The organism is Bradyrhizobium sp. JHI2711 (genome assembly GCF_056156565.1).
Window position 1 is genome coordinate 56581 of sequence record NZ_JBPZPT010000002.1, and the last position, 55945, is coordinate 112525.

Consider the following 55945-nt stretch of genomic DNA (forward strand, 5'->3'; position numbering starts at 1 on the left):
GCAGCCGAAGGTGACGATGTCGACGGCCATCAGGCGACCGGCGCGAACAGCGCCGGATCGAAGCTGCCCTCATATTCGAAGGTCGCGGTGCCCGTCATCAGCACGTGGTCGTCGCGCTCGCGCCATTCGATGCCGAGCTTGCCGCCGGGCAATGTGATCTCGACCTTGCGCTCGGCGCGCTTCAGCCGCGCGGCGGCGACCGCCGTGGCGCAGGCCGCCGACCCGCACGCCTTGGTCAGGCCGGCACCGCGCTCCCAGGTGCGGATCGTGATGTGCTCGCGATCGACGATATGGGCCAGCGTGATGTTGGCGCGCTCGGGAAAGATCGGATGGTTTTCCAAGAGCGGACCGAAGCGGCCGAGATCGTAGGCGTTGACGTCGTCGACCCAGAACACCGCGTGCGGATTGCCCATGCTCACCACTGAGGGCGAATGCAGAATGGGATTGTCGATCGGCCCGATCTGCAATTCGATGTAGCGGGTGTCGCGAAACTCTTCCGCCAGCGGAATGTCCTGCCAGCCGAACTTCGGCGCGCCCATATCCACTGTGTAGAGGTCGGGCGCCGGACCCTGCCAGGCATTGAGCAGGCCGGCGGCCGTCTCGAAGGTCGCGGTGGTCTGCCCGGTCTTCTCGAAGATGCGGCGCACGACGCAGCGCATGCCGTTGCCGCAGGCACCGGCCTCCGAGCCGTCGTTGTTGTAGATGCTGATGAAGGCCTCGGTGCCGTCGAGCCGCGGCCTCTGCAGCACCATGAGCTGGTCGTAAGCCACGCCGCCGTTCGCGGACGCGACGGCGCGGGCATCGTCCGGCGTGACCTTGGCCGCCGAATCGCGCAAGTCGACAACGACGATCTCGTTGCCGATGCCGTTCATCTTGGCAAATGCGTGGTTGGCCAGCGCGCTCATGAAAATTCCCGAATTTCGCCTGCCTTATATGGCGATCCTCGGCCGCTTGGCCAGTGATTTGCCACCCGGGTCGGGACATCGGGCAAGGTGCCTGCCATGACGCATCTGTCATGGGACGAATTCGGCGCTCGCGTGTTAGAACGGCGCGGTTCGCGCGAACCGGGACGCGCGGACGGGTTAAGGCCTTGGTGGGTAAGGCCTTGATGAATTGAGGCCCCGACGAAGCGGGCCTCGGGGAGAATAAAATGAACACTTTTCGTCGCCTCGCTTTGGCCGCGCTGATCCCGGCTGCGGCCTTGTCGCATGGGCTGTCAGGCGCTCTGGCGCAGACCGCGAGCCCGGCGCCGGCCGCATCGGCAAGTCCCTCGCCGGCCCCGACGGCTTCGCCCGCCCCGGCTGCAAGTGCCTCGCCCGCCCCCGCTGCCACCCCCTCGCCTGCGGCGAGCGCCTCACCCGCTCCTGCAGCATCGCCAGCGCCCGCCGCCAGCGCCTCGCCCAGCCCGCCCCCGGCCGCCGCCGCGACCCCCGCCCCGGTTCAGACCGCCGATCCCTTTGGCCTCGAGACCATGCTCGAGTCGAAGAAGGTCGTGATAGTCAAGGGCACCGCCAATTGGGACTCCGCCTTCGACACGCTGATCGACGCCTTCAAGGCGTTGAACACGCTGCTCGACAAGCAGGGCATCAAGCCATCGGGCAATTCGATGATCGTCTACACATCGACGGACGATACCGGCTTCACCTTTCTTGCCCAGATCCCGGTCGATCAGGACCCGAAGAACCTGTCCAAGGACATGAGCATCGGCAAATCGCCTGAAGGCAAGGCGCTGAAATTCGTCCATCGCGGCTCCTACGACAACATGGACAATACGTATGAGGCGATCACCAATCACCTCGACGACAAGAGGCTGGAAGCCAAGGACACCTTCATCGAGGAGTACCTCACCGATCCCCTAAAGACGTCCGAGGACAAGCTCGTGATCAATGTTTTCGTGCCACTGAAGTGAGACTGATGAAAAAGCCTGCCCTACTCGCCGCCGCCCTCGCCGCCACGCTACTCGCCGCGCCCGCGCGCGCCGAGGATTTTCCCTCCGCAATCTCGGTGAGCGGCGAAGCCTCCGTGTCCGCGGCGCCCGATCTCGCGCAAATCGATGCCGGCGTCGCCAACGACGCCAAGACAGCGAAAGAGGCCTCCGATGCCAACAACGCCGCGATGGGCAAGGTGCTGCTGGCGCTGAAGAGCGCAGGCATCGCCGAGAAGGATTACCAGACCTCGCGGCTGTCGCTGCAGCCGCAATACGGCCAGAACAAATCCACCGGCGCCTCGCCGGTGGTCGGCTTCCGCGCGAGCAACCGCGTCACCGTCAAGATCCGCGACGTGACCAAGGTGGCCGGCATCATCGACACGCTGGTCAGCGCCGGCGCCAACGACATCGGCAACATCTCCTTCGAGGTGACGCAGGCCTCGAAGCTGCTTGACGATGCGCGCGAGCAGGCGGTGGCCGACGCGCGGCGCAAGGCGGAGATTTACGCGAAGGCCGCCGGTGTGACGCTGGGCGCGCCGCTCAGCGTCACCGAGGGCGGCGGCCCGGTGCCGCTGTTCAAGGGCCGCATGGCCGAACGGATGGCCGCCGCCCCACAGGCCGCGGTCGCGCCGGGCGAGGAGACGCTGACGGTGACGGTGAATGTGAGCTGGGCGATCAAGCCGGGGCAGTAGCCGCTTTCGTAAGAGGCGCATCGTCGCAATACCAATGGGCCGACGACCCGATCATACGTCCGGCGGCAGGGATAGCATCGTTGCCCGATCAATCATTCACGCTGATATCAGTAAAAAGGAACCCCGCCGGCGTCTTGGTAAAGACGAAGATGAGCTCGCCGCAGAAGACGAAGTAACTGTCGTTCTTATAGTCATCGCGATCGTAGACGGCCTTGCCGCGCTGGATACACGCGCGATTCCTCGCCGTGAACGAGGTCCGATAGGTCTTGGCGCCAAATTGCGCGGCGTCGCGAATTGCGTTGTCGTTCATGAATGGCAATCGTGTCATACCGGCGACGGCGGCGGAATCGTTTGCCTTCAGCGCCGCGCGAAACTTCTCGATGAAGCCATCGAATTCCTTCTGCAAGGCAGGAGAAGCGACGGCGTTCTTCGCCTGGGCGACGGCCGGAGCAAGGTTCACGAGAGCGGTTGCAAGCACAATTCTCAGCAAAAATCCCACAGGCCGGCTCCATCCATCGATTAATAAAGGTCTTCCGACCAAAAGAAATCCATGGTGCTTTGTTGCGTCATGGGTTTTCTGGTTCAACGGCGCAGAACCGCACGCACCTGCCGCGATGGGAGCAAAGCGGACATTGCTTTCGTCGCATCAAGCCGCCGGGTTTATGGATACACGACCTAAATCTCCACCACCTGCCCCGGCAGCATCGCCACGAATCTTTCCTGCGGAATCTTCGCGGCATCCAGCGCCTCGACCAGCGCTGTCGCCGGCGCGTCGATCGCTTCGTCCGTCAGTTGGAACGTGCCGTGGTGATGCCCGAGCGCTTGCTCGGCGCCGCAATCGGCCAGCGCCTTCACCGCATCTTCGGGGTTCATGTGCTGGTCGCGCATGAACCAGCGCGGCTCGTAGGCGCCGATCGGGAGGATCGCCAGGCGCAGCTTGCCGTGCTTCTCGGCGACGCGGCGGAAATGGCGGCCATCGCCGTAGCCGGAATCGCAGACCACGTAGATCTTCCCGGCCGGCGTCTCCAGGACAAAGCTCGCCCACAGCGCCTTGTTGCGGTCGAACAGGCCGCGCGCGGTCCAGTGCCTTGTCGGCACTAAATGCACCGCGACGCCTTCGCCGAGTTCGACGCGATCATGCCAGTCGAACGCCTCCACCTTGATGCCGGGATCCCAGCTGCGCATGGTGACGTCGTTGCCGAGCGGGGTGACGACGCGCGGGGCGAAATTCTTGGTGAGCCGCGACAGCGTCGCGATGTCGAGATGGTCGTAATGGCCGTGCGAGACCAGCACGACGTCGATCTTCGGCAGCTTCTCGAAGGCGATGCCGGGGTCGTTGTGCCGCTTCGGCCCGGCGAAGGCGACCGGCGAGACCCGCTCCGACCAGACCGGATCGACCAGGATGTTGAGGCCGCCGGCCTGGATCAGCCAGCTGGCATGACCGACGAAGGAGAGCCGCACCTTGTCGCCGTCAACGCGCGCCGGCGGGGTGTCGGCATGGGGACTGGGCGCCCAATCCGGCCAAGTCGCCCGCTGCCGCTTGCCGCCGAGCTGCCAGCGCAGCACCTCGCGCAGCGATTTCGGCGGCGCCCCGTCCGGATCGAAGAAGGTCAGGCCGTCGAAATGATCGGAGGCGGGGCCGTCATAGGTTTTCATGCTGGACATCCAGAGGGAGGGGATGCCGACCAGCGCACCGGTTCCGGCGAATAGTCCGAAAAGGCGGCGGCGGGTGATCGGCACGGCGGGCTTCTAGGGATGGTTGGAGGGGTAAGACATCACCGCCTATATGGGCGGGGCTGGCGGAAAAGGAACCTGCGACAAAAGGATCACGTTTTCAGAACCTTGCCTTACCAAGGGCGGGCCGACACCCTAACTTTCCTTGACTTTTGAGCGGGAGCGGCGTTTAACCCGGCCACTTTCTCGGAAAGGCTTTCTTTTCGACCCGCCGACCGGCCTCGAGGCCGGAGGTCAACGCCCGACAGCGCTGTGCGCCCTCGGGCGCAAAGGTGTTTGGAAGATGCTCATCCAGGAAGGTGTCATCGCCCGACTTGATCGGGCGATCCAGTATCCCAGAGGCGGCTCGGCTTGAACTGAGGTGCTGCGGCGTACTGGATGCCCCGCCTTCGCGGGGCATGACAGCGGTGAGTTACGGAGCGCTCTTCCCATCGGGAAGACAGCAACAGGACAACGGCATTGTTCGACAATCTGTCGGAACGGCTTGGTGGCATTCTCGATCGTCTGACGGGGCGCGGTGCGCTGACCGAAAAGGACGTCGACGCCGCGATGCGCGAGGTGCGCCGCGCGCTGCTGGAGGCCGACGTCGCGCTGGAAGTCGTGCGCAGCTTCACCGAGCGCGTGCGCGAACAGGCGATCGGCGCCACAGTCGTCAAGTCGGTCACCCCCGGCCAGATGGTGGTGAAGATCGTCCATGACGAGCTGGTCAACACGCTGGGCGCCGAAGGCCAGACCATCGACGTCAATTCCGTGCCGCCGGTGCCGATCATGATGGTCGGCCTGCAGGGCTCCGGTAAGACCACCACCACCGCCAAGCTCGCCCGCCGCCTGGTCCAGCGCGACAAGCGCAAGGTCTTGATGGCCTCGCTCGACGTCTACCGTCCGGCGGCGATGGAGCAGCTGGCCGTGCTCGGCCGCGACCTCGACATTCCCACTTTGCCAATCGTTGCCGGCCAGCAGCCGCCGCAAATTGCGAAACGTGCGCTGGAAGCCGGCAAGCTCGGCGGCTACGACATCGTGCTGCTCGACACCGCCGGCCGTACCACGCTCGACGAAGAGATGATGGCGGAAGCCGCTGCCATCAAAGCGGCGGCCAACCCGCACGAAGTGCTGCTGGTCGCGGACTCGCTCACCGGCCAGGACGCCGTGAATCTGGCGCGCTCGTTCGACCAGCGCGTCGGCCTCACCGGCATCGTGCTCACACGCGTTGACGGCGACGGCCGCGGCGGCGCCGCGCTGTCGATGCGCGCCGTCACCGGCAAGCCGATCAAGCTGATCGGCACCGGCGAAAAGACCGACGCGCTGGAAGACTTCCACCCGGATCGTATCGCCGGCCGCATCCTCGGCATGGGCGACGTGGTGTCGCTGGTCGAGCGCGCCGCCGCCAATATCGACGCCGAGAAGGCCGCACGCACCGCCGAGCGCATGCGCAAGGGTCAGTTCGACCTCAACGACATGCGCGAGCAGCTGCTGCAGATGGCCAACATGGGCGGCATCAGCGGGCTGATGGGCATGATGCCCGGCATCTCCAAGATGAAGAACCAGATCGCGGCCGCCGGCATCGACGACAAGATCCTGAAGCGCCAGGTCGCGATCATCGATTCCATGACGCGCGAGGAGCGGCGTCATCCGGACCTCTTGAAGGCCAGCCGCAAGAAGCGCATCGCGGCCGGCAGCGGCCAGAGCGTCGAGCACGTCAACAAGCTGCTGAAGATGCACCGGAACATGGCCGACGTGATGAAGGCCATGGGATCGGGCAAGCGCGGCCCGCTCGCCGGCATCGCACAGGCGATGGGTTTTGGCGGCGGCATGAAGATGCCCTCGCCCGAAGAGATGAAGGCGCTGCAGGAGAAGATGCAAGGCGCGGGCGGCGGACAAGGCCTGCCGAATCTGCCGAAGGATCTGCCGCCCGGTCTTCGCTCGGGCCTACCGAATTTGCCGGGACTTACGGGTCTCAGCGGCAAGCCGACCCTTCCGGGTCTGGGCGGCTTTCCCGGCAAGAAGAAATGAGGAATTCGTCGCACGGGATCATCAGCATCTCGCGCGGCGCGGAAATACCAATCCACCGAACAAAACGTACTTTGCAAACCACACTTTCAAGGAGAACTGAATGTCCGTCGTTATCCGTCTCGCCCGTGCAGGCACCAAGAAGCGTCCCGTCTATCACGTCGTCGTCGCCGATTCGCGCTTTCCGCGCGATGGCCGCTTCATCGAGCGTCTCGGCCATTTCAATCCGCTGCTGCCGAAGGACAACGAGACCCGCCTCAAGCTCGACATGGACAAGGTGAAGGCCTGGCTCGCCAAGGGCGCGCAGCCGTCGGATCGCGTCGCGCGTTTCCTCGATGCCGCCGGCGTCAAGAAGCGCGAAGCCCGCAACAACCCTGAGAAGGCCGTGCCGCGCAAGGAGCGCAAGGCGCAGGCCGAAGCCGCCGCCAAGGCGTAAGGCCGGATCATGTCGGCGCTGGTCTGCGTCGCGCGGATCGGCGCCGCGCATGGTGTGCGCGGTGCGGTCAAGCTGTGGACCTTCACCGAGGATCCCTTTGCCGTCCGCCGCTACGGTCCGCTGTCGACCAAGGACGGCAGGCGCCAGTTCGAAATCGCGCAGGTGCGCGAGGCCAAAGATCATCTGGTCGCGACATTCAAGGGTGTCGCGACCCGCGATGAGGCCGAGCGCCTCAACGGCATCGAGCTCTATGTCCCGCGCGAAAAACTGCCCGCGACGGACGAGGACGAATATTACCACACCGATCTGATCGGGCTCGCCGCACTCACAACTGATGGCGATGCGCTCGGTCGCGTGCTCGCGATCCATAATTTCGGCGCCGGCGACATCATCGAGATCGCGCCGCCCAAGGGCCCGACGATGCTGCTGCCGTTCTCCAACGCGGTGGTGCCGGAAGTCGACCTCAAAGGCGGCCGCGTCGTGATCGCGCTGCCGCAGGAGATCGAGGGCGACGACGAGGGCGACGCTCCATCCACGGGTCGTCCCCGCCTAGTGCGCAAAGCGCACGGGGGCGGGGACCCATAACCACAGGCCGGAATTTTTCGCTAAGCTGATCGCTCCAGCTATCGCAAAACGGGCTGCGGTGGTTATGGGTCCCGGGCTCGCGCTTCGCGCGCCCCGGGACGACGAGATTAGGATGCAATGACCAATCCCTCACCCTGGCGCGCGACGGTGCTGACGCTGTTTCCGGAGATGTTTCCGGGGCCGCTCGGCGTGAGCCTCGCCGGCCGGGCGCTCGCGTCCGGGCTGTGGCAGATCGAGGCGCGCGACATCCGAGCCTCCGCTACCGACCGCCATCGCAGCGTCGACGACACCCCTGCCGGCGGCGGCCCGGGCATGGTGCTGCGGGCGGATGTCCTGGCCGCGGCGATCGACGCTGCGGAGATCGCCCCTGAGCGGCCGCGCCTGCTGATGAGCCCGCGCGGTCGGCCATTGACCCAGGCTCGCGTCACTGAGCTCGCCGAGGGCCCCGGCCCCCTGATCGTCTGCGGGCGGTTCGAGGGGGTGGACCAGCGGGTGATCGACGCTCGGGGCCTGGAGGAGGTCTCGATCGGCGATTACGTGCTGTCCGGGGGCGAAATCGCAGCTTTAGCCCTGATCGACGCCTGTGTCCGGCTGCTGCCGGGGGTGATGGGCAAGGAGGCCTCGGGAACCGAGGAAAGTTTTTCGGACGGCCTGCTGGAGTACCCCCAATACACCCGCCCGCAGCTGTTCGAGGGGGTTCCGATCCCGGCCATCCTCACCTCCGGCGACCACGCCAAGGTGGCCGCCTGGCGGCGGGCCAAATCCGAGGCCCTGACGGCCGCCCGGCGCCCGGATTTGTGGGAAAAGGCCGCGAATCGGGGGAGCGGCCAAAAAACGCCAAAAACCAAGACAGACGGGTGACAAACGCTCCGGCTTGCCTTATAGGAGCGGCCAAATCCGCAATGGCTGGATAGACGAATTTTGCGCAGCCCCCCGTTTCCAGGGCTGGGCGCGCCGATGGAGATTTACCCATGAACCTGATCAAGCAGCTCGAGCAGGAGCAATTCGACAAGCTGTCGGCCGGCAAGGACATCCCGGAATTCGCCCCCGGCGACACCGTGATCGTCAACGTGAAGGTCGTCGAAGGCGACCGCACCCGCGTGCAGGCCTATGAGGGCGTCTGCATCGGCCGTTCCGGCGGTGGCCTCAACGAGAGCTTCACCGTGCGCAAGATCTCCTATGGCGAGGGCGTCGAGCGCGTGTTCCCGCTGCTCTCCCCGATGATCGACTCGATCAAAGTGGTGCGCCGCGGCAAGGTGCGTCGCGCCAAGCTCTATTATCTCCGCAACCTGCGCGGCAAGTCGGCCCGCATCGTTGAGAAGCAGGACCGCGCTGCTGCCGTCGGCGAGTAAGCTTTCGCCACCAGGCAGGTCTTTCGAAAGCGCGGGGCTCGGCTCCGCGCTTTTTTGTTGCGTCAGCCGTGCGCGTCAAAGCACTCGCGCTTCCAATTCGGCCTGCTATATATTCCTAGAATGTTTCCAGATCTAACCAGCTTCGCCCGCATCCAGCGCATCGTCATCGACGATCGCTCGCGGCTGCCTGGCCGGTTCTTCGGACGCTTCGCGACCTCGGCAACGTCAGAGCTTAGCCGCGCAGCCTAAAAGCTGCGCTGACGATTTTGTTGCCCGCGCGCTCTGCCGCGCTCATCGCTGACACACATTCTTCGGAGCTCGAGCTCATGTCCAAGCCGACCACCCTGTACGACAAGATCTGGAACGACCATCTGGTGCACGAAGCCGAGGACGGCACCTGCCTGCTCTATATCGACCGCCATCTGGTGCACGAAGTGACCTCGCCGCAGGCGTTCGAAGGCCTGCGCGCCACGGGGCGCAAGGTCCATGCGCCCGAGAAGACGCTCGCCGTCGTCGACCACAACGTGCCGACCACCGACCGCACCAAGCCGAATCCCGACCCTGAAAGCATCGAGCAGATCAAGGCGCTGGCCGAGAACGCCAAGGAATTCGGCATCGAATATTACAACGAGTTCGACAAGCGCCAGGGCATCGTCCACGTCATCGGCCCCGAGCAGGGCTTTACGCTGCCCGGCACCACCATCGTCTGCGGTGACAGCCACACCTCGACGCATGGCGCGTTCGGCGCGCTCGCGCACGGCATCGGCACCAGCGAGGTCGAGCACGTGCTGGCGACGCAGACGCTGATCCAGAAGAAGGCCAAGAACATGCGCGTCACCGTCGACGGCAAATTGCCGGATGGCGTGACGGGCAAGGACATCATCCTGGCCATCATCGGCGAGATCGGCACCGCGGGCGGCACCGGCTACGTGCTGGAATATGCCGGCGAAGCGATCCGTGCGCTCTCGATGGAAGGCCGCATGACGGTCTGCAACATGTCGATCGAAGGCGGCGCGCGCGCTGGCCTGGTCGCGCCCGACCAGAAGGCGTTCGACTTCCTGCGTGATCGTCCGAAGGCTCCGAAGGGCGCGGCCTGGGACGCGGCGATGCGCTACTGGGAGAAGTTGCGCTCCGATGACGGCGCGCATTTCGACCACGAGCTGCGCCTCGATGCCGCAAAGCTGCCGCCGATCGTGACTTGGGGCACCTCGCCTGAAGACGTGATTTCTGTCACCGGTATCGTGCCCGATCCTGATAAGATCGCGGACGAGGCCAAGCGCATCTCCAAGCATCGCGCGCTGAAATATATGGGCCTGACGGCGGGCACGAAGATCACCGACATCAAGCTCGACCGCGTCTTCATCGGCTCCTGCACCAACGGCCGCATCGAGGACCTGCGGGCCGCGGCGAAGATCGCCGAAGGCAAGACCGTGTCGGCGAACGTCAATGCCATGGTCGTGCCGGGCTCCGGCATCGTGAAGGAGCAAGCCGAAGCCGAGGGTCTCGACAAGATCTTCATCAAGGCCGGCTTCGAATGGCGCGAGCCGGGCTGCTCGATGTGCCTTGCCATGAACCCGGACAAGCTGAAGCCGGAAGAGCGCTGCGCCTCGACCTCGAACCGCAATTTCGAAGGCCGCCAGGGTTTTAAGGGCCGCACCCATCTGGTGTCGCCGGCGATGGCGGCAGCGGCGGCGATCGCGGGCCACTTCGTCGACGTCAGAGACTGGCGCTAAGCTGATCCCTGCAATTGTAGCAATCGCGGCAAAGCGTCGTTAATCGACGGCGCCGACGATGTCCTCGCGACGGTTTCGCGAGGACACGTCATGGCCAACAAGCCGGAATATGTCGATCTCATCAGCGAGGCCACGCGCCAGCACCGGCGGCGCGCGGCGCCCTTGCGCATCGTCGCCAAGCCCGAGGTCGAGGAGATCTCCAAGCTCAGCCGCTGGCCACCGGCGATGTTCAAGCAATGGAAGCTGGAGAACCTGATGCGGTGGAAAGCTTCGTCGTGGAAGCTGAAGGATTGGCTCTAACCAGTATCTCCGTCATGCCCGGGCTCGTCCCGGGCATCCACGAACTCTCAGCGCAAGTCCCAAGAACGTGGATGGCCGGGACATAGGCGAGCGGAAGCGACGCCGTCCTTCGGACGGCTATGCCCGGCCATGACGAATGCAGAGCCAGCAATTCACTCACGTCACCAATAGCGGTACGGATAGTGCCACCGCGGCCAGTGGCAGACGCGGCGCGGGCCGTAATAGGTCCAGATGATCCGGCAGCGGCGCGGATAAGAGTAGGAAGGATAGTAGCCGCCGACATAATAGGGCCGGTAGAAGTGACGATGCCGGAAATGGGGGCGGTGATGGCCCCAGTGCCGGTGGACCCCGCCATATCCGCCGTGGCGAAAGCCGCCATGGCGATGGATGCCGACATGTCTGTGGTGAAAGGCCGGCGCGGCGCGGAAGCCACCGCCGTGGAAACCGCGGCCGATATGCCCGCCGCCGCCGCGAAAACCGCCGCCGTGAAAATGCCCGCCGCCATGTCCGCCGTGCCCGCCGTGCCCGCCACGGCGAACCTGCGTGACGAGATCGTCGGTCGCGGCCTTCGTCATCGGCGACGTCGCCGGATTGATCAAGGTGAGCGCTTCAGCGCGGCGCACGCTGCCGGCCGACAGCATCAGCGTCGCGGCGGCCGCAAGCCCGAGCAAGCGCACCGAGCCGACCCGGCGGCCCAACATCCTCAGCATGGAATCCTCCCTGAATCCGGACGGCAGAGCTGCGACGTCTCCGCCGCGCCATTGCCGTTCAATTGCGGTCGCTCCCGGGATCAAGTTGCGGACAGCGATGTGAACGCGCCATGAATGAACAAGGCGCGGCGCCGCGATGCGACCCCATGCCTCGCGTGATCGCAAAGCCGGCCGCCAAAGCGGCGCCTTACCAGAAGGGGCCGTAGGTGAACACAAACGGTGCCGGCACGCCGTAGGGATAGGGACGATAGTAGACAGGCCGCGCGTAGTAGCGCGGATCGCGGCGTATGGCAGGCCGTGCGATGTCATAGGTTCGCGCGTGTCGTCGCACATCGAAAACCGCGATTCCCGCCGATGCCTCCGGGACCGTCGCCCTTGGCGCGGCGGATGCGCGAGGCAGCCCAGTGGCCAGCGCGACGGCAAAGGCCCATGCGATCCATCTCGCCATCACACCCTCACGAGGTCGCCGCGAAGTCAGCCCCGACGCCAGTAGCAGCTCACGCGCGGCACGATCACCGTGCCGCTCGGCCGGTACTCCTGCACATAGGTGGCGTTGCAGACCCGGACCGCGTCGGGGCCGGGATTGTAGCGGGGATAGACGCCGTCCGGGCTGTAATAGGGCGTGATGCGCAGGCGCGGCCGCTTGCGCGGCGGGGGGACATCGTCCGGCGAGACCAGTTGGGCCATCCGGATTTCGGAACTGGCGGCCTGCGCCTCGGCGCCGACGCAAAGCTGCGAAAACAACCCCATGCACAGTAGAGTCAGCGCTGTTTTCGCTCGCATTTTTCCGCCCACCCTGAACCGTCCCATCGATCGCCCCACGCTCCCCGTTTTGGCGGCGCCCGTCAACCTCGCCGCGCTTATAAAGCCAGATGCATCAGCGGGAAACCCGCGCTAAGAGGTGCTCATGTGGACGGAATTGAAAGCCCCTTCGCTGGCCGAAATGGAAGCGATGGCTCACGACGTGTTCGAGCGCCTGCCGGCGGAATTTCGCAAGCTTTGCGAGGGCGTGATCGTCCGTGTCGAGGACTTCCCGACCGAGGAGGTCCTGGACGAGATGGAATGCGAGAGCGAGTTCGACCTGCTCGGCCTGTTCCAGGGCGTAGGCCTGCCCCAGCAGAGCTTTGGCGACGTGGCACGGCTGCCCAACATGGTCTGGCTCTACCGCCGCCCGATCCTGGATTATTGGGCCGAGCACGACGAAAGCCTCGGCCACATCGTCCGCCATGTCCTGATCCACGAGATCGGCCACCATTTTGGTCTGTCGGACGACGATATGGCCGCGATTGAGGCTAAGGCGAAGTAGGACGCTCTCGGTCCACCTCTCCCCACCGGGGAGAGGTGAAATCCCGATGCCGCGCCAGTTCGGCTTCAAACCCCCTACGGCAGACTAGCCCTGCCGAATTCGGCCTAGGATTTCCGGCCCGATCGCGATAAATAGCCGGTTCCCTGAACCACGTGCGGGAAAGCGCAACCATGGACAAGTTCACCACGCTGGAAGGCGTCGCGGCGCCGCTGAAGATCATCAATGTCGACACCGACATGATCATTCCGAAGCAGTACCTCAAGACCATCAAGCGCACCGGCCTTGGCAAGGGGCTCTTCTCCGAGCAGCGCTACAAGGACGACGGCAGCGAGAATCCGGACTTCGTGCTCAACCAGCCCGCCTATCGCAACGCGAAGGTGCTGGTCGCCGGCGACAATTTCGGCTGCGGCTCGAGCCGCGAGCACGCGCCCTGGGCGCTGCTCGACTTCGGCATCCGCTGCGTGATCTCGACCTCGTTCGGCGACATCTTCTACAACAATTGCTTCAAGAACGGCATTCTGCCGATCCGCGTGTCGCAGGAAGACCTCGACAAGCTGTTCGACGACGCCGAGCGCGGCGCCAATGCGACGCTGACGATCGACCTGCCGAACCAGGAGATCCGCGGCCCCGACGGCGGCAAGGTCAAGTTCGAGATCGACCCGTTCCGCAAGCACTGCCTGATCAACGGCCTCGACGACATCGGCCTCACCATGGAGAAGAAGGCCTCGATCGACTCCTACGAGGACAAGCTCAAGCGCGAACGCGCCTGGGCCTGATCGCAAGTTTTTGTTGAGCCCCGGTGCCGCAAGCGCCGGGGCTTTTTCTTTGTTCTGATTATCCCTTATGACTTCCCGCATGCTGCCCGAGATCGTCACCTTCTGGCATGGCCCGATGGATGCGCTGCGCCAGACCTGTCTGCGCTCGCAACTGGCTGCCGGGCACAAGGTCACCGTCTACAGCTTCGACACTATTCCCGGATTGCCGGCCGGCGTCGCGAATGCCGAGGCCGAGGCGATCCTGCCGCATGCGTTCTCCGAACGCCTGCGGCCGCCGCAGCCGGACGGCAGCTGGCGCGACTGGACCATTCTGCAATTCAGCGACTTCTTCCGCATGAAGCTGATGGCGAAGGGCCTCGGCCTCTGGTTAGATGCCGACGTGCTGCTGTTGAGGCCGGTCGAGATCGATCCGGCAAAACCCTACTTCGCCTGGGAGCGGCCGCGCCAGCTCGGCAATTCCGTGCTCTATCTGCCGCCCGCGCACGGCATCGTTGCCGCCTTCGAAGAGCTGATGGAGCAGGAGGAGCTGACGCCGAACTGGCTGTCCGTGCGCCATCGCATCACCTTCATGATGCGCCGCCTGCGCGGCGGCTCGAACCGGCTCGCCGATATTCGCGTCGCGATCTACGGGCCCGCGGCGCTCACCGCGCTCGCGCGCCGTGCCGGCGAGCTGCAAAACGCATTGCCGAAGCAATCGTTCTACGCCGTGCATGCCGAGCCAAAGCTGTTCTTCGATCCCTCGAGCTATCTTGGCCTGGTCACCGACCCCGCCATCATCGGCCTGCACATCTCGCCGAAGGGACGCGGCGGCGAGAAGCCGATTCCCGGCAGCCTGTATGCCTGGGCGGCGGAGCGGTTCAGGTAGCTCTCCTTTACCCTGAACGATCACACAGCAGCGTAAGAGGTCGTCATGCCCGGGCTCGTCCCGCCTGCGCGGCCGAAGCCGCTTCGGCGAGGCGAAGGCCCGGGCATCCACGTTCTTTGCACTGCCCAGCAAGGCGTGGATGGCCGGGTCAAGCCCGGCCATGACGATGTGGAAGGACTTACGCTCTCCTTACGATCACATCGTGCCCATCCCAGACACGCTGCAGCGCGTCCGGGACACGAGAGCCATGTCCTTACCGCATTCCCTGTTTGATCCAGCGCAACGCGCGTCTGCATCATTGTGCTTATCTCGCTCCAATTCCGACCGTCCGAATGGAGCTTTCCATGAGCACCGCAACCAGGCCCTACCCCCTCGTCCAGGATCTCATCGAGTCCTTCGCGAACTGGGTGAAGCACCGCCGCGAGATCAACGAAATGCGGCAGCTCGACCGCGCCGATTTCGACCGGATCGCCAATGATCTCAGGATCGCGCCGGACGATCTGGAGGAGCTGGTCCGTCATGGCCGGCACGCCGCCGACGAGCTGCCGAAGATGCTCGAACAGCTCGGCATCAGCAGTGAGGCGCTCGGCCGCGCGCAGCCGCTGCTGCTCCGCGACCTCGAGCGGGTCTGCTCGCTCTGCAATCACAAGGGACAGTGCGACCGCGATCTCACTGAGGGCACCGCCGCGGAGAATTACCACGGCTATTGCGCCAACGCCTCGACCCTGGAGACGCTCGAGCGTGCCGACCTCGTGCCGCGGTGAGGCATTGCGCTACTCGATCCATTTCGGCGCGTAAGCCATTCCTTGGCTTTGCGCCGTATCGTGATTGATCCAGATTTCGGCGTTCTCGACGCGTAGCAGCTCGACCGCCTTGGCCATCGACGCAACCGTCGCCTGCGGGTCGGCATTGAACGACGGCACGCGCATGTGCCGGAGGTTCTCCCGGTTGTGCGCGACGTCACCGCTCAGCAGCACGGCGCCGCGCCGCGGCAGCTTCACCAGCAGCGAGCAATGCCCGGGAGTATGGCCGGGCGTGAAGATCATGCGCACCGCGCCGTCGCCAAATAGGTCGTGGTCGCCATCGACAATCTCGAAAGGCCGCTCCTGCAACGCCTCGTAGTGCGGCAGTGAGTAGCCGAACTCGTCGGGGTCAGGTCCGAACATGGCTTCGAACTCGGCCCGTTGAGCGATCCATCTTGCGTTTTCGAACAGGTCGACATTTCCGATATGATCGAAATGCGCGTGAGAGAGGAGGATCGTGCCGATATCGCGGGGCCGCACCCCGATTTCATCCAATTGGTCCGCGATGGGACGACGCACGATGCCGCGTATGCCGTGGGCGATGATGCGCCCTTCCGGATACTTCGCCAGCTCATCCGCTATTCCCGTATCCCAGATCAGCCACTCACCGCGGTGACGGATGAGATAGGCATTGCAGCTCAACGTCATGGGAATGCCGACATTGATGCCGGGAGAATAGATCGAACCGTCTTCGACCTCAGCAATGCCTCCGTCGAGGATGTAGATCCTGTCAATGGTCGCCATTTGAGAACTCTTCAAGCCGCCGATTCGACGCGCCGCTTCGCCTCGCGCACGTCACGCCCAGGCGGCATGCCGAACAATCGGCAATATTCCCGCGTGAACTGCGTGACGCTTTCGTAGCCGACCCGATGAGAGGCGGTCGCGATGCTCGCGCCATCGGCCAGCATGGTGCGGCGCGCCTCGATCAGACGAAGCTGCTTCTGGAACTGAAGCGGGGTCAGCGACGTGATGCTGCGAAAATGCAGGTGAAAGGCCGACTGGCTCATCCCCGCGGCCTTGGCGAGCCGGTCGACACGCAAGGGCTTCGCATAGTCGGCGCGAATGATCGCAACCGCACGGCCGATCCGCTGCGCATGGCTATCGGCCATACCGAGCGCCCTGATGGCACCGCCGTGCCGACCGGCCAACAGCCAATAATGCAGCTCCCGCAGCACTTGGCTCTGGAGGATCGAGGCGGATGAGGGCCGATCGATCAGGCGCAACAACCGCAGCGCCGCATCGCTCACATCCCGCTCCGCTGGCTCGACCCGAAGCGGCTGCGACGGAACATAAGGCGCGGCCCCCATCTCGACGACCAGCCCCTCGATGACGATGGGATCGAGCTCGACGACGAGCGACAAATAGGGCACCGCGGCTGTGGCGCGCGTGATCTGGCTGACCGTCGGCACGTCGCTCGAGATCACCAGCGAATCGCCCGCACCCAGGTCGAACGACGTGGCGCCGACCGCAACACGCTTGGCACCTTGCAGCACCAAAGCGACCAGCGGCTTGGAGATCGCAAATTGGAGCGCGCTCGGCGCGGTCTCACGAATGATCGAGATGCCGGCGAAAGGCGTGGACGCAAGGCCTTTGCCGTCGGCGTGAGCTGCGGCGTAATTGCTGGCGATCTGGAGCAGCGTTTCGGTCACGGGCCCAATCTAGGCCGCGCCATGCATGCGGGCAATTGCCGAGAGGCGATCGGGCAAGAAGACGGGAGTTTCAGGCAAGGCTGCCGCCGGCCGCATTCCTGGAGGATTGGGCAAGACGATCGGAGCATCCGGCAACACCGGATGCTCGATCACAGGCAGAAAGGCCCCACCGAAACTTCACGAGGAAGCCTCAAATGCCCACCATTTCGCTCGTCACCGGCGCCAGCCGGGGCCTTGGCCGCAATACCGCAATCGCCATCGCGCGTCACGGCGGCGACGTCATCGTGACCTATCGCAGCGGCGCCGCCGCCGCCCGCGAGGTCGTCACCGAGATCGAGGCGCTCGGCCGAAAAGCGGTCGCGCTCCAGCTCGACGTCACCTCCGTATCGACCTTTCCGGCGTTCGCCGCAAAAGTCGCGTCGGCGCTGGCGGAGCACTGGCACGCCGACAAGTTCGATCATCTCGTCAACAATGCCGGCCAGGGCGAAATGGCCACCTTGGCCGAGACGACGGAGCAGCAGTTCGACGCGCTCTTCGACACCCATGTCAAAGGGCCGTTCTTTCTGACGCAGGCCTTGCTGCCGCTGCTTGGCGACAATGGCCGGATCGTCAACTTCTCGAGCGGGCTGACGCGCGTGTCTTTCCCCGGCTTCTCGGCCTATGCCGCCGCCAAGGGCGCCATCGAGGTTCTGACCGTCTACATGGCAAAAGAATTCGGCGAACGCGGCATCACCGCCAACGTCGTAGCGCCGGGCGCGATCGAGACCGACTTCCTCGGCGGCGCCGTCCGCGACATGCCGGATTTGAACAAGCAGTTCGCGCAAATGACCGCGCTTGGCCGCGTCGGTGTGCCCGACGACATCGGGCCGATGGTCGCGAGCCTGCTCGGTCCGGAGAATCGCTGGGTTACGGCCCAGCGCATCGAGGTGTCCGGCGGCCAGACGATCTGAGCGAGGTGGCATTGGCGCGCTCCGTCGTGAGGCGACGGCGTGTGCGCCCCCTCGACTCTTCCCCGCCGCGCGATCTCGCTGACGGCACGGACGACCTCACTTGGCCGCCACGAAGTAGAAATCCTGCCGGCCGGAGATCGAGCCGTAGCTGAACGGCTTCTGCCTGCGGCCGGTGGCCTCCATGACGTCGTCGCGGACGAAGTCGAACAGCCTGCGGACTTCGAGGCCCGGCGTCGGGAGATTCTTGACGAAGGCGGTCGCGAACGGACTGTTGATCCCGTCCCCGTCGAGCGCGGTCTCGCCGTCCTTGGCGGCGTAGACCACCAGCGTGCCTGCCTCCGGTTCCACCGGGGCCAGGCCTCGCGACACCGAACGCGACGCGACCGTCATCGTGCGCTTCATCTGGGCCGCGAACGGGTTGTCGCGGCAGGCATCGAGGATGACGAGGCGCAACTTTTTCGAGCGCTCCGCCGCATTGAGCACTTGATCGACCGGCACGGCTTCAAATCCGATCTCACGGTCCGCCGCGATCTTCGCGTCTGTCGGAATGAGATAATTGACCCCGCCGACCTCCATGCCGTGCCCAGCATAGTATACGACGGCCCAATCCGCCGTCTCCGCACGGGCCGCGAACTCGCGCAAGGCATTGACCAGAGCATCCTTGCGGAGGTTGGTCAGCAGAGTCACGGCCTCGAATCCGGTGAGTCTCAGCACATCGGCGACGAGGCTCGCATCGCGGACGGGGTTCGGCAGGGCGGCGACGTTTTCATAGGCAGAGTTGCCGATGACGAGGGCGATGCGGCGATCGCCGTTCGCAGCCCCCGGCGCCACGGCAGCCGGAGCGACGCTTGGTTTCTCGACCAAGACCGTTGCCGGTCGCGGCGCAGGCAAGGCAGCAAGCCGCTCGCGCGCCTTGTCCTGTGCCCAGCGTGTGGCGCTCTGGGCCAGTGCGAGCGTGGCATTGAAGTCCGCCCTCGCCTTGGCGAAATCGCCGCGCTTCTCGTAGGCCAAACCGCGATTGACATAGGCGTTCGCGTAAGCGGGATCCACGCGTATTGCTTCGGTGTAATCAGCGATGGCGCGGTCCGCGTCGCCTTTGTTGCCGTAGGCGTTGCCGCGATTGAAATAAGCGTTCGCATTGGTGGGCTGCAGGCGCACGGCCTCGGTGTAGTCGGCAATGGCCCGATCGGTGTTGCCCTTGTTGCTGTAGGCATTGCCCCGGTTGTAATAGGCGTTCGCATAGGCCGGATCGATCCGGATCGTGGCCGTGTAGTCCGCGATGGCGCGCTCCGTGTCGCCCTTGTTGCTGTAACCGTTGCCTCGATTGTAGTACGCGTTCGCATGTGCCGGATCGAGCCGTATCGCCGCCGTGTAGTCGGCTATGGCACGGTCGGTATCGCCATGGGCGGCATAAGCATTGCCGCGGTTGTAGTACACATTCGCGTCCCTTGGATCGCGTCGTATCGCCTCGGAAGCGGCTGCAATGGCGGGATTGGCGTCGCCTTTGACGCGGTCGATCGCGGCTGCGGGCCCGGCGAGAACAAGAAGTGCAAAGCAGTAGAATAATTTGCGAAGCATACGAAAGCCCACGCGCCATATCGGGACGGAAGCAATATATTCAAACGACGCAAATCTAATGGAGCCCCCCGCCGCGTTGTGTGATCTAAATTACAGAAATGCTGGCGCGGGAGCACCGTCGTCTGCGAAATATCGACACGGAAGGGAAATCGGCCAGGCGATCATCCGGGAGCGCACTTTCAACCCTTCCCCATCGCAGCGATCGCGTCCGCAATCGCGATCGTGCGCCGGGCCATGTCGGCGTGCAGGCGTTCCACCATCGCACCATCCAGGCGGATCGCGCCGCGCGAGGCGTTCTCCGGCAGTTCGAACGCCGCGATGATCTTTCGCGCGCGGGCGACTTCCTCCTCCGGCGGGGTGAAGATGGCGTTGCAAGCGTCGATCTGGGAGGGGTGGATCAGCGTCTTGCCGTCGAAGCCGAGGTCGCGGCCTTGCGCGCATTCGGTGGCGAAACCGTCGGAATTTGCGATGTCGCTGTAGGGGCCGTCGAGGATCTCGAGGCCGTGCGCGCGGCTCGCCAGGATGCAATGGGTGATCATCGGGATCATCGCGGCACGGCCCGGCAGCATCCTGATCCGCGTCTCGCGCGAGATGTCGTTGGGGCCGAACACGAAGCCCGAGAGGCGGCGCGAGGGATCGCGGCCGGCGGCGGCCAGTTCCTCGGCATGCAGCACGGCGCGCGCGGTCTCGATCATGGCCCAGACCTTGACGGTCGGCGCGGCGCCGAGCTCGGCCAGCTTGCGGCCGATGGCGTCGAGATCCTCGACGCTTGAAACTTTTGGAACCAGGATGCCGTCCGGCGAGGCCTTGGCGGCCATGGCGGCGTCATCCGGCCACCAGGGCGTGTCGAGGCCGTTGGTCCGGATCAGGACCTCGCGCCTGCCAAAACCCTTGGCGGCGATCGCCGCCGCAATGCCGTCGCGCGCCGCCGCCTTGGCCTCCGGGGCGACGGAATCCTCGAGATCGAGGATCAGGCCGTCGGCGGCGAGATTGCGCGCCTTTTCCAGCGCGCGCGGGTTGGAGCCGGGCATGAACAGATGGCTGCGGCGCGGGCGGGTCATGCTGGCGTTCCTTCCTGGTCTGTCGTCCCCCAGCCGATAGCATTTGGCCTGCCCATTCGAAAGGCTTGTCGGCCTTGGCGGTATGTGATTAGGCATGGGCCATGACGACATTCCCGACGCATTTGCTGGAAGGCTACAAGGCCTTCGCCACCCAGCGGCTGCCGACCGAGCAGAACCGGTACCGTGAGCTCTCTGTCAAAGGGCAGTCGCCTGAGACCATGGTGATCGGCTGCTGCGACTCCCGGGTCTCCCCCGAGGTGATCTTCGACGCGGGACCAGGCGAGCTCTTCGTCGTCCGCAACATCGCCAATCTGGTGCCGACCTATCAGCCTGACGAAGGCGCGCACGGCGTCTCGGCAGCGCTCGAGTTTGCGGTGACGGTGCTGAAGGTGAAGCACATCGTGGTGCTCGGCCACGCCCAATGCGGCGGCATCCGCGCCTTCATCGACAAGATCGAGCCGCTCACGCCCGGCGACTTCATCGGCCGCTGGATGCAGATGTTCATCAAGCCGGGCGAGGTGGTCGAGCAGCGCGAGCACGAGACCATGGCGCAATTCGTCGAGCGCATCGAGAAGGCCGCCGTGTTCCGCAGCCTGGAAAACCTGATGACCTTCCCGTTCGTCCGCAAGGCCGTGGAGAGCGGCCGGATGCAGACCCACGGCGCCTATTTCGGCGTGGCGGAGGGGTCGCTGTTCGTGCTGGACAAGGCGACTAAGGAATTCAGGAACGCACGCGAGGGATAATCCTGCCCACCCTGCGAAATGCGGGGCTATCGCATATGATTTGTGGCAGCGGGCGTGCGCACGCCTCGTCCTTCGAGACGGCGCTTACGCGCCTCCTCAGGATGAGGCTAGTCAGCGTCAGTGCTCCTTGAAACTGTTGCCGCGCACTCCGCCCTCATCCTGAGGAGCCCGCCCCAGCGGGCGTCTCGAAGGATGGCCGCAGGGAAAAACTCTCAAATGCGATAGCCCTCCTTGCGCAATAGGGCATATCGGAAGTGCAAATCCTGCCTGACGAATGGCGGACAGGCGCCTGGTTCGCTAGAGTGTTCTCCATTCGCCACTCGCCATTTGCTCCATCATGCTGATCCTTGCCATCGATACTGCGCTCGAAGCATGCGCGGCCGCCGTTCTCGACACCGACGCCGGCGAGCTCCTCGCACGGGAATCGCAGCTGATGAAGCGCGGCCATGCCGAGGCCCTGATGCCGATGATCGCGCGCGTGATGCAATCGGCCGGCCTCGCCTTCACCTCGCTCGATCGCATCGCCGTCACCGTTGGGCCCGGCAGCTTCACCGGCCTGCGCGTCGGCATCTCGGCGGCGCGGGGCCTTGCGCTTGCGGCGAAACGGCCGGCGGTCGGGCTGACGACGCTGTCGGCCTATGCCGCTGGGGTCGTCGCCAAGAGCGGAACGGTGCCGGTGATCTCTGCGATCGATGCGCGGCACGATCACGTCTATTTCCAGATCGTCGCCGGCGACGGCAGCCAGCTGGTGCGGCCGGCTGTCGCCTCCATCGACGCGGCGATCGCGGCCTCGCAATTCGGCGCGCCGCATCTGGTCGGCAATGCCGCCGGGATCCTCGCAGGTCGCTGGCCGAAGGACGGACCGCAACCCGTCGCGGTCGACGCGCAGCCCGCGCCCGACATCAGTTGGGTCGCCTGGCTCGGCGCGGCGGCCAATCCCGACACCACACCAGCGCGGCCGTTCTATCTGAAAGCGCCCGACGCCAAGCCGGCGGCATCGACGCCGCTCGCAGCACAAGCCGCGACCTCATGATGGGATGGCTGTCGGAGTGGTGGCGCGGCGGCACCGCCGCCGTCGAGCCCGCGACCATGCGCGATGCCGCGCGCCTCGCGCAGCTGCACGGCGCCTCCTTCGCGCACGGCTGGGGCGAAGGCGAGTTCGAGAGCATGATGAGCGAGCGCAACACGCTGGTGCATCGCTTGCGGCTCGGCCGCAAGACGATCGGCTTTGCGGTGTCGCGGATCGGCGCGGACGAAGCGGAGATTCTCTCGATCGCGGTGGACGGGGCTTATCGCGGCCGCGGCCTCTCCCGCACGCTGCTGATGACCCATCTCGGCCACCTCGCCGGGCGCGGCGTACGCACCATATTTCTGGAAGTGGAGGAGAACAACCAGCCGGCGCGGCGGCTTTACGATCGAGCCGGATTCGTGGTGGTCGGACGCCGCGATCGCTACTATAAGCAGCCCAACGGGGAACAATTGAACGCCCTTCTGATGCGGCGTGACTTGTCGTAACATCGGTGGCAGAAAGCGCCCGCCCAGGCAGACAACGCTATGACCACACTGAAACATTCTTCTGTGTCCAAGACATCCGAGATCGAGGCGCGCTGCGCCGCAACGGGCATGCGCATGACCGAGCAGCGCCGCGTCATCGCCCGCGTGCTGGCCGAAGCGATTGATCATCCCGATGTCGAGGAACTCTACCGGCGCTGCGTTGCGGTCGACGACAAGATCTCGATCTCGACGGTCTATCGCACCGTGAAGCTGTTCGAGGACGCCGGCATCATCGAACGCCACGATTTCCGCGAGGGCCGCGCGCGTTACGAGCAGATGCGCGACAGCCATCACGACCACCTCATCAATCTGCGCGACGGCAAGGTGATCGAGTTCACCTCCGAGGAGATCGAGAAGCTGCAGGCCGAGATCGCCCGCAAGCTCGGCTATCGCCTGGTCGATCACCGGCTCGAGCTCTATTGCGTCCCGCTCGACGACGACAAGCCGACGTCTTGATTGGGCATGACCTGGTCGGAAAACCGCTTCACACTTTTCCGGGTCATGCCTTAATGCCCATCGATCTCATCATCTTCGATTGCGACGGCGTGCTAGTGGACAGCGAGGTGATCTCCTGTCGCGCGCATGCAGACGTGCTGACGAAGCACGGCTATCCGATCACGTCGGAGCAGGTGCTGGTCCGATTTCTCGGCGTGTCCGAGAAAGACGCGCGGCGGATGGTCGAACAGGAGATCGGCCGCAGTCTTCCCGACGATCTGGAGCAGCAGATCAATGCGGCCACGCTGCAATCCTACGCCAGCGATCTGCAGCCGATCATCCATGTCGCGGCAGCAATCGCCGCGATCGACCTGCCCAAATGCGTTGCGTCGAGCGGCACGCCGGACAAGATCCACCACGGCTTGACCTGCGCCGGGCTCTACGACCTGCTCGCCCCGAACATCTTTTCCGCCAGCCAAGTCGCGCGCGGCAAGCCCGCGCCCGATTTGTTCCTCTTCGCCGCGGCGCAGATGAAGGTCCCACCCGAGCGGTGTCTCGTGATCGAGGACAGCGTCCCCGGGGTCACAGGCGCGCACGCCGCCGGGATGACCGTGCTCGGCTTTCATGGCGGCGGCCACTGCCCGCCGGGCCACGCCGAACGGTTGCGCGCCGCAGGCGCCAACCTGACATTCGACGATATGCGGCAATTGCCGGAACTGGTCCGGCGGGTTGAGGCGGACGCTCTGGCGGGCTGATTTTCGCCCAGACCGTTATTCCGGGGCACGCGTGGGCGCGTGAACCCGGAATCTCGCAGCAAAACTCTGGATTCCGGGTTCGCAACTGCGTCGCGCCCCGGAATGACAAGCGGAAATGGCTCCATTCGCTGGATTTTCGGCCCTCCAGCCTATATCTGAGGGCCGTCCTCCAGCTCCATTTCGGGTTCCATGACGCCGCCGCGCAAGCTGCACATCAAATCATATGGCTGCCAGATGAACGTCTACGATGCCCAGCGCATGGTGGACACGCTGGCCCCGGAAGGATTCGTGGAGACGGCGAGCGCGGAGGATGCCGACCTCGTCATCCTCAACACCTGCCATATCCGCGAGAAGGCCTCGGAGAAGGTCTATTCCGAGCTCGGCCGGCTACGCGTCGCCAAGGACGAGGCCGCGCGTGCAGGCCGCGCGATGCAGATCGCGGTGGCGGGCTGCGTGGCGCAGGCCGAGGGCGAGGAGATCGTGCGGCGCGCGCCTGTCGTCGACGTCGTGGTGGGACCGCAGAGCTATCATCATCTGCCGGAGCTGTTGAAGCGCGCAGAGGGCGAAGGCCGCGCGATCGAGACCGAATTTCCCGCCGCCGACAAGTTCGGCTTCCTGGCCCAGCCCAAGCCGGACGCGATCCGCGCGCGCGGCATTTCCGCTTTCGTCACGGTACAGGAAGGCTGCGACAAGTTCTGCACCTTCTGCGTCGTGCCTTACACGCGCGGCGCCGAAGTCTCGCGCCCCGTGGCGAAGATCGTCGAGGACGTGAAGCGGCTCGCTGACAACGGCGTGCGCGAGCTCACGCTGATCGGGCAGAACGTCAACGCCTATCACGGCGAGGGGCCGGACGGACAAACCTGGCCGCTCGGCCGGCTGCTCGAACATCTGGCGGCGATTCCCGGCATCGCGCGGCTGCGCTATTCGACCAGCCACCCCCGCGACGTCGATGACAGCCTGATCGCGGCCCATCGCGATCTCGGTGCCCTGATGCCGTTCGTGCACCTGCCGGTGCAGTCGGGCTCGGACCGCATTTTGGCGGCCATGAACCGCAAACATACCGCCGATGATTACCGGCGGGTCATCGACCGTTTTCGTACCGCACGCCAAGACATTGCTTTTTCATCGGATTTCATCGTCGGCTTCCCCGGCGAGAGCGAGCAAGATTTTCTCGCCACCCTCGCGCTTGTCACGCAAATCGGCTACGCTGCGGCCTATTCGTTCAAATACTCCGCCCGGCCGGGAACGCCGGCCGCGGATATGCAGGAGACGGTGTCCCCCGCCGAGATGGACCAGCGATTGGAGCGGCTCCAGGAACTGATCGACAGCCAGCAATCGGCCTTCAACAAGGCCGCGATTGGCTCAACGGTCGACGTGCTGTTCGAGCGTCCGGCGCGCAAGCCGGGCCAGATCGTGGGCCGCACCGCCTACCTCCAGCCCGCCCACGTAATGGCCGCGCCCGACATCATTGGACAGATCCTGCCTGTCAGAATCGACAGCCTCGAGCGCTACAGTTTTCTCGGCGAGCTCGTGACGCCGCGCAAGGCGCGCGAGCCCGCTTTATCGCAAGCCAGTGGAGCCTGAACCCTTGCCCAAAAGCGCATCGGATTCGTCTTCGTTCGCTCCCAGCCGCAAATTTGACCGCGACATGCAAGTTCCGCCCGAGACCCAGGTCGTCATCGACTTCGACGACAACCGCGCCGCATCCGCCCTGGTCGGCCCCTACGGCCAGCACCTGGCGCAGATCGAGCGGCGGCTCGGCGTCATCGTCGATTCCAAGGGCAACCACATCACGATCGGCGGCACCCGCGACGGCTGCGACGCTGCGCGCCGCGTGCTGGAGATGCTCTACGCGCAGGCCGCGAAGGGGCACGATCTCGACCAGGGCGAGGTCGAGGGCGCGATCCGCGCCGTGATCGCGCAGGGCTCGCTGTTCGAGTTCGACGCCAAATCGGCCAAATCGACCTTCGACAGCATCAACTTGCGCAAGCGTCCGGTGCGGGCACGCACGGCGGCGCAGGATTCCTACATCCGCGCGCTGAAGCGGCACGAACTGGTGTTCGGCATCGGCCCCGCCGGCACCGGCAAGACCTGGCTCGCCGTCGCGCATGCCGCGCAGCTGTTCGAGCGCAAGGAGGTCGACAAGATCATCCTGTCGCGCCCGGCGGTGGAAGCCGGCGAGCGGCTCGGCTTTCTGCCCGGCGATCTCCGCGAGAAGGTCGATCCTTATCTGCGGCCGATCTACGATGCGCTCTACGACCTCATGGATGCGCGCATCGTCGAGCGCGCGCTGCAGACCGGCGAGATCGAGATCGCGCCGCTCGCCTTCATGCGCGGCCGCACGCTGACCAACGCCGCCATCATCCTGGACGAGGCCCAGAACACCACGTCGATGCAGATGAAGATGTTCCTGACGCGTCTCGGCGAGAACAGCCGCATGATCGTGACGGGCGATCCCTCGCAGATCGACCTCCCGAACGGCCAGACCTCGGGCCTGGCCGAGGCGACCCGCCTCCTGAGCGGCGTCGAGGGCATCGCCCAGGTTCATTTCAAGGCCGAGGACGTGATCCGCCACGAGCTCGTGGCGCGGATCGTCGCCGCCTATGAAGGGCCGCCGCAGCGGCCGGCCACCGGTCAATCCTGACGAGGCAGCACCGGACCAAACAGGGCGCGAGCACGGCACCCTTCGTCCGAGACAACACAATGTCCCATTCCAACCTTCCCATGACCGAGGTCCTCGTCGTCGCCGATTGCTGGCAGCGCGAGCCCGATTCTGAAGCCGTGATCCAGCGCGCACTGGCGGCGGCCGCCGAGAGCGTCGACGAGGACGTTGCCGACGCCGAAGTGGCCGTGATGCTGACCGATGATGCCGGCATCCGCACGCTCAACAGCAACTGGCGCGGCATCGACAAGCCGACCAACGTGCTGTCGTTCCCGGCGCTGCAGCCGGAGGGCGCGTGGAAGCCGGGCGATGCCCCGCGCATGCTCGGCGATATCGCGATCGCCTATGAGACCATGCGGCGCGAGGCGGACGAGGAGCACAAGCCGTTCGACCATCATCTGAGCCACCTCGCCGTGCACGGCTTCCTGCACCTGATCGGCTACGACCACGAGAACGACGACGACGCCGAGGAGATGGAAGCGCTCGAAACCGAAATCCTCGCCCATCTCGGCATTCCCGATCCCTATGCCGACCGCCCGGGGACGCACTGAGATGCCGGATTCCGAGCCTACCCACGACAATCCCCGCACCACGGCCAATTTGCCGGTTGTGGTGACGCCGGGCGAGGTGCTGCGCCCGAGTGCCGAAAGCTGGCTGCTGCGCGCCATCCGCACACTGTTCGGCTGGAAGGCGGGGTCGGTGCGCGACGACCTCCAGGTCGTGCTCGACGCCTCGACGCCCGACGACACCGGCTTCTCCGCGGTCGAGCGCACCATGCTGCGCAACATCCTCGGCCTGCACGAGCGCCGCATCGCCGACGTCATGGTGCATCGCGCCGACATCGTCGCGGTGAAGCGCGACATCCCGCTCGGGGAATTGATGGACCGCTTCGAGAGCGCCGGCCATTCGCGCCTCGTCGTCTTCAACGAGACGCTCGACGATCCCGTCGGCATCGTCCACATCCGCGATTTGCTCGCCTTCATGACCGCGCGCGCCCGCGTGTCGGAAGCCACCAAGACCAAGCGCAAGAAGCCGCTGCCGGCCGGGCTCGATTTGCGCGCGGTCGATCTCGCGCTCCCGCTTCACGAGGCGCACATCATCCGCAAGCTACTCTACGTGCCGCCGTCGATGCGGGCGATCGACCTGCTCGCGCAGATGCAGGCCTCGCGCATCCATCTGGCGCTGGTGGTCGACGAATATGGCGGCAGCGACGGGCTGGTCTCGATCGAGGACATCGTCGAGCAGATCGTCGGTGAGATCGACGACGAGCACGATAGCGACGAGCCGCCCTCGATCGTGCGCCTGCCCGACAACGCCTTCATCGCCGACGCCCGCGCCAGCCTCGACGACGTCCGCTCGGTGATCGGCGAGGATTTCGTCACCGGCGAGGCAGGCGAGGAGGTGGAGACGCTGGGCGGCTATCTCGTCAGCTTCGTCGGGCGCCTGCCGGTGCGCGGCGAGGTGATCTCGGGCCCCGGCAATTACGAGGTCGAGGTGCTCGATGCCGATCCGCGCCGCGTCAAGCGGCTGCGCATCGCGACGCGGAAGGAACGCCCGGCGCCCCGCACCCAGCGCGAGAGCCGGCGGCGTGAAGCCACGCCGGAGAGCGGACAAGCGCCGGCCAGCGACACGCCGACATCGCCGCCGCGCGACGGGGCCGCCTCGCAGTGAGCCCATCGCAGCGCCTTCGGCAAATTGCGCTCGCCATCATCCTCACCTGGGGATGGCAGCGCGCAGTCGTCGCCATGGCGGCCGGAGCGCTGTCGGTGCTGGCGCTGGCGCCGTTCAACCTCTTTCCGGTGCTGTTCGTCACCTTCCCGGTGCTGGTCTGGCTGATCGACGGCGCCGGGGCCGGCCGCTATGGCGGCGTGCCCGCCGCCGCCCTGACCGGCTATTGGTTCGGGCTCGGCTATTTCGTGCCCGGCCTCTACTGGATCGGCTACGCCTTCTTCGTCGAAGCCGACACATTCGCCTGGCTGACGCCGTTCGCGGTGCTAGGCCTGCCGGCCTATCTCTCGATCTTCACGGCGATCGGCTTTGCGCTGGCGCGCCTGCTCTGGAGCAAGAACGCCACGCGCGTGCTGGCGCTCGCAGCGAGCCTCACCATCAGCGAATGGCTGCGCGGCCATGCGCTGACCGGCTTTCCCTGGAACACGTTCGGCTATGCGCTGTCCGAGCCATTGCCGCTGGCGCAGACGGCCTCGCTGATCGGCCTGTGGGGCGTGACGTTCCTGACGATTGCGATCTTCGCGAGCCCGGCGACGCTGATCGACCGCACGCCGGATCGGCGCCTGCAATGGCGGGTGCCGGCCGCGGCCGTCGCGCTCCTGCTCGTCATGAGCATCTTTGGCGCAATCCGCCTGTCGCTGCATCCGACCACGATCGTATCCGGCGCCAAGCTGCGCCTGATGCAGCCCAACCTGCAGCAGGACGAGAAATTCAACTATGCCGCCAAGCCGGAGGTGATGAAGAAGTACCTTGCGCTGTCGGACCGCGCCTCCGGCCCGCAATCGACCGGCGTGCGCGATGCCACCATCCTGATCTGGCCGGAATCCGCCTTTCCGTTCTTCCTGACCCGCGAAGCCGACGCGATGGCGCAAATAGCCGATCTGTTGCCGAAGGGCACGGTGCTGATCACGGGATCGGTCCGCGCGCCCGATGTGCCGCGGGGCACGCCGATCACGCGCGCTTACAACTCGATCTACGTGATCGATCACGACGGCAGCGTGCTCGCCGTGTACGACAAGCTGCATCTGGTACCGTTCGGAGAATTTCTTCCGTACCAGTCGTTGATGGAGAAGCTCGGTTTCGAGCAACTGACGCGTGTGCGTGGCGGCTTCATTCCAGGCACCGTGCGGCATGCGCTCCCCGTTGCCGGCGCGCCGCCCGTGTTGCCGCTGATCTGCTACGAGGCGATCTTTCCCGACGAAGTGGCTGTACGCAACGAACGTCCGGGCTGGATCGTGAACCTGACCAATGACGGCTGGTTCGGCATCTCGACCGGTCCCTACCAGCACCTGGAGCAGTCGCGGATGCGCGCGATCGAGCTCGGATTGCCGCTGGTCCGCTCGGCCAATACCGGCATCTCCGCAGTGATCGATCCGGTCGGCCGCACCGTCGCGAGCCTCGGTCTCGGCCTCGAAGGCATTTTGGACGCAAACCTGCCGGCCGCGATCCCACCGACCGTTTATGCACGGGTGGGTGATGTGCCCGCAATCATGCTCGTCGCGGTGGCCGTGCTGCTGGCGGTCCGCCGACGAATAGGCAAACGCCAGCCCTGATCGCACCGCCGCCGCAGCGGCCGGAATCCTTTGACAACCGTAGTCCCACGGTTGACAGACTGCACGCGGGCTCCCCATTCTGCACCGGCTGCGAAAGATGGCGGTGCATTGCTAAATTTCTCCGCAATGTTTCCCAATAACAGGGTTTGATTTTGACGGTGCTGCACCCGAGGCATGCTTGATCATTGCGCCGAAGGTGGTGTTTGGAGGGCTGAGGAAATGTCGAAAGCGCCCAACCCTGTTGACAAATATGTCGGCAGTCGCGTGCGCATGCGCCGCATCATGTTGGGCATGAGCCAGGAGAAGCTCGGTGAAGCTTTGGGCCTGACTTTCCAGCAGATTCAGAAGTACGAGAAGGGCACCAACCGGGTCGGCGCAAGCCGCATCCAGCAGATCGCGGAGATTCTGCAGGTGCCGGTGTCCTTCCTGTTCGAGGGCGGCCCGAGCGGCGTGCCGGGTCCGGATGGCTTCAGCGAAGGCGCCTCGCCCTCTTACGTCTCGGACTTTCTCGCCACCTCCGAAGGGCTCGCTTTGACCAAGGCGTTCACGCGAATCACTGATTCGAAGATGCGCCGCTCGATCGTCGATCTCGTCGAGCAGATTGCGGCCCGCGAAGGTCCGGACAAGCGTTGAAGCTCATGTCCCCCGCGATTTGAGACTGCATCAAATCTGGCCTATGTCGTCATTTACGACCGCGCTTTGATGCGCGTCCGCTTCGATGATGCGATTCAAAGGCACAGATGCGTCCATGACCGGCTCCAATTGGTTCGATTCACAAACTATTCTCGATGGCATCCGCCGCTGGGTGGAGATCGAGACGCCGACGGAAGCACCTGAACAGGTCAACAAGCTGGTCTCCGTGGTCGCGGAGCAATACGGCGACCTGCCCGTCACGCTCGAGCGCATCGCCGGCACGGACGGCTGCGGCGATCATCTCGTGGCGCGCACGAATTGGGGGCAGGATCAGCCGGGCATCCTGGTGCTGAGCCATCTCGATACCGTCCATCCCATCGGCTTCATCGAGCGCCTGCCGTTCAAGGTCGAAGGCGACGTCGCGTTCGGTCCGGGCATCTACGACATGAAAGGCGGCGCCTACATCGCCCACCACGCCTTCCGCGCGCTTTGCGCGACGGGCGATCGCTCGCCGCTCGGCATCACGCATCTGTTCACCTCCGACGAGGAGATCGGCAGCCCGACCTCGCGTGCGCTGATCGAGCAGGAAGGGCGCAAGGCCAAATACGTGCTGGTGACCGAGCCGGCGCGCGACGGCGGCAAGATCGTCACCGGGCGCAAGGGCGTCGGACGCTTCCGGGTATTCATCAAGGGCGTGCCCGCGCATGCTGGCTCGCGGCCCGAAGACGGCCGCAGCGCCGTCCGCGAACTCGGCAACGTCATCCTGGCGCTGGAAGGAATGAACGATGTTGCGCGCGGCGTGACCGTCAATGTCGGCGTGGTGCGCGGCGGCACGCGCCCCAACGTCACGCCCGAGGAGGCCTATGCGGAAGTCGATCTGCGCGTCGTGAGCCTCAAGGACGCGGACGAGTTCGTCGGCAAGATTCTCTCTTTGACCTCGAAGACCGATGGCGTCACCGTCACGGTCACCGGCGAGCTCAACCGGCCGCCTTACGAGAAGAGCAATGCAGGTGCCGCGCTGTACGAGCATGCCAGGACGCTCGCCGGCGAGATCGGCTTCGAGCTGATCGACACCCACACCGGCGGCGGCTCGGACGGCAATTTCACCGCTCCCTTCACCGCAACGCTCGACGGGCTCGGCGTCGACGGCAAGGGTGCACACACCCATTATGAGCAGCTCTATGTCTCCTCGCTGGCCCCACGCGCGCGGCTGCTCCATCGGCTTTATCAGACGCTGCGATGAGCGAACGTAAATCAAGCCCCGACCGCGACGACAGCGAGCGCGCCTTCTTCGGGCGCCGCAAGGGCCACAAGCTGAGGCAACACCAGGCCGGCTTGATCGAGCAGCTGCTGCCGCATCTTGCCCTCGATATCGACGGTGAGGCGCCGGCGGACGCCCGCGACATCTTCGATCCCACAGCCGACGACGTCAGGCTCGAGATCGGCTTCGGCGGCGGCGAGCATCTCGCGGCCGAGGCACAGAACTTCCCCACCACCGGCTTCATCGGCTGTGAGCCCTATGTCAACGGCATGGCCAAGATCCTCGCGCAGATCGAGGCGGCCAACATCGGCAACATCCGCCTGTTCGCGGGCGATGCCGCCGAGCTCTTGGCTTGGCTTCCCAAGGAGTCGCTGTCGCGGATCGACCTGATCCATCCCGATCCCTGGCCGAAGCGGCGACACTGGAAGCGGCGCTTCGTCCAGGACCGCACCATTGCCGCGATGGCGCGCGTGCTCAAGCGAGGCGGCGAATTCCGCTTCGTCTGCGACATCGACGATTACTGCGCCTGGACACTGTCGCATCTTGCGCGCTCGCAGGACTTCGTCTGGCTGGCCGAACGCGCCGACGATTTCCGGCTTCCATGGCCGGGCTACACCATGACGCGCTACGGCCGAAAGGCCGCGCGCGAGGGACGCAAGGCGGCTTATCTGCGGTTCAGGCGGGTGGGTTAGCCGTCATTGCGAGGAGCCCGCGACAAATTGCAAGGCAATTTGCGCTGGCGACGAAGCAATCCAGAGCGTTTTCGCGGAACGAGTTCTGGATTGCTTCGCTTCGCTCGCAATGACGGAGGGGGACGCTAGATCGTCTGCCGGTTGCGCCAGAAATTCACGACGCGTTCGGCGGTCGTCGGCATCAGGCGCGTGAAGTTGATGCGGGCGGCCTCGATGTCGGCGTCGGCCGGCGTGCGGTTCGAGCCGTACCAGAGCAGGATAAGCGCGCGTACCGTGGGCCAGCCGAGGTTCAGCACCCGACCGAGGATCAGCAGCGGATCGTAGCGGTCGCCTGCGATCAGGCGGTCGAGGACCTGGAGGCGAACGCCCGACATCGCCGACAGCGCGGCGACCGATTCCTCGTATTTGTGCGCCTTGGCGAAACCGAGCAGCGCGCTCTCGCCGAGATGGCCTTCGCGATTCAAGGTCAGCACCGTGCGCTGTGCCGCGGAGAAATCGCGGCGCGGACCCGGCGGCAGCGCGGCCTCCTCGATCGCCGCCATCGCGCGCTTGATCTCGACCTGGCGCGCGGGATTGACCACGGTGGAGAGGCGGCGGCGGATGACGTCGAGCGTGCCATCGAGCAGCTGCTTCAGGTGCTCGCCGGAAAGGTCGTTGCGCTGGCCGATCTTCAGCGTCAGCACGCCGTCCTGCGCCGCGCGCTTGATCATCTCGGAATAGCTGCCCGGCGAGAACACCGCACCGGCATTGGCGGCGGCACGGCGCACCACGTCGCGATCGCCGCGCTCGACCAGCACGTCGGTGACGGCGGGAGACAAAGCTGGACGCTCAGTCATCGCCAGAAGATGACCCTGGCCCTTCAAGCGCGCGATCTCGACCAGAGCCGCGTCGTCGAGCACTGGCGAGCGGCGCAGCACGGGGCCGGCGACCGCGATCTCGTTTTCGCGCGCGAGCTGATTGACGAGGTGCGGCGGCGCGTTGTTCAGGCGCGAGAAACGCTCGGCCAGATCGGCGCGCGAGACCAGCTCGGCATGCGGGACGAGATCGATCAGGAGATTGTCGAAGAGATCGATCAGTTCAGGGCGGAGCTTTTCCGCGTCCTGGAAGAACAGCTGGGAAATGGCGCGCGCGATCTCGCCACGACGCCTCGGGTCGCCGCGCTTGACGATATCGTCCAGTCCAGGAATGAGCGACGTGGCAACAGTCATGAAAACGCAACTCGAACGGGGCACGCCGCGGGTGCGCCCTAGGTCCAAGCCGCCCCACAATCGGGAAATCTAGGCCTGCTTGATGAAGGAAGCGTTGCGCAGGGCCCGCGGACGGGCGCAAAAAGGCCCCGTTCCCGCTGCAATGGGCCTTGTCCGGAGAAGCGGAAAGCGCTATATCAGCGCCAATTCATCTTCTCATACGATCCGCGTAGTGAGAGTGGGCCCGCAAGGACCCGCTCTTTTTTATTACCTGAACGCGGCTCGGCGGGAGATGCGCCCGACGCGTCGTCGGGAAAGTTCCGAAGCGGGCTTTGAAATCGTAACCAAGCCTTAACCCAAGCCTTAACCAACGAGCGCTCTGACCCTGGACATGACCGAACCGAACCCTGGTTCCACGGATGCCGAATTGCTGGCCGAGCCGCGGCTCGTGGTCGAGCCCGGCGTCGCGGCACGGGTGTCCGCGGTGGCAGGTCCCGTGCTGCAGGGCATGGGCTACCGCCTGGTCCGGATCCGCATTTCCGGCGAAGCCGGCTGCACCGTGCAGATCATGGCCGAGCGGCCGGACGGCTCGATGCAGATCGAGGATTGCGAGGCGATCTCGCGGGCCCTGTCGCCCGTGCTTGACGTCGCCGATCCCATCGACCGCGCCTATCGGCTCGAGATCTCCTCGCCGGGAATCGACCGCCCGCTGGTGCGCCGCTCCGATTTCGAGCGCTATTCCGGGCACCTGGTGAAGATCGAGATGGCGGTCGCGCATGAGGGGCGCAAGCGCTTCCGCGGCACGCTTGGCGCGGTCGAGGGCGACCGCGTGCATCTGCATCGCGACGATGCCAAGGCTGGCGACGATGCCGACGTTCTCCTGACCATGGAGGATATCGGCGAGGCCCGGCTGGTGCTGACCGACGAGCTGATCGCCGAATCCATGCGCCGCGGCAAGGCCGAGGAGCGCAAGATGCGCAGGGATCTCGGACTGGAGCCGCCGGCTGCACCGCACGCGGAGATCAGTGCGAAGATCACCAAGAACACCAAGCCGAAGAAGAAGCCGGCCCCGACCAACACGAAGAAACATCGCCTTGCCGCCGAACGCGCGCGGCGCGGCGAGATCGAGCCTGACCAAGGAGACTAGCCATGGCAGTCAGCGCCAACCGACTCGAATTGCTTCAGATCGCCGACGCCGTCGCACGCGAAAAGTCGATCGACCGCGGCATCGTCATCGCGGCGATGGAGGACGCCATCGCCAAGGCGGCGCGCGCCCGTTACGGCAGCGAGACTGACGTTCATGCCGAGATCGACCCGAAGAAGGGCGAGCTGCGGCTGTCGCGCCACATGCTGGTGGTCGACAAGGTCGAGAATCACTCCAACCAGATCTCGCTGGTGGACGCGCAGCGCGCCAATCCCGGCGCCCAGGTCGGCGACACCATCGCCGACACCCTGCCGCCGCTGGAATATGGCCGCATCGCCGCGCAATCGGCCAAGCAGGTCATCGTGCAGAAGGTGCGCGAGGCCGAGCGCGACCGGCAGTACCAGGAATTCAAGGACCGCATCGGCGACATCGTCAACGGCGTCGTCAAGCGCGTCGAATATGGCAGCGTGATCGTCGATCTCGGCCGCGGCGAAGCCATCATCCGCCGCGACGAGATGCTGCCGCGCGAAGTATTCCGCAACGGCGACCGCGTTCGTGCCTACATCTTCGACGTCCGCCGCGAGACGAGAGGCCCGCAGATCTTCCTCTCCCGCACCCATCCCCAGTTCATGGCGAAGCTGTTCGCGCAGGAAGTGCCGGAGATCTATGATGGCATCGTCGAGATCAAGGCGGTGGCCCGCGATCCGGGCTCGCGCGCGAAAATCGGCGTGATTTCCCGCGATTCCTCAGTCGATCCGGTCGGCGCCTGCGTCGGCATGCGCGGCTCGCGCGTGCAGGCCGTGGTCAACGAGCTGCAGGGCGAGAAGATCGATATCATTCCATGGTCGCCCGACATCGCGACCTTCGTGGTCAACGCGCTGGCGCCGGCGGAAGTCTCCAAGGTCGTGATCGACGAGGACCGCGAGCGCATCGAGGTCGTGGTGCCCGACACCAACAACCAGCTCTCGCTCGCGATCGGCCGCCGCGGCCAGAACGTGCGCCTGGCCTCGCAGCTCACCGGCTGGGATATCGACATCCTGACCGAGCAGGAGGAATCGGAGCGCCGCCAGGCCGACTTCGAGAACTCGACCCGGGTCTTCATGGAATCGCTCAACGTCGACGAAGTGGTCGGCCAGCTGCTGGCGTCCGAGGGCTTCACCTCGGTCGAGGAGCTCGCGATGGTGGACGTCAAGGAGCTCGCCGGCATCGAGGGCTTCGACGAGGAGACCGCGCAGGAGCTGCAGAACCGCGCCCGCGAATATCTGGAGCAGCAGGAAGCCGAGCTCGAGGCGAGGCGCAAGGAGCTCGGCGTCGAGGACGCGCTCAAGGACGTGCCCGGCGTGACCTCGAAGATGCTGGTGAAGCTCGGCGAGAACGACATCAAGAGCGTCGAGGACCTCGCCGGCTGCGCCACCGACGATCTGGTCGGCTGGACCGAGCGCAAGGAAGGCAGCGAGCCGACCAAGCACGCCGGTGCGCTGGATGGCATCGACATCTCCCGTGACGACGCCGAAGCGATGATCATGCAGGCCCGCGTCAAGGCCGGCTGGATCACCGAGGCCGATCTCGCCAAGCCCACCGAGGAGGCCGAGGCGACCGAAGATCAACCGGCTTAAGGGCAAAGGAGAATGTCGCCCGGATGCTTGCAGATTCCGACCTCGAACTTGACCATGGGCCGCGGACCGAAAGGTCCGCGACCATGCGCATGTGCGCGGTCAGCCGCGAGGTCCGGCCGATCGACGAGCTGATCCGCTTCGTTGCATCGCCTGACGGACAAATAGTTCCCGATCTCAAGCGCAAGCTGCCCGGACGCGGGATGTGGCTCACCGCCTCCCGCAAGACGGTTGCGGAAGCGGTGCGGCGTCACCAATTTAGCAAGGCCTTCAAGCGCGAGCTGCGCATCCCTCAGACGCTTCCCACCGACATCGAGGCGCTCCTGGTCCGGAGCGTGACCGAAGCCCTTGGGATCGCCGCCAAGGCGGGCCAGGTCGTGGCCGGTTTCGGCAAGGTCGAGAGCGCCCTTCGGGAAGGAACGGTCGAGGTCCTGATCCATGCCAGCGACGGGGCCGCGGACGGAATCCGCAAATTGGACATGCTGGCGCGTCAGAATGCCGGGAATCGCGGTGCTAAGGCGCAGATTCCCGTCGTCACCGCTCTGAAATCGGTAGAATTGGATTTGGCACTGACCCGGTCAAATGTGATACATGCTGCCCTGCTCGCGGGCCCGGCGAGCAAGTCATTCCTGTCACGTAGCCAGATCCTGGTCCGATACCGGATGGCGGACGACGACAAGACTGCCGAAAAACCCGGCCAGGATTTCTGAGAGACAACGACGACCCGATTGGATGGTGCGGCAACGCACAACACTGATAAATCAGGATTAGGACTGCTGAATGGTTGATACCAAGACCCCTGGCGACAAGAAGCTGAGCGTTCCGAGCAAGACGCTATCGCTCAAGCCGCGCGTCGAAACGGGCACCGTGCGCCAGAGCTTCAGCCATGGCCGCAGCAAGCAGGTCGTGGTCGAGAAGCGCGGCAAGCGCCGCATTGGCGATGGACCGGAGCCGCACGCGCCCGAGGTGACGGCAAAGCCGGCGCCGGCCGCACCCGCCGCGCCGCCGCGTCCGGCTCCGCCCCCGCCGCGCAACGCCGGTTCCGGCGTGGTGCTTCGCACCCTCACCGAGGATGAGCGTTCGGCCCGTGCCAGTGCGCTGGCCGATGCCAAGCTGCGCGAGGTCGAGGAACGCCGCCAGGCCGAGGAAGAGGCCCAGCGCCGCGCCGCCCGTGAGGCTGCCGAGCGCGCCGAGCGCGAAGCCGCCGAATCCCGCCGCAAGGCCGAGGAAGAGCGGCATCGCCACGAGGACGAAGCCAAGCGCAAGGCCGAGACCGAGGCCAAGAAGCGTTTCGGCGAGGGTGAGCAGCCGGCATCCGCCGCGCGCCCCGCGACCGCAACACCCGCCGCTTCCGCACCGCGCCCCGGTGCGCCTGCGTCCCGGCCTGGAACCACCACCACAGCGCGTCCGGGAACCACGACGGCGCGTCCTGCAACCACGACCGCGCAGCGTCCGGGTGGACCGGCTGGCCGCGGCCCCGCCGTTGCGGCCGAAGCTGACGACGACGAGGCGCCGCGCCAGATCCGCCGCGGTCCCGGCGGCGCCGCGCGTCCCGTGGTAGCCCCCAAGCCCACCCACAAGCCCGGCCCGCAGAAGGAGCGCGGCCGCCTGACCGTCGTCACCGCGCTCAATGCCGATGAGGTGCGCGAGCGCTCGATCGCCTCGTTCCGCCGCCGCACCCAGCGCCTGAAGGGCCACGCCTCGAACGAGCCCAAGGAAAAGCTCATCCGCGAAGTGGTCATTCCGGAAGCGATCACCATCCAGGAACTCGCCAACCGCATGTCCGAGCGCGCGGTCGACGTCATCCGCATGCTGATGAAGCAGGGCGCGATGCACAAGATCACCGACGTGATCGACGCCGACACCGCGCAGCTGATTGCCGAAGAGCTCGGCCACACCGTCAAGCGCGTTGCCGCCTCCGACGTTGAAGAAGGTCTGTTCGACGCGACCGACGATTCGACCGACACCGAGACCCGTTCGCCCGTGGTGACCGTCATGGGTCACGTCGACCACGGCAAGACCTCGCTGCTCGACGCGCTCCGTCACGCCAACGTGGTCTCCGGCGAAGCCGGCGGCATCACCCAGCACATCGGCGCCTATCAGGTGACATCGCCTGAAACCGGCAAGAAGATCACCTTCATCGACACGCCCGGCCACGCAGCGTTCACCGCGATGCGCGCCCGCGGCGCCAAGGTCACCGACATCGTCGTGCTGGTGGTCGCGGCCGACGACGGCGTGATGCCGCAGACAGTCGAAGCCATTAACCACGCCAAGGCGGCAGGCGTGCCGATCATCGTTGCCATCAACAAGATCGACAAGCCCGATGCCAAGCCCGAGCGCGTGCGCACCGAGCTGCTCCAGCACGAGGTGCAGGTGGAATCTTTCGGCGGCGAAGTCGTCGACGTCGAGGTGTCCGCCAAGAACAAGACCAATCTCGACAAGCTGCTCGAGATGATCGCGCTGCAGGCTGAAATCCTCGACCTGAAGACCAATTCGGAGCGTCCCGCCGAAGGCACCGTGATCGAGGCCAAGCTCGATCGCGGCCGCGGTCCGGTCGCGACCGTGCTGGTGCAGCGCGGCACGCTTCGCGTCGGCGACATCATCGTCGCCGGTGCCGAAATGGGCCGCGTCCGCGCGCTGATCTCCGATCAGGGCGAGACCGTGCAGGAGGCCGGCCCCTCGGTGCCGGTCGAGGTGCTCGGCTTCAACGGCCCGCCCGAGGCCGGCGATCGTCTCGCGGTGGTCGAGAACGAAGCCCGCGCCCGCCAGGTCACCAGCTACCGCGCGCACCAGAAGCGCGAGAACGCGGCAGCCTCGATCTCCGGCATGCGCGGCTCGCTCGAGCAGATGATGTCGCAATTGAAGACGGCGGGCCGCAAGGAATTCCCGCTGATCGTCAAGGCCGACGTGCAGGGCTCGCTGGAAGCCATCCTCGGCTCGCTGGAGAAGCTCGGCACCGACGAGGTCGCCGCCCGCATCCTGCATGCCGGCGTCGGCGGCATCTCGGAATCCGACGTGACGCTGGCCGAAGGCTTCAACGCCGCGATCATCGGCTTCTCGGTTCGCGCCAACAAGGAGGCCGCTGCGGCCGCCAAGCGCAACGGCATCGAGATCCGCTACTACAACATCATCTACGACCTCGTGGACGACGTGAAGAAGGCGATGAGCGGTCTGCTCGCGCCGACCTTGCGCGAAACCATGCTGGGCAATGCCGAGATCCTGGAGATCTTCAACATCTCCAAGGTCGGCAAGGTCGCCGGCTGCCGCGTCACCGACGGCACCGTGGAGCGCGGCGCCAATGTGCGCCTGATCCGCGACAACGTCGTCGTGCACGAAGGCAAGCTGTCGACGCTGAAGCGCTTCAAGGACGAAGTGAAGGAAGTCCAATCCGGCCAGGAATGCGGCATGGCCTTCGAGAACTACCACGACATGCGTGCCGGTGACGTGATCGAGTGTTATCGCGTGGAGACGATCCAGCGCTCCCTGTAAGTCCAAGTCTTACCGAAGCGTTCGGATCTTTTTGAACTGAGATTGCGGGAGTGCGATGGCCGGATTTTTCCGGCCATCCACCCCTCTTCGTTTCAACAGGACAAATGACAATGCCCGTGTCCCAGATGCGGGCATGACGAGGTGATTTTCGAAAAATGCCACGGCATCATCAGAAGAAGGGTTCCGCGCCCGGCGGCTCGCAGCGTCAGTTGCGCGTCGGCGAGCAGGTTCGCCACGCGATGGCCGATATTCTGGCGCAAGGCAATGTGCATGATGCCGACCTCGAAGGTCACATCATCACCGTGCCGGAGGTGCGGATGTCGCCCGACCTGAAGCTCGCGACGGTCTATGTGATGCCGCTCGGTGGCCGCGACACCGAGATCGTCATCGCTGCGCTCGAGCGCAACAAGAAGTTCTTGCGCGGCGAGGTCGCGCGGCGCGTTAACCTGAAATTTGCACCTGACATTCGCTTCCGCGTCGACGAACGATTCGACGAAGCGGAACGGATCGAGAAGCTTTTGCGAACGCCTGCGGTGCAGAAGGACCTGGAACAGGATCCGCATTCGGATCGGGAAGAAGAGCAATGACCATGGACCCCGCTCACGGCACGATCGGCGGCAACGACACCGATCAGCGCGACGCGCAGACCAACGATTTCGCGGAGATGGGCGGCAATTCGCAGCCGCATCAGGAGCCGCGCCGCGTCAACAACGATCCGCGCGCCAAGCAGCAGAAGGGCAACCAGGTCCGCCGCGACCGCCGCGACGTCCATGGCTGGGTCGTGCTCGACAAGCCGATCGGCATGACCTCGACGCAGGCCGTCGCCGTGCTCAAGCGCCTGTTCAACGCCAAGCGCGCCGGACACGCCGGCACGCTCGATCCGCTCGCCTCGGGGGGCTTGCCGATCGCGCTCGGGGAAGCCACCAAGACCGTCCCCTTCGTGATGGACGGCCGCAAGCGCTACCGCTTCACGGTCTGCTGGGGCGAGGAGCGCGATACCGACGACATCGAGGGCCGGGTGACCGCGACCTCGGAGCAGCGTCCGAGCCGGGAGGCGATCCTGGCGCTGCTGCCCCGCTTCACCGGGGTGATCGAGCAGATCCCGCCGCGCTATTCGGCGATCAAGGTCCAGGGCGAGCGCGCCTATGACCTCGCCCGCGACGGCGAGGTTGTGGAACTGGCGCCCCGCCCGGTCGAGATTCACCATTTAACCCTTGTTGATCAACCAGATAACGACCGGGCCGTGTTCGAAGCCGAATGCGGCAAGGGCACCTATGTGCGGGCGCTCGCCCGCGATATGGGCCGGATTCTCGGCACTTGCGGCCATATCTGCGCGCTGAGGCGGACCCTGGTCGGCCCATTTGGCGAAAACGACATGATTCCGCTGGATCAGTTGGAGGCTTTGTGCGATAGAGCCGCGTCCGGCGAGGGCAGCCTCGCCGACGCGCTTTTGCCCGTTGAGACCGCGCTGGACGACATCCCGGCACTGGCCGTCACTCGGGCTGATGCGGCAAGGCTCCATCGGGGCCAGGCCGTTTTGTTGCGCGGACGGGATGCGCCCACTTGTAGCGGCACAGTCTATGTCACGGTGGCAGGCCGTCTTTTGGCGCTTGCCGAAGTTGGCAATGGCGAAATCATCCCCAAGCGTGTGTTCAACCTGACCGGCCTGACTGCCAGCCCCGGTCGCAACGAGAGAAATTGACGATGTCGATTGCCGCAGAACGCAAAGCGGAAGTCATCAAGACGAATGCCACCAAGGCCGGCGACACCGGCTCGCCCGAGGTTCAGGTCGCGATCCTGTCGGAACGCATCAACAACCTCACCAACCATTTCAAGACCCACGTGAAGGACAACCATTCGCGTCGTGGCCTCTTGAAGCTGGTCTCGACCCGCCGCTCGCTCCTCGACTACCTCAAGAAGAAGGACGAGGCGCGGTACAAGGCGCTCCTCGAGAAGCACAATATTCGTCGTTAAGAGTTCCTGCGCGCGCCACCGGCGCGCGTTTTCGCGCGTGGTTTCGAACGAAAGCGCTTGTTTTTAAGCTTTTTGATCGAGGTTGCGTGCGCGTCGGATGCGGATTGTTGATTCGCGTCCGGGCATGATGAGCGAAGATCGAAGTTTCGGTGTTTGCATTCGTGCCGACTGACAGTCCAGCGGCAATCCGGCGGCTGGGCACAACGGGCAAGGCGCCCGTATGACCCGAAAGGATGGACGCCATCCGACATCCAAAAACCATGGCAGGATCGCAGGACGCTGATCATCCGCTCCGATCAGCGTCCCGCAATCTTGCGCATGGTTTTTGTTTTTCGAGAGCCGTCCCTTCTTTCGAGAACCCATGAAAGAAGACCTCTATGTTCAATAAGCATTCAGTCGAAATCGACTGGGGCGGACGCCCACTCAAGCTCGAAACCGGCAAGATCGCCCGCCAGGCCGACGGCGCCGTCGTCGCCACCTATGGCGAGACCGTGGTGCTCGCCACCGTCGTCGCGGCGAAGGCACCGCGCGAAGGCGTCGACTTCCTGCCGCTGACCGTCGATTACCAGGAAAAGGCCTACGCTGCGGGCCGCATTCCCGGCGGCTATTTCAAGCGCGAGGGCCGTCCGACCGAGAAGGAGACGCTGGTCTCCCGCCTGATCGACCGACCGATCCGCCCGCTGTTCGTCGACGGCTGGCGTAACGAGACTCAGGTGATCGTCACCGTGCTGTCGCACGACATGGAGAACGATCCCGACGTCGTGGCGATGGTCGCGGCCTCCGCGGCGCTGACGCTGTCCGGCGTGCCGTTCAAGGGCCCGATCGGCGCAGCCCGCGTCGGCTTCGCCAACGACGAGTTCATTCTCAATCCGACGCTCGACGAGATGGTCGACACCCAGCTCGACCTCGTCGTCGCCGGCACTGCCGACGCCGTGCTGATGGTGGAATCGGAAGCCAAGGAACTGAACGAAGACATCATGCTCGGCGCCGTGATGTTCGGTCACCGCCACTTCCAGCCTGTCATCAACGCGATCATCGAGCTCGCCGAGAAGGCCGCCAAGGAGCCGCGCGAAGTCACCGTCATCGACAACGCCGCGCTCGAGAAGGAGATGCTCGGCATGGTCGAGCAGGAGCTGCGCGCCGCCTACGCGATTCCGATCAAGCAGCAGCGTTATGCCGCCGTCGGCGTCGCCAAGGAAAAGGTGATGGCCCACTACTTCCCGGAGGGCCAGGAGCCGAAATACGACAAGCTCCGTGTCGCCGGCGTGTTCAAGGAGCTCGAGGCCAAGATCGTGCGCTGGAATATCCTCGATACCGGCAAGCGCATCGACGGCCGCGATAGCAAGACGGTGCGCAACATCGTCGCCGAAGTCGGCGTGCTGCCCCGCGCCCACGGCTCGGCGCTGTTCACCCGCGGCGAGACCCAGGCGATGGTCGTAACCACGCTCGGCACCGGCGAGGACGAGCAGTACATCGACGCGCTGTCCGGAACGTACAAGGAAACGTTCCTGCTGCACTACAACTTCCCGCCCTATTCGGTCGGCGAGACCGGCCGCCTCGGCGGCACCAAGCGCCGCGAGATCGGCCACGGCAAGCTGGCCTGGCGCGCGATTCGTCCGGTGCTGCCGCCGCACCATGAATTCCCCTACACCACGCGCGTGGTCTCGGAGATCACCGAGTCCAACGGCTCGTCCTCGATGGCTTCGGTCTGCGGCGCCTCGCTGGCGCTAATGGATGCGGGCGTGCCGCTGAAGCGGCCGACCGCCGGCATCGCGATGGGCCTGATCCTCGAAGACAAGCGCTTTGCGGTTCTCTCGGACATCCTCGGCGACGAGGACCATCTCGGCGACATGGACTTCAAGGTCGCCGGCACGGAAGCGGGCATCACCTCGCTCCAGATGGACATCAAGATCGAGGGCATCACCGAAGAGATCATGAAGGTCGCGCTGGCTCAGGCCAAGGACGGCCGCATCCATATCCTCGGCGAGATGGCCAAGGCCCTCACCGCGGCCCGCGCCGAGCTCGGCGAATACGCGCCGCGGATCGAGACCTTCAAGATCGCCACCGACAAGATCCGCGAAGTGATCGGCACTGGCGGCAAGGTGATCCGCGAGATCGTCGAGAAGACCGGCGCCAAGGTCAACATCGAGGATGACGGCACCGTGAAGGTCGCCTCCAGCGACGGCGAGGCGATGAAGGCGGCGATCAAGTGGATCAAGTCGATCGCGTCCGATCCGGAAGTCGGCCAGATCTATGACGGCACTGTCGTCAAGGTGATGGAGTTCGGCGCCTTCGTGAACTTCTTCGGTTCCAAGGATGGTCTCGTCCACATCAGCCAGCTCGCGGCGAACCGCGTGCAGAAGACCTCCGACGTCGTCAAGGAAGGCGACAAGGTCAAGGTCAAGCTGCTCGGCTTCGACGATCGCGGCAAGACCCGCCTGTCGATGAAGGTGGTCGACCAGACCACGGGCGAAGACCTCGAAGGCAAGGACAAGGGCGGCGAGGGCGAGAAGGCCCCGCGCGAAGCCGCCGGCGAGTAAGGCCTCGCGACAGTCCGGAAACGCGAAGGGCGGCCGAGAGGCCGCCCTTTTTCTTTGCCGTGCCGCCTGCATCATCGCGGGCCATGCGCGCTTCCGCCGCAGCGTCGGAGTGACCGCGTTCGAAACCCGGAATGGTTGGTGTTGCGTAACTATCGTACCGCCGTACGCTTCATCAGCGGATCGTCCCAAGACAGGAGAACCAAATGACGTCCATATCCCGGCGCCGCCTCATGTTCACTGCAACCGGCCTCGTCGCGGCTGCCGCTGCCCCGCGCATGGCGTTTGCACAAGCCGCCGCGGCGTCCGCAGGGCCGTTCAAGCTTGATCCTTTGGGCTATCCGGCGAATGCGCTGGAACCGCATATCGATGCCAAGACGATGGAAATCCACCATGACCGACATCATCAGGCGTTCGTCACCAACCTGAACAATTTCGCCAAGGACAATCCGCAGATCGCGGGAAAGCCGGTCGGCGAGGTGCTCGGCAATCTCGGCGCCGTTCCCGACGCGATCCGCACTGGCGTCCGCAACAACATGGGCGGCCACGCCAACCACACGATGTTCTGGCAGATCATGGGACCGAACGGCGGCAAGCCGGAAGGTGCCCTGCTCGCCGCGATCGACAGCGATCTCGGTGGCATGGAGAAATTGCAAACGGACTTCAACGCTGCCGGCGGGCGCGTGTTCGGCTCGGGCTGGGTGTTCGTGACCGTCAGCAAGGACGGCAAGCTCGCAATCGAGACAAGGCCCAATCAGGACAATCCGATGATGGACGGCAAGCGGGCGCTGCTCGGCAACGACGTCTGGGAGCACGCCTATTACTTGAACTACCAGAACCGCCGCGCCGATTATCTCAAGGCATGGTGGAACACGGTGAACTGGAAGGTCGTGGGCGAGCGCTACGCTGCCGCGAAGGCAGGCACACTCGACGTGTGAGCACAATCGGAAACCATAAAAAGGGCGGCCTCTCGGCCGCCCTTTCTTGTGACTACTGCGCCCTCTCTCTCGCAAGCGGGAGAGGTGTCACCCTCATGCCGCGAGGTCGTAGCGGTCGAGATTCATCACCTTGGTCCAGGCCTTGGCGAAGTCCTTGACGAACTTCTCCTTGGAGTCCGAGGTGGCATAGACCTCGGCGAAGGCGCGAAGCTGCGAGTGTGCGCCGAAGATGAGATCGACGCGGGTGCCGGTCCACTTCACCGCATTGGTCTTGCGATCGCGTGCCTCGTAGGTGCCGTCGGCAGCGGCCGTCCACTGCGCGCTCATGTCGAGCAGGTTGACGAAGAAGTCGTTGCTCAGCGTTCCCACCTTGGTGGTGAGCACGCCGTGCTTCGAACCGTTCGCGTTGGCACCGAGCACACGCAGGCCGCCGACCAGCACCGTCATCTCGGGGCCAGTGAGCCTCAAGAGCTGCGCACGATCGACCAGAGCTTCCTCCTGCTGCATGAACTGATGCCGCTTGCCGATGTAGTTGCGGAAACCATCGGCGCGCGGCTCCAGCGGCGCGAAGGAGGCCGCGTCGGTCTGCTCCTGCGAAGCATCCATGCGGCCCGGCGTGAAGCCGACCTTGACGTCGACGCCGGCATCCTTGGCGGCCTTCTCGACCGCTGCGGTGCCGCCGAGCACGATCAGATCGGCGAGCGAGACCTTCTTCGCGCCTGACGAGGCGTTGAAGTCCTTCTGGATCGCTTCGAGCTTGCCGAGCACCTTGGCGAGCTGGGCCGGATCGTTCACCTCCCAGTCCTTCTGCGGAGCAAGGCGGATGCGCGCGCCGTTGGCGCCGCCGCGCTTGTCCGAGCCGCGGAACGTCGAGGCCGAGGCCCAGGCCGTCGAGACCAACTCCGGCACCGTCAGGCCCGAGGCCAGGATCTTCGACTTGAGCGCCGCGATGTCCTGCTCGCTGACCAACTCGTGGTTCACGGCCGGAATCGGGTCCTGCCAGATCAGCGTCTCCTTCGGCACCAGCGGGCCGAGATAGCGCTGGATCGGACCCATGTCGCGATGGGTGAGCTTGAACCAGGCGCGGGCGAAGGCGTCCGCGAACTGATCCGGGTTCTCGAGGAAGCGCCGCGAGATCTTCTCGTAGGCGGGATCGAAGCGCAGCGACAGGTCGGTCGTCAGCATCGTCGGCCGATGCTTCTTCGACTTGTCGAAGGCGTCAGGAATAACGGCGTCGGCACCCTTCGCCACCCACTGATTCGCACCGCCCGGGCTCTTGGTCAGCTCCCATTCGTACTTGAACAGGTTCTCGAAGAAGTTGTTGCTCCACTTCGTCGGCGTCGTCGTCCAGGTCACCTCGAGGCCGCTGGTGATGGAATCACCCGCAAGGCCCGAAGCGTGCTTGCTCTTCCAGCCAAGACCCTGATCTTCCAGCGCGCCGGCTTCCGGCTCCGGGCCGACCAGCGACGGATCGCCCGCGCCATGGGTCTTGCCGAAAGTGTGGCCGCCGGCGATCAGCGCGACGGTTTCCTCGTCGTTCATCGCCATGCGGAAGAAGGTCTCGCGGATGTCCCTGGCCGCGGCGACCGGATCCGGCTTGCCGTTCGGGCCTTCCGGATTGACGTAGATGAGGCCCATCTGCACGGCGCCGAGCGGCTCGGCGAGTTGGCGTTCGCCGCTGTAGCGCTCATCGCCGAGCCAGGTGCCTTCCGGGCCCCAATAGAGCTCTTCCGGCTCCCAGACGTCGGCGCGGCCGCCCGCAAAACCGAAGGTCTTGAAGCCCATCGATTCCAGCGCGACGTTGCCGGCGAGCACCATCAGATCGGCCCAGGAAATCTTGCGGCCATATTTCTGCTTGATCGGCCACAGCAGACGGCGGGCCTTGTCGAGGTTGGCGTTGTCGGGCCAGGAGTTGAGCGGGGCGAATCGCTGCTGACCGGCGCCGGCGCCACCGCGGCCGTCGGTGGTGCGATAGGTGCCCGCGCTGTGCCAGGCCATGCGGATCATCAGGCCGCCGTAGTGACCGAAGTCGGCCGGCCACCATTCCTGCGAATCCGTCATCAGGGCGGTCAGGTCCTTGATGACCGCGTTCAGGTCGAGCGACTTGAACTCCTTGGCGTAATCGAAGTCCTTGTCCATCGGATCGGACTTGTCCGAATTCTTGTGCAGCACCTCGATGTTGAGCTGCGTCGGCCACCAATCGCGGTTTGTGCGCGTGGGTTTTCCGCCCGAAAACGGGCACTTCGAAGTGTCGTCCATGAATACCTCCTCTGGCGGCGTCGAACTCGCGCCCTTGACCAGGTAGAACCACTCTAAGCGCCGCCTCCTATCAGGGGAAGTTGACTTTAGTGATCGCTGCGATAGGATTTTCTGATGATCAATCTGACGCTGCGCCAGCTCCGGTATTTCGACGCGCTGGCCCGTCACGGACATTTCGGCCGCGCGGCCGAGTCCTGCTCGATCTCGCAGCCGGCCCTGTCGATGCAGATCAAGGAGCTGGAGGAGGCGCTGGGCGGCCTGCTGCTGGAGCGCAGCGCACGGCAGGTCGCGCTGACCCGGTTCGGCGAGGAGCTGGCGCAACGGGTCCGCGACATCCTGCGCTCGGTCGACGAGCTCGGCGATTTTGCGCGCGCTTCGCAAGACCGCTTCGCCGGCCGCCTGCGCATCGGCATGATCCCGACCATCGCGCCCTATTTGCTGCCCAAGATCACCAAGAATCTCACGCGCATGCATCCGGAGCTCGACATCCGCGTGCGCGAGACCATGACGCCGCGGCTGATCCAGGAACTGGTGGAGGGACGGCTCGACACCGCCATCGTGGCGCTGCCGGTGTCGGAGCCCTCGCTCACCGAGGTCGCGCTGTTCGAGGAGAAATTTCTGCTGGTGCGGCCGGGCGCCGATGAAGGCACACCGGTGCCGTCACGCGAGATGATGCGCGAGATGCGGCTTCTGCTGCTCGAGGAGGGGCACTGTTTCCGCGACCAGGCGCTGTCGTTCTGCAACATGCAAGCCGCGCCGCCGCGCGAGATGCTGGATGCGAACTCCCTGTCGACGCTGGTGCAGATGGTCAGCGCCGGCATCGGCGTCACCCTGATCCCGGAGATGGCGGTGCCGGTGGAGACGCGGTCCGCCTCGGTCTCGCTGGCGCGCTTCCGCGACCCCGAGCCGTCGCGCACCATCGGCATGGTCTGGCGCAAGACCAGCCCGTTGGCGCGGCAGCTGCTGCAGATTTCCGAGGTGGTGTGTCTGTCCGCGGGCAAGGTCCGCGTGCGGCAATCCGTGCGCAGCCAGAAGGCCTGACCGGATGTCGCATCCGATCATCCGCCCCGCCCGCGCGGTTGAATATGACGAGATCGGGCGCGTCTGGATGGAGAGCTGGGTCTCGACCGGGCTCGCCGAAGCCAGCGACTTCCTGCTGGCGAACCTGCGGGCGCGCATCCGGCGCGAGATCGAGAACGGCTGGAGCCTGTTCGTCGCCGACGATCGCGGCACGATCGCCGCGATGCTGGCGCTGCATTTGCCGAAGCTCTATCTCGACATGCTGTTCGTCGCGCCCGCCTATCAGGGCCGATCGCTCGGCCGGAAGCTGCTCGCCTTCACGCGCACGCAAATGCCCGACGAGATGTATCTGCGCTGCGTCCGCGAGAACGAAAAGGCCTGGCGCTGGTACGAGCGCGAAGGCTTTGTGCTCGAGAGGGAAGAGATCGAGCCATCGAACGGGTTCGTGATGAAGTGTTATCGGTGGAAGCGATAGTAGGCGCCGTACGCAGCTTGCTTGGGAGCCCCGCTGGCAACCTGCCGCGTTGACCAACATGTCGTTCGCGCAGCCGGCTCCTTGCCCAGACGTAGTGCGTTGCGAATGCGCTACAAACGCGTCATGAATCGCGCTGTTCGCTTCTCGCCGATGGAAGGTTCCCCGCCATGATCAAGCTCTATTGGTCGCCCCGCTCGCGCTCGTTCACGACGCTCTGGCTGATGGAGGAGAGCGGCCTGCCCTATGAGCGCGTGCTGACCGACATCTCGACCGGCGCGCAGAAGGCGCCGGACTATCTGAAGATCAACCCGATGGGCAAGGTGCCGGCGCTGATCGACGGCGATGCGGCGCTCGGCGAAGCCGCCGCGATCTGCGCCTACATCGCCGATCGTTATCCCGAGACCAGGCTCGCGCCCGCCGTGACCGACCCGCGCCGCGCGCGCTATCTGCAATGGCTGTTCTTCTCGCCGGGCTGCATCGAGCCGGCCATCATCCAGATCTTCACCAAGATCGAGATCCCGACCTCGACTGCGGCCTGGGGCAGCGCCACGCAGGTGTTCGACGTGCTGGAAGCCGCGCTCGAAAAAGGTCCGTGGATTCTCGGCGAGGAATTTTCCGCCGCCGACGTCGTGATCGGCGCCGGCCTGAACTTCGCGGTGCGCCTGTTCAAGATGGTGCCGTCCCGCCCCGCGTTCGATGCCTATCTCGCGCGCTGCACGGCGCGCCCGGCGTTCCAGCGCGCGGAGAAGATCGCGGCGGGTTAAGCAAGCTCTCGTAGGGTAGGCAAAGCGAAGTAGCTGCAGTAGCCCGGATGGAGCGCAGCGCAATCCGGGGCAATCGCATCCGGGGATGAGCCTGTCCCGGATTTCGCTGCGCTCCATCCAGGCTACGAAGCTATTCCGATGACTTCAGATCATCCGGCCGCGGCATCAGGATGACGTTGTAGCCGGAATCCACATAATGGACTTCGCCGGTCACCCCGCCGGAGAGATCCGACAACAGATATAGCGCCGAGCCGCCGAGGTCGTCGAGCGTGACGCCGCGGCGCAGCGGCGAATGCTTCTGCATGAAGGCGAACATCGCCCGCGCCTCGCCGATGCCGGAGCCGGCGAGCGTGCGGATGGGGCCGGCGGAGATCGCGTTGACGCGGATGCCGCGCGGTCCGAAATCGGCGGCGAGATAGCGCACGGAGGCCTCCAGCGCCGCCTTGGCCACGCCCATGACGTTGTAGTTCGGCATCGCGCGCTCCGAGGCGCCGAAGGTCAGCGTGATCATGCTGCCGCCTTCCGTCATCAGCTCGGCGGCGCGCTTTGCGACTTCCGTAAACGAGAAGCAGGAGATCACCATGGTGCGCGAGAAATTCTCGCGGCTGGTGTCGGCATAGCGGCCCTTCAGCTCGTTCTTGTCGGCAAAGCCGATCGCGTGGATCACGAAGTCGAGCTTGCCCCACTTTTCGCGGAGCACCGCGAAGGTGGCATCGACGCTTGCGATGTCCTCGACGTCGCAAGGCAGCACCAGATCGACGCCGAGCTGCTCCGCCAGCGGCTTGACGCGCTTGCCGAGCGCCTCGCCCTGGAAGGTGAAGGCAAGCTCGGCGCCATGGGCATGAAGCGTCCGCGCCATGCCCCAGGCGATGGAATGATCATTGGCGATGCCCATGATCAGACCGCGCTTGCCTTTCATCAAACCTTCCATTGCCGCCATCGCTCCTATTTTCGACGTCATCGCCCGCGCAGGCGGGCGATCCAGTATTCCAGAGACCGTCGTGATAAATAGAGAAGCCGCGGCGTACTGGATGCCCCGCCCCCCGTGCGCAATTGCGCACTAGGCGGGGCATGACAAAGTCAGAGATCACGCATCCAGCCGGCTGAACACCAGCGTGGCGTTGGTGCCGCCGAAGCCGAAGGAGTTCGACAGCACGGTGCCGATCTTGGCGTTGTCGATGCGCTTGCGCACGATCGGCATGTCGGCGAACACGGGGTCGAGCTCCTGGATGTGCGCGCTCTCGCAGATGAAGCCGTTGTTCATCATCAGCAGCGAATAGATCGCTTCCTGCACGCCGGTGGCGCCGAGCGAATGGCCGGTCAGCGCCTTGGTCGCCGAGATCGGCGGGCACTTCTCGCCGACGCCGAATACTTTGCGGATCGCCTCTATCTCCGGCGGATCGCCGGCCGGCGTCGAGGTCGCGTGCGGGTTGATGTAGTCGACCTTGGTCTTCACCGTCGACATCGCCATGCGCATGCAGCGCTCGGCGCCTTCGCCCGACGGCGCCACCATGTCGTGGCCATCAGAGGTCGCGCCATAACCGACCACCTCGCCATAGATGCGTGCGCCGCGCGCCTTGGCATGCTCGAGCTCTTCCAGCACCAACACGCCGGCGCCGCCGGCGATGACGAAGCCGTCGCGATTGAGATCGTAGGGACGCGAGGCCGTGGCCGGCGTGTCGTTGTACTTCGAGGACATCGCGCCCATGGCGTCGAACAGCACCGACAGTGACCAGTCCAGCTCCTCGCAGCCGCCGGCGAAGATGACGTCCTGCTTGCCGATCTGGATGGTCTCATAGGCATTGCCGACGCAATGGTTCGAGGTCGCGCAGGCCGATGAGATCGAATAGTTCACGCCCTTGATCTTGAACCAGGTCGCGAGCGTCGCGGACGCCGTGGAGGACATCGCCTTCGGCACCGCAAACGGGCCGACGCGCTTCGGTCCCTTGGAGCGGGTGATGTCGGCGGCTTCGACGATGGTGCGCGCCGAGGGGCCGCCGGAGCCCATGATGATGCCGGTACGGATGTTGGAGACCTCGTCGGGCGACAGGCCGGAATCCTGAATCGCCTGCTCCATCGCGATGTGATTCCACGCCGCGCCCTGGCCGAGGAAGCGCATCGCGCGGCGGTCGACCACCGTCGACGGATCGAGCGACGGCTCGCCTTGCACCTGCGAACGGAAGCCGAGCTCGGCATATTTCTCAGCCCGCGAAATGCCCGACTTCGCCTCGTGAAGGCTCGCAAGCACTTCCTGGGTGTTGTTTCCGATCGACGAGACGATGCCCATCCCGGTGACCACAACCCGCCTCATGACAGCCTCGCCTCAATCGTTGTCTTCTTAGTGATGCGCTCAGCCCAGGCTCGTGCCCTGCTTGAACAGGCCGACCTTCAGATCCTTGGCGCGATAGATAATCTGGTCATCGACCGAAAGCCACCCGTCGGCGATGCCGAGCACGAGCTTCGAACGCATCACGCGCTTGATATCGACGTTGTACACAACCTTGCGGGCGTCGGTCAGCACCTGGCCGCCGAACTTCAGTTCGCTCAGGCCAAGCGCCCGGCCGCGCCCTTCACCCCCGCTCCAGCCGAGGTAGAAGCCGACCATCTGCCACAGCGCATCGAGGCCGAGGCAGCCGGGCATGACCGGATCGTTCTTGAAATGGCAGCCGAAGAACCAGAGGTCGGGCTTCACGTCGAGCTCGGCGCGCACCAGACCCTTGCCGAACTCACCGCCATTGTCGTTGATGTCGGTGATGCGGTCGAACATCAGCATCGGCGGCAGCGGCAGCTGGGCGTTGCCTGGGCCGAACATCTCGCCGCGGGCACAGGCCAGCAGATCTTCATAGTCGTAACCGTTGCGCCTGTTCAGCATTCACGAGCCTCTGTTCAAATCCCGATTGAGCGGCGTTCCTGGCGAAAATGGGCCCGTCTCGATCGGACCGCCAATCGCCACCGCCGGCCGCGACTTGCGCAAGCTTCGCATGGATTGCCAACCGGGCCTCCATGCCCGGCTGCGCCAAAATCGGCTAAGCGGAACCGCGCGCTCTCTAACACAGGCCATTTCGGGTAGCAAAGCGCAGAGATGAAGGTAAAATGACGGGCTCCCCCAACCGGTTCCGAGCCTAATTAGAACGTCTCTAGTTGCGAGAAACTTGCATCTGCATCTTTCTCTTCTTATGTTACAGGGAGATATTGTTCAAGCGTGCCCGAAATCTTGGAAATGAACGAGAATACCGCGTCCCAACACGACGACGACCATGCCGCGGCCCTCCTGTCCGGCCGCCAGCCGGCCCTGACCGGGTGTCCCTGGCACGACGTCAACGAAATGCTGCAGTCCGCGGGGTTGCGGCCGACGCGCCAGCGCATGGCGCTGGGCTGGCTGCTGTTCGGCAAGGGCGCACGCCACCTCACGGCTGAAATGCTCTACGAGGAAGCCACCCTCGCCAAGGTCCCGGTGTCGCTGGCGACCGTCTACAACACGCTGAACCAGCTCACCGATGCCGGCCTGCTGCGCCAGGTCAGCGTCGACGGCACGAAGACCTATTTCGACACCAACGTCACCACCCACCACCACTATTATCTCGAGAACAGCCACGAGCTGGTCGACATCGAGGATCCGCATCTGGCGCTGTCCAAGATGCCGGAGGTGCCCGAGGGCTACGAGATCTCCCGCATCGACATGGTCGTGCGCCTGCGCAAGAAGCGCTGAGCTAATTCTGCATCACTGATTTGGTCGTCATGGCCGGGCATAGCCGTCCAAAGGGACGGCGTCGCTTGCGCTCGCCTATGTCCCGGCCATGCACGTTTTGGGACTAGTCAGAAGAGCGTGGATGCCCGGGACAAGCCCGGGCATGACGTTGGGGCGGCAGATTGCTCCGCCGCCCGACGGCGTCAGTTGACCTGCTCGTCCGAATAGACGCCCCAGAGGCGCTCCTGCTGGATCCAGCCGTCGAATCCATTGCCGATGACGCGGCACCAGCCTGCGGCGCATTTCTTGACCTGGGTGACGACGCCGGCCTGGAGCTTGGCCGCAACCGCGCTGCCGGGATCGGGCCGGTCATAGATCGGGGCGAGGTCGTCCTTGTGCTTCATGGTGACGACCGCGGTGCGGCGGCCCGACAGCAGCGAATGATAGACCCAGCCCTCGGCGCCTTCGGAATCGCGCACCCGGCGCCAGTTCTCGAACTCGGCGGTAATTTCGACCGGCAGGCCGGCACGGGTGTAGACCCAGGCGACGTCATTGTCCTTGGTCGGGCCGGCGCGGACGTTCACGTGATCCGATTTGAGGCTGACATAGCGCGGCACCGGCAAGCCGCTGGTGGTCTGCGGGGTATTGTCCTTCGCCGCATGCGAGGGCCCGACCGAGGCGCTCAACCAGGTGCAAACGAGCGCCATCACCCAACAAAAACGCCCCAACGCCATCAACCCGTCTCCTTCGAAGACCCGGCACACCGGGCCCTCACCCCAAATTCCAAACCCTGCCGCGCCTGCCCCTTCTCCCCGCCCCACGCGGGTTCCAAGCCTTGAGCCGTGGTTCTTGTCTTGGCCCGGCCTTCTGCTAGAGAGAACGGGCACTTGAGCAACCAATTGGCCCCGATTTTCCGGCCGGAAATGTCGGGTGAGCTTGGAGGAAACGCCGGGGACTGACACGGCAAGGGCAGTGTCGAACAACCGGGTTAATGAGGCCTCAACGACCGGCCTTTGGCGACAGAGGCGGCCTGCGATGTCTCATGAGAGCAGGACATGTCGGTGAAGAAAAAGCCCCTCGTCGTGGTGACGCGCAAGCTGCCGGATTCGATCGAGACGCGGATGCGCGAGCTGTTCGACGCGCGGATCAATCTCGACGACACACCGATGTCGCCCGAGCAGATCGCGGAAGCCGCCCGCACCGCCGACGTGCTGGTTCCGACCGTGACCGATCACATCAGCGCCGAGGTCGTGAACCAGCCCGACTGCAAGCTCCGCCTGATCGCCAATTTCGGCAATGGCGTCGACAATATCGACGTCGCAGCCGCCCATGCCCGCGGCATCACCGTCACCAACACGCCGAAGGTCCTGACCGAAGACACCGCCGACATGACCATGGCGTTGATCCTCGCGGTGCCCAGGCGCATGATCGAAGGCGCCTCGATCCTGACCGAAGGCAAGCCCTGGGCCGGCTGGTCGCCGACCTGGATGCTCGGTCACCGCATCGGAGGCAAACGCCTCGGCATCATCGGCATGGGCCGCATCGGCCAGGCGGTGGCGCGCCGCGCCCGCGCCTTCGGGCTGCAGATCCACTATCACAATCGCCGTCCCGTCGCCCCCGTGATCGCCGAGGAGCTAGGGGCGACCTATTGGGAAAGCCTCGACCAGATGCTGGCGCGGATGGACATCATCTCGGTGAACTGTCCGCACACGCCGGCGACCTATCACCTGCTCTCGGCGCGGCGGCTGAAGCTGATCCGGAAAGACGCCTATATCGTCAACACCGCGCGCGGCGAGGTCACCGACGAGGACACGCTGATCAAGCTGATCGAAGGCGGCGAGATCGGCGGCGCCGGCCTCGACGTCTACGAGCACGAGCCCGCGGTCAACCCGAAGCTGGTGCGGCTCGCCAGAGCCGGCAAGGTGACGCTGCTGCCGCATATGGGCTCGGCCACGATCGAAGGCCGCGTCGAGATGGGCGAGAAGGTGATCATCAACATCCGCACCTTCCTCGACGCCCACAAGCCGCCGGACCGCGTGCTGCCGAGCATGCTGTGAGGCGGTGCTCCGACGGACGGATGGTTTCTCCTACGTGCTTCCGGGCAAATTGAACCTAGCTCGCGATTTCAAGACTAGCCGCCACGTCCTCACCTGTACGTGCAAATCGACGTCTTCGCGTCTCCTCCATGCGTGACGAAAGGTCTCGGATCAGCTCCATAACGTCTGGTGCGAGGCCGGCCGTGTTTACGATCTTGATGATGTAAGGGGGCTTGAGTGCGTTCATTCCGCCCCCGAAGATGCAAAAAGGCAGCCACAATGTCGCCATGCCACTCCGGCGCCCCTATCGCTGCCTTGAGACTCGATCGAAAATCCTGAGC

General features: G+C 65.0%; 57 protein-coding genes (1 of these 57 cut by a window edge). 41 read left to right on the plus strand and 16 right to left on the minus strand.

All coding sequences use genetic code 11. The annotated features are described in order from the left end of the window. Positions 1–30: the beginning of a tRNA (N(6)-L-threonylcarbamoyladenosine(37)-C(2))-methylthiotransferase MtaB gene (mtaB, locus tag ACTEK7_RS12780; RefSeq protein WP_109141832.1), read on the minus strand. 1224 nt of this gene lie to the left of the window's left edge; the window shows 30 of its 1254 coding nt (coding positions 1–30); the start codon lies at positions 28–30; the stop codon falls past the left edge of the window. Continuing rightward, positions 30–905: a diaminopimelate epimerase gene (gene dapF, locus ACTEK7_RS12785; RefSeq protein ID WP_109141833.1), complete on the minus strand. Its 876-nt coding sequence runs from the start codon at positions 903–905 to the stop codon at positions 30–32. Before dapF ends, mtaB begins: the two co-directional genes overlap by 1 nt. 245 nt (positions 906–1150) lie before the next feature. Here dapF and ACTEK7_RS12790 point away from each other — a divergent pair, with 245 nt between their 5' ends. Together ACTEK7_RS12790 and ACTEK7_RS12795 are read left to right on the plus strand one after the other, a co-directional pair. Beyond that, on the plus strand, positions 1151–1909 hold the full coding sequence (locus ACTEK7_RS12790; protein WP_474808592.1) for a GyrI-like domain-containing protein: 759 nt from the start codon (positions 1151–1153) through the stop codon (positions 1907–1909). Between the two features lie 5 nt (positions 1910–1914). After that, positions 1915–2619: an SIMPL domain-containing protein gene (locus ACTEK7_RS12795; protein ID WP_036040768.1), complete on the plus strand. Its 705-nt coding sequence runs from the start codon at positions 1915–1917 to the stop codon at positions 2617–2619. 88 nt (positions 2620–2707) lie between these two features. Here the strand turns inward: ACTEK7_RS12795 and ACTEK7_RS12800 are convergent, their stop codons facing one another. Both ACTEK7_RS12800 and ACTEK7_RS12805 read right to left on the minus strand, forming a co-directional pair. After that, positions 2708–3118 (minus strand): hypothetical protein, encoded by a 411-nt coding sequence (locus ACTEK7_RS12800; protein WP_225135298.1) that lies wholly within the window; start codon positions 3116–3118, stop codon positions 2708–2710. A 176-nt stretch (positions 3119–3294) separates the two neighbouring features. After that, positions 3295–4359, minus strand: a complete 1065-nt coding sequence (locus ACTEK7_RS12805) for an MBL fold metallo-hydrolase (protein WP_225148312.1) — start codon at positions 4357–4359, stop codon at positions 3295–3297. 453 nt (positions 4360–4812) lie between these two features. Here ACTEK7_RS12805 and ffh point away from each other — a divergent pair, with 453 nt between their 5' ends. From ffh to ACTEK7_RS12840, 7 genes are all read left to right on the plus strand, one after another. Beyond that, positions 4813–6363: a signal recognition particle protein gene (ffh, locus tag ACTEK7_RS12810; RefSeq protein ID WP_036024559.1), complete on the plus strand. Its 1551-nt coding sequence runs from the start codon at positions 4813–4815 to the stop codon at positions 6361–6363. A 100-nt stretch (positions 6364–6463) separates the two neighbouring features. After that, the gene (rpsP, locus tag ACTEK7_RS12815; RefSeq protein ID WP_025032875.1) at positions 6464–6796 is read left to right on the plus strand and encodes a 30S ribosomal protein S16; all 333 of its coding nucleotides are present in this window, start codon (positions 6464–6466) and stop codon (positions 6794–6796) included. 9 nt (positions 6797–6805) lie between these two features. Continuing rightward, complete coding sequence (gene rimM / locus ACTEK7_RS12820; protein WP_225148313.1) at positions 6806–7381, plus strand: ribosome maturation factor RimM; 576 nt, start codon at positions 6806–6808, stop codon at positions 7379–7381. Positions 7382–7498: 117 nt separating this feature from the next. After that, entirely contained in the window at positions 7499–8242 is a 744-nt protein-coding gene (gene trmD, locus ACTEK7_RS12825) for a tRNA (guanosine(37)-N1)-methyltransferase TrmD (protein ID WP_225148314.1), read from the plus strand. Positions 8243–8352: 110 nt separating this feature from the next. Continuing rightward, a complete protein-coding gene (gene rplS / locus ACTEK7_RS12830) occupies positions 8353–8733 on the plus strand; it encodes a 50S ribosomal protein L19 (RefSeq protein WP_036008895.1) in 381 nt (126 codons plus the stop codon). Between the two features lie 326 nt (positions 8734–9059). Further along, on the plus strand, positions 9060–10466 hold the full coding sequence (leuC, locus tag ACTEK7_RS12835; RefSeq protein ID WP_036024581.1) for a 3-isopropylmalate dehydratase large subunit: 1407 nt from the start codon (positions 9060–9062) through the stop codon (positions 10464–10466). A 90-nt stretch (positions 10467–10556) separates the two neighbouring features. Further along, on the plus strand, positions 10557–10766 hold the full coding sequence (locus tag ACTEK7_RS12840) for a hypothetical protein (RefSeq protein ID WP_225148315.1): 210 nt from the start codon (positions 10557–10559) through the stop codon (positions 10764–10766). A 161-nt stretch (positions 10767–10927) separates the two neighbouring features. Here the strand turns inward: ACTEK7_RS12840 and ACTEK7_RS12845 are convergent, their stop codons facing one another. Continuing rightward, positions 10928–11476 carry a hypothetical protein gene (locus tag ACTEK7_RS12845; protein WP_225148316.1) on the minus strand — a complete coding sequence of 183 codons (549 nt, stop codon included), beginning with the start codon at positions 11474–11476 and terminating at the stop codon, positions 10928–10930. A 474-nt stretch (positions 11477–11950) separates the two neighbouring features. Further along, positions 11951–12226 carry a hypothetical protein gene (locus ACTEK7_RS12850; protein ID WP_225128092.1) on the minus strand — a complete coding sequence of 92 codons (276 nt, stop codon included), beginning with the start codon at positions 12224–12226 and terminating at the stop codon, positions 11951–11953. Between the two features lie 157 nt (positions 12227–12383). Between ACTEK7_RS12850 and ACTEK7_RS12855 the strand changes: the two genes are divergently transcribed. From ACTEK7_RS12855 to ACTEK7_RS12870, 4 genes are all read left to right on the plus strand, one after another. Then, on the plus strand, positions 12384–12782 hold the full coding sequence (locus ACTEK7_RS12855) for a metallopeptidase family protein (protein ID WP_225148317.1): 399 nt from the start codon (positions 12384–12386) through the stop codon (positions 12780–12782). 170 nt (positions 12783–12952) lie between these two features. Next, positions 12953–13558, plus strand: a complete 606-nt coding sequence (leuD, locus tag ACTEK7_RS12860; RefSeq protein ID WP_027573022.1) for a 3-isopropylmalate dehydratase small subunit — start codon at positions 12953–12955, stop codon at positions 13556–13558. Positions 13559–13637: 79 nt separating this feature from the next. Then, positions 13638–14423: a glycosyltransferase family 32 protein gene (locus ACTEK7_RS12865; RefSeq protein ID WP_036040796.1), complete on the plus strand. Its 786-nt coding sequence runs from the start codon at positions 13638–13640 to the stop codon at positions 14421–14423. 344 nt (positions 14424–14767) lie between these two features. Then, the gene (locus ACTEK7_RS12870) at positions 14768–15187 is read left to right on the plus strand and encodes a hypothetical protein (RefSeq protein ID WP_225148318.1); all 420 of its coding nucleotides are present in this window, start codon (positions 14768–14770) and stop codon (positions 15185–15187) included. Positions 15188–15196: 9 nt separating this feature from the next. Here the strand turns inward: ACTEK7_RS12870 and ACTEK7_RS12875 are convergent, their stop codons facing one another. Beyond that, positions 15197–15970 carry an N-acyl homoserine lactonase family protein gene (locus tag ACTEK7_RS12875; protein ID WP_225135283.1) on the minus strand — a complete coding sequence of 258 codons (774 nt, stop codon included), beginning with the start codon at positions 15968–15970 and terminating at the stop codon, positions 15197–15199. 11 nt (positions 15971–15981) lie between these two features. Then, on the minus strand, positions 15982–16875 hold the full coding sequence (locus ACTEK7_RS12880; RefSeq protein WP_225148319.1) for an AraC family transcriptional regulator: 894 nt from the start codon (positions 16873–16875) through the stop codon (positions 15982–15984). 194 nt (positions 16876–17069) lie between these two features. Here ACTEK7_RS12880 and ACTEK7_RS12885 point away from each other — a divergent pair, with 194 nt between their 5' ends. Then, entirely contained in the window at positions 17070–17825 is a 756-nt protein-coding gene (locus ACTEK7_RS12885; protein ID WP_057026585.1) for an SDR family NAD(P)-dependent oxidoreductase, read from the plus strand. Positions 17826–17921: 96 nt separating this feature from the next. On the opposite strand, the gene ACTEK7_RS12890 is transcribed toward ACTEK7_RS12885, so the two are convergent. Continuing rightward, positions 17922–19403, minus strand: coding sequence for a tetratricopeptide repeat protein (locus ACTEK7_RS12890; RefSeq protein WP_225148320.1), 1482 nt, complete (start codon positions 19401–19403; stop codon positions 17922–17924). A 179-nt stretch (positions 19404–19582) separates the two neighbouring features. After that, positions 19583–20464, minus strand: coding sequence for an HpcH/HpaI aldolase/citrate lyase family protein (locus ACTEK7_RS12895; RefSeq protein WP_036008938.1), 882 nt, complete (start codon positions 20462–20464; stop codon positions 19583–19585). 101 nt (positions 20465–20565) lie between these two features. On the opposite strand from ACTEK7_RS12895, the gene ACTEK7_RS12900 reads away from it, so the two are divergent. The 13 genes from ACTEK7_RS12900 (at position 20566) to trmB (ending at position 32480) form a co-directional block, all read left to right on the plus strand. Beyond that, positions 20566–21207, plus strand: a complete 642-nt coding sequence (locus ACTEK7_RS12900; RefSeq protein ID WP_036008941.1) for a carbonic anhydrase — start codon at positions 20566–20568, stop codon at positions 21205–21207. A 337-nt stretch (positions 21208–21544) separates the two neighbouring features. Then, a complete protein-coding gene (gene tsaB / locus ACTEK7_RS12905) occupies positions 21545–22240 on the plus strand; it encodes a tRNA (adenosine(37)-N6)-threonylcarbamoyltransferase complex dimerization subunit type 1 TsaB (RefSeq protein WP_225148321.1) in 696 nt (231 codons plus the stop codon). Continuing rightward, positions 22237–22722 carry a ribosomal protein S18-alanine N-acetyltransferase gene (rimI, locus tag ACTEK7_RS12910; protein WP_036008947.1) on the plus strand — a complete coding sequence of 162 codons (486 nt, stop codon included), beginning with the start codon at positions 22237–22239 and terminating at the stop codon, positions 22720–22722. Before tsaB ends, rimI begins: the two co-directional genes overlap by 4 nt. Positions 22723–22761: 39 nt before the next feature. After that, on the plus strand, positions 22762–23217 hold the full coding sequence (locus tag ACTEK7_RS12915; RefSeq protein WP_225148322.1) for a Fur family transcriptional regulator: 456 nt from the start codon (positions 22762–22764) through the stop codon (positions 23215–23217). A gap of 53 nt (positions 23218–23270) precedes the next feature. Beyond that, positions 23271–23951 carry an HAD family hydrolase gene (locus ACTEK7_RS12920; RefSeq protein WP_225148323.1) on the plus strand — a complete coding sequence of 227 codons (681 nt, stop codon included), beginning with the start codon at positions 23271–23273 and terminating at the stop codon, positions 23949–23951. Between the two features lie 189 nt (positions 23952–24140). Further along, a complete protein-coding gene (gene miaB, locus ACTEK7_RS12925) occupies positions 24141–25535 on the plus strand; it encodes a tRNA (N6-isopentenyl adenosine(37)-C2)-methylthiotransferase MiaB (protein ID WP_225148324.1) in 1395 nt (464 codons plus the stop codon). A gap of 64 nt (positions 25536–25599) precedes the next feature. Continuing rightward, positions 25600–26595 (plus strand): PhoH family protein, encoded by a 996-nt coding sequence (locus ACTEK7_RS12930; RefSeq protein ID WP_036008958.1) that lies wholly within the window; start codon positions 25600–25602, stop codon positions 26593–26595. Positions 26596–26654: 59 nt separating this feature from the next. Continuing rightward, entirely contained in the window at positions 26655–27164 is a 510-nt protein-coding gene (ybeY, locus tag ACTEK7_RS12935; RefSeq protein WP_225142384.1) for an rRNA maturation RNase YbeY, read from the plus strand. 1 nt (position 27165) lies between these two features. Beyond that, positions 27166–28284 (plus strand): hemolysin family protein, encoded by a 1119-nt coding sequence (locus ACTEK7_RS12940; protein ID WP_225113784.1) that lies wholly within the window; start codon positions 27166–27168, stop codon positions 28282–28284. Continuing rightward, positions 28281–29894, plus strand: coding sequence for an apolipoprotein N-acyltransferase (gene lnt / locus ACTEK7_RS12945; RefSeq protein WP_225148325.1), 1614 nt, complete (start codon positions 28281–28283; stop codon positions 29892–29894). Before ACTEK7_RS12940 ends, lnt begins: the two co-directional genes overlap by 4 nt. 219 nt (positions 29895–30113) lie before the next feature. Continuing rightward, on the plus strand, positions 30114–30527 hold the full coding sequence (locus tag ACTEK7_RS12950) for a helix-turn-helix domain-containing protein (RefSeq protein ID WP_018319423.1): 414 nt from the start codon (positions 30114–30116) through the stop codon (positions 30525–30527). A gap of 85 nt (positions 30528–30612) precedes the next feature. Further along, positions 30613–31770 (plus strand): M20 family metallopeptidase, encoded by a 1158-nt coding sequence (locus ACTEK7_RS12955; protein ID WP_225148326.1) that lies wholly within the window; start codon positions 30613–30615, stop codon positions 31768–31770. Further along, complete coding sequence (gene trmB, locus ACTEK7_RS12960; RefSeq protein ID WP_225148327.1) at positions 31767–32480, plus strand: tRNA (guanosine(46)-N7)-methyltransferase TrmB; 714 nt, start codon at positions 31767–31769, stop codon at positions 32478–32480. Before ACTEK7_RS12955 ends, trmB begins: the two co-directional genes overlap by 4 nt. Before the next feature lie 125 nt (positions 32481–32605). Here the strand turns inward: trmB and ACTEK7_RS12965 are convergent, their stop codons facing one another. Further along, entirely contained in the window at positions 32606–33688 is a 1083-nt protein-coding gene (locus ACTEK7_RS12965; protein WP_225148328.1) for a DUF2336 domain-containing protein, read from the minus strand. A 370-nt stretch (positions 33689–34058) separates the two neighbouring features. Here ACTEK7_RS12965 and rimP point away from each other — a divergent pair, with 370 nt between their 5' ends. The 9 genes from rimP to ACTEK7_RS13010 all read left to right on the plus strand — a co-directional run bounded on the left by rimP (position 34059) and on the right by ACTEK7_RS13010 (position 45362). Beyond that, a complete protein-coding gene (gene rimP, locus ACTEK7_RS12970) occupies positions 34059–34814 on the plus strand; it encodes a ribosome maturation factor RimP (protein WP_225113789.1) in 756 nt (251 codons plus the stop codon). A 2-nt stretch (positions 34815–34816) separates the two neighbouring features. Beyond that, a complete protein-coding gene (nusA, locus tag ACTEK7_RS12975) occupies positions 34817–36427 on the plus strand; it encodes a transcription termination factor NusA (protein ID WP_036008974.1) in 1611 nt (536 codons plus the stop codon). Between the two features lie 23 nt (positions 36428–36450). Beyond that, entirely contained in the window at positions 36451–37134 is a 684-nt protein-coding gene (locus ACTEK7_RS12980; protein ID WP_025032907.1) for an RNA-binding protein, read from the plus strand. Between the two features lie 70 nt (positions 37135–37204). Beyond that, complete coding sequence (gene infB / locus ACTEK7_RS12985) at positions 37205–39913, plus strand: translation initiation factor IF-2 (protein WP_225148329.1); 2709 nt, start codon at positions 37205–37207, stop codon at positions 39911–39913. Positions 39914–40068: 155 nt separating this feature from the next. Beyond that, positions 40069–40500 (plus strand): 30S ribosome-binding factor RbfA, encoded by a 432-nt coding sequence (gene rbfA / locus ACTEK7_RS12990; protein WP_225142402.1) that lies wholly within the window; start codon positions 40069–40071, stop codon positions 40498–40500. Then, positions 40497–41615 carry a tRNA pseudouridine(55) synthase TruB gene (gene truB, locus ACTEK7_RS12995; RefSeq protein WP_225148330.1) on the plus strand — a complete coding sequence of 373 codons (1119 nt, stop codon included), beginning with the start codon at positions 40497–40499 and terminating at the stop codon, positions 41613–41615. Before rbfA ends, truB begins: the two co-directional genes overlap by 4 nt. A gap of 2 nt (positions 41616–41617) precedes the next feature. Next, a complete protein-coding gene (gene rpsO / locus ACTEK7_RS13000) occupies positions 41618–41887 on the plus strand; it encodes a 30S ribosomal protein S15 (RefSeq protein ID WP_008540131.1) in 270 nt (89 codons plus the stop codon). 377 nt (positions 41888–42264) lie between these two features. Beyond that, the gene (pnp, locus tag ACTEK7_RS13005; protein WP_225148331.1) at positions 42265–44427 is read left to right on the plus strand and encodes a polyribonucleotide nucleotidyltransferase; all 2163 of its coding nucleotides are present in this window, start codon (positions 42265–42267) and stop codon (positions 44425–44427) included. Positions 44428–44630: 203 nt separating this feature from the next. Beyond that, positions 44631–45362 carry a superoxide dismutase gene (locus ACTEK7_RS13010; RefSeq protein ID WP_275945342.1) on the plus strand — a complete coding sequence of 244 codons (732 nt, stop codon included), beginning with the start codon at positions 44631–44633 and terminating at the stop codon, positions 45360–45362. Positions 45363–45455: 93 nt separating this feature from the next. On the opposite strand, the gene katG is transcribed toward ACTEK7_RS13010, so the two are convergent. Beyond that, entirely contained in the window at positions 45456–47621 is a 2166-nt protein-coding gene (katG, locus tag ACTEK7_RS13015) for a catalase/peroxidase HPI (protein WP_225148332.1), read from the minus strand. Positions 47622–47735: 114 nt separating this feature from the next. Between katG and ACTEK7_RS13020 the strand changes: the two genes are divergently transcribed. The 3 genes from ACTEK7_RS13020 to ACTEK7_RS13030 all read left to right on the plus strand — a co-directional run bounded on the left by ACTEK7_RS13020 (position 47736) and on the right by ACTEK7_RS13030 (position 49880). Further along, the gene (locus ACTEK7_RS13020) at positions 47736–48662 is read left to right on the plus strand and encodes a hydrogen peroxide-inducible genes activator (RefSeq protein WP_225148333.1); all 927 of its coding nucleotides are present in this window, start codon (positions 47736–47738) and stop codon (positions 48660–48662) included. Between the two features lie 4 nt (positions 48663–48666). Continuing rightward, the gene (locus tag ACTEK7_RS13025) at positions 48667–49116 is read left to right on the plus strand and encodes a GNAT family N-acetyltransferase (RefSeq protein WP_225148334.1); all 450 of its coding nucleotides are present in this window, start codon (positions 48667–48669) and stop codon (positions 49114–49116) included. A gap of 167 nt (positions 49117–49283) precedes the next feature. Continuing rightward, a complete protein-coding gene (locus ACTEK7_RS13030) occupies positions 49284–49880 on the plus strand; it encodes a glutathione S-transferase family protein (RefSeq protein WP_225135254.1) in 597 nt (198 codons plus the stop codon). 130 nt (positions 49881–50010) lie between these two features. Here the strand turns inward: ACTEK7_RS13030 and fabI are convergent, their stop codons facing one another. The 3 genes from fabI to fabA form a co-directional block, all read right to left on the minus strand. Next, positions 50011–50811: an enoyl-ACP reductase FabI gene (fabI, locus tag ACTEK7_RS13035; RefSeq protein ID WP_036024482.1), complete on the minus strand. Its 801-nt coding sequence runs from the start codon at positions 50809–50811 to the stop codon at positions 50011–50013. A 156-nt stretch (positions 50812–50967) separates the two neighbouring features. Then, positions 50968–52191, minus strand: a complete 1224-nt coding sequence (fabB, locus tag ACTEK7_RS13040) for a beta-ketoacyl-ACP synthase I (RefSeq protein WP_036024480.1) — start codon at positions 52189–52191, stop codon at positions 50968–50970. Between the two features lie 39 nt (positions 52192–52230). Beyond that, a complete protein-coding gene (gene fabA / locus ACTEK7_RS13045; protein ID WP_036009034.1) occupies positions 52231–52752 on the minus strand; it encodes a bifunctional 3-hydroxydecanoyl-ACP dehydratase/trans-2-decenoyl-ACP isomerase in 522 nt (173 codons plus the stop codon). A 348-nt stretch (positions 52753–53100) separates the two neighbouring features. Between fabA and irrA the strand changes: the two genes are divergently transcribed. Next, complete coding sequence (irrA, locus tag ACTEK7_RS13050; RefSeq protein ID WP_036009037.1) at positions 53101–53589, plus strand: iron response transcriptional regulator IrrA; 489 nt, start codon at positions 53101–53103, stop codon at positions 53587–53589. A gap of 182 nt (positions 53590–53771) precedes the next feature. On the opposite strand, the gene ACTEK7_RS13055 is transcribed toward irrA, so the two are convergent. Further along, entirely contained in the window at positions 53772–54302 is a 531-nt protein-coding gene (locus tag ACTEK7_RS13055) for an SH3 domain-containing protein (protein ID WP_225135252.1), read from the minus strand. Between the two features lie 321 nt (positions 54303–54623). Here ACTEK7_RS13055 and ACTEK7_RS13060 point away from each other — a divergent pair, with 321 nt between their 5' ends. Then, a complete protein-coding gene (locus tag ACTEK7_RS13060; protein WP_036009043.1) occupies positions 54624–55625 on the plus strand; it encodes a 2-hydroxyacid dehydrogenase in 1002 nt (333 codons plus the stop codon). The last annotated feature ends 320 nt before the right edge of the window (positions 55626–55945 follow it).

Coding starts and splice junctions, on each gene's coding strand:
- dapF (WP_109141833.1), bottom strand. CDS start 905: ATGAGCGCGCTGGCCAACCACGCATTTGCCAAGATGAACGGCATCGGC.
- ACTEK7_RS12790 (WP_474808592.1), top strand. CDS start 1,151: ATGAACACTTTTCGTCGCCTCGCTTTGGCCGCGCTGATCCCGGCTGCG.
- ACTEK7_RS12795 (WP_036040768.1), top strand. CDS start 1,915: ATGAAAAAGCCTGCCCTACTCGCCGCCGCCCTCGCCGCCACGCTACTC.
- rpsP (WP_025032875.1), top strand. CDS start 6,464: ATGTCCGTCGTTATCCGTCTCGCCCGTGCAGGCACCAAGAAGCGTCCC.
- rimM (WP_225148313.1), top strand. CDS start 6,806: ATGTCGGCGCTGGTCTGCGTCGCGCGGATCGGCGCCGCGCATGGTGTG.
- trmD (WP_225148314.1), top strand. CDS start 7,499: ATGACCAATCCCTCACCCTGGCGCGCGACGGTGCTGACGCTGTTTCCG.
- rplS (WP_036008895.1), top strand. CDS start 8,353: ATGAACCTGATCAAGCAGCTCGAGCAGGAGCAATTCGACAAGCTGTCG.
- leuC (WP_036024581.1), top strand. CDS start 9,060: ATGTCCAAGCCGACCACCCTGTACGACAAGATCTGGAACGACCATCTG.
- ACTEK7_RS12840 (WP_225148315.1), top strand. CDS start 10,557: ATGGCCAACAAGCCGGAATATGTCGATCTCATCAGCGAGGCCACGCGC.
- ACTEK7_RS12845 (WP_225148316.1), bottom strand. CDS start 11,476: ATGCTGAGGATGTTGGGCCGCCGGGTCGGCTCGGTGCGCTTGCTCGGG.
- ACTEK7_RS12850 (WP_225128092.1), bottom strand. CDS start 12,226: ATGGGGTTGTTTTCGCAGCTTTGCGTCGGCGCCGAGGCGCAGGCCGCC.
- ACTEK7_RS12855 (WP_225148317.1), top strand. CDS start 12,384: ATGTGGACGGAATTGAAAGCCCCTTCGCTGGCCGAAATGGAAGCGATG.
- leuD (WP_027573022.1), top strand. CDS start 12,953: ATGGACAAGTTCACCACGCTGGAAGGCGTCGCGGCGCCGCTGAAGATC.
- ACTEK7_RS12865 (WP_036040796.1), top strand. CDS start 13,638: ATGCTGCCCGAGATCGTCACCTTCTGGCATGGCCCGATGGATGCGCTG.
- ACTEK7_RS12870 (WP_225148318.1), top strand. CDS start 14,768: ATGAGCACCGCAACCAGGCCCTACCCCCTCGTCCAGGATCTCATCGAG.
- ACTEK7_RS12875 (WP_225135283.1), bottom strand. CDS start 15,970: ATGGCGACCATTGACAGGATCTACATCCTCGACGGAGGCATTGCTGAG.
- ACTEK7_RS12885 (WP_057026585.1), top strand. CDS start 17,070: ATGCCCACCATTTCGCTCGTCACCGGCGCCAGCCGGGGCCTTGGCCGC.
- ACTEK7_RS12890 (WP_225148320.1), bottom strand. CDS start 19,403: ATGCTTCGCAAATTATTCTACTGCTTTGCACTTCTTGTTCTCGCCGGG.
- ACTEK7_RS12895 (WP_036008938.1), bottom strand. CDS start 20,464: ATGACCCGCCCGCGCCGCAGCCATCTGTTCATGCCCGGCTCCAACCCG.
- ACTEK7_RS12900 (WP_036008941.1), top strand. CDS start 20,566: ATGACGACATTCCCGACGCATTTGCTGGAAGGCTACAAGGCCTTCGCC.
- tsaB (WP_225148321.1), top strand. CDS start 21,545: ATGCTGATCCTTGCCATCGATACTGCGCTCGAAGCATGCGCGGCCGCC.
- rimI (WP_036008947.1), top strand. CDS start 22,237: ATGATGGGATGGCTGTCGGAGTGGTGGCGCGGCGGCACCGCCGCCGTC.
- ACTEK7_RS12915 (WP_225148322.1), top strand. CDS start 22,762: ATGACCACACTGAAACATTCTTCTGTGTCCAAGACATCCGAGATCGAG.
- ACTEK7_RS12920 (WP_225148323.1), top strand. CDS start 23,271: ATGCCCATCGATCTCATCATCTTCGATTGCGACGGCGTGCTAGTGGAC.
- miaB (WP_225148324.1), top strand. CDS start 24,141: ATGACGCCGCCGCGCAAGCTGCACATCAAATCATATGGCTGCCAGATG.
- ACTEK7_RS12930 (WP_036008958.1), top strand. CDS start 25,600: ATGCAAGTTCCGCCCGAGACCCAGGTCGTCATCGACTTCGACGACAAC.
- ybeY (WP_225142384.1), top strand. CDS start 26,655: ATGTCCCATTCCAACCTTCCCATGACCGAGGTCCTCGTCGTCGCCGAT.
- ACTEK7_RS12940 (WP_225113784.1), top strand. CDS start 27,166: ATGCCGGATTCCGAGCCTACCCACGACAATCCCCGCACCACGGCCAAT.
- ACTEK7_RS12950 (WP_018319423.1), top strand. CDS start 30,114: ATGTCGAAAGCGCCCAACCCTGTTGACAAATATGTCGGCAGTCGCGTG.
- ACTEK7_RS12955 (WP_225148326.1), top strand. CDS start 30,613: ATGATGCGATTCAAAGGCACAGATGCGTCCATGACCGGCTCCAATTGG.
- trmB (WP_225148327.1), top strand. CDS start 31,767: ATGAGCGAACGTAAATCAAGCCCCGACCGCGACGACAGCGAGCGCGCC.
- ACTEK7_RS12965 (WP_225148328.1), bottom strand. CDS start 33,688: ATGACTGTTGCCACGTCGCTCATTCCTGGACTGGACGATATCGTCAAG.
- rimP (WP_225113789.1), top strand. CDS start 34,059: ATGACCGAACCGAACCCTGGTTCCACGGATGCCGAATTGCTGGCCGAG.
- nusA (WP_036008974.1), top strand. CDS start 34,817: ATGGCAGTCAGCGCCAACCGACTCGAATTGCTTCAGATCGCCGACGCC.
- ACTEK7_RS12980 (WP_025032907.1), top strand. CDS start 36,451: ATGCTTGCAGATTCCGACCTCGAACTTGACCATGGGCCGCGGACCGAA.
- infB (WP_225148329.1), top strand. CDS start 37,205: ATGGTTGATACCAAGACCCCTGGCGACAAGAAGCTGAGCGTTCCGAGC.
- rbfA (WP_225142402.1), top strand. CDS start 40,069: ATGCCACGGCATCATCAGAAGAAGGGTTCCGCGCCCGGCGGCTCGCAG.
- truB (WP_225148330.1), top strand. CDS start 40,497: ATGACCATGGACCCCGCTCACGGCACGATCGGCGGCAACGACACCGAT.
- rpsO (WP_008540131.1), top strand. CDS start 41,618: ATGTCGATTGCCGCAGAACGCAAAGCGGAAGTCATCAAGACGAATGCC.
- pnp (WP_225148331.1), top strand. CDS start 42,265: ATGTTCAATAAGCATTCAGTCGAAATCGACTGGGGCGGACGCCCACTC.
- ACTEK7_RS13010 (WP_275945342.1), top strand. CDS start 44,631: ATGACGTCCATATCCCGGCGCCGCCTCATGTTCACTGCAACCGGCCTC.
- katG (WP_225148332.1), bottom strand. CDS start 47,621: ATGGACGACACTTCGAAGTGCCCGTTTTCGGGCGGAAAACCCACGCGC.
- ACTEK7_RS13020 (WP_225148333.1), top strand. CDS start 47,736: ATGATCAATCTGACGCTGCGCCAGCTCCGGTATTTCGACGCGCTGGCC.
- ACTEK7_RS13025 (WP_225148334.1), top strand. CDS start 48,667: ATGTCGCATCCGATCATCCGCCCCGCCCGCGCGGTTGAATATGACGAG.
- ACTEK7_RS13030 (WP_225135254.1), top strand. CDS start 49,284: ATGATCAAGCTCTATTGGTCGCCCCGCTCGCGCTCGTTCACGACGCTC.
- fabI (WP_036024482.1), bottom strand. CDS start 50,811: ATGGAAGGTTTGATGAAAGGCAAGCGCGGTCTGATCATGGGCATCGCC.
- fabB (WP_036024480.1), bottom strand. CDS start 52,191: ATGAGGCGGGTTGTGGTCACCGGGATGGGCATCGTCTCGTCGATCGGA.
- fabA (WP_036009034.1), bottom strand. CDS start 52,752: ATGCTGAACAGGCGCAACGGTTACGACTATGAAGATCTGCTGGCCTGT.
- irrA (WP_036009037.1), top strand. CDS start 53,101: ATGAACGAGAATACCGCGTCCCAACACGACGACGACCATGCCGCGGCC.
- ACTEK7_RS13055 (WP_225135252.1), bottom strand. CDS start 54,302: ATGGCGTTGGGGCGTTTTTGTTGGGTGATGGCGCTCGTTTGCACCTGG.
- ACTEK7_RS13060 (WP_036009043.1), top strand. CDS start 54,624: ATGTCGGTGAAGAAAAAGCCCCTCGTCGTGGTGACGCGCAAGCTGCCG.